General features: G+C 46.8%; 47 protein-coding genes and 5 tRNA genes (2 of these 52 only partly in view). 30 read left to right on the top strand and 22 right to left on the bottom strand.

What is annotated here, in order from left to right; all coding sequences use genetic code 11:
• The 4 genes from NFI80_RS11695 to NFI80_RS11680 all read left to right on the top strand — a co-directional run.
• Nucleotides 1-707: the 3' portion of a tRNA1(Val) (adenine(37)-N6)-methyltransferase gene (locus tag NFI80_RS11695; protein WP_235162955.1), read on the top strand. 16 nt of this gene lie to the left of the window's left edge; the window shows 707 of its 723 coding nt (coding positions 17-723); its start codon lies off the left edge, out of view; the stop codon is at nt 705-707.
• Nucleotides 708-767: 60 nt separating this feature from the next.
• Complete coding sequence (locus NFI80_RS11690; protein WP_026630960.1) at nt 768-1,736, top strand: glycosyltransferase family 2 protein; 969 nt, start codon at nt 768-770, stop codon at nt 1,734-1,736.
• A 62-nt stretch (nt 1,737-1,798) separates the two neighbouring features.
• Nucleotides 1,799-2,410: an inorganic pyrophosphatase gene (locus tag NFI80_RS11685; RefSeq protein ID WP_255699004.1), complete on the top strand. Its 612-nt coding sequence runs from the start codon at nt 1,799-1,801 to the stop codon at nt 2,408-2,410.
• A gap of 100 nt (nt 2,411-2,510) precedes the next feature.
• Nucleotides 2,511-4,106: a peptide chain release factor 3 gene (locus tag NFI80_RS11680; protein ID WP_235158382.1), complete on the top strand. Its 1,596-nt coding sequence runs from the start codon at nt 2,511-2,513 to the stop codon at nt 4,104-4,106.
• Nucleotides 4,107-4,178: 72 nt separating this feature from the next.
• On the opposite strand, the gene NFI80_RS11675 is transcribed toward NFI80_RS11680, so the two are convergent.
• The 4 genes from NFI80_RS11675 to NFI80_RS11660 all read right to left on the bottom strand — a co-directional run bounded on the left by NFI80_RS11675 (nt 4,179) and on the right by NFI80_RS11660 (nt 6,404).
• On the bottom strand, nt 4,179-4,559 hold the full coding sequence (locus NFI80_RS11675; RefSeq protein ID WP_026630963.1) for a DUF4890 domain-containing protein: 381 nt from the start codon (nt 4,557-4,559) through the stop codon (nt 4,179-4,181).
• Between the two features lie 65 nt (nt 4,560-4,624).
• Nucleotides 4,625-5,368 carry a DUF3307 domain-containing protein gene (locus tag NFI80_RS11670; RefSeq protein ID WP_235158383.1) on the bottom strand — a complete coding sequence of 248 codons (744 nt, stop codon included), beginning with the start codon at nt 5,366-5,368 and terminating at the stop codon, nt 4,625-4,627.
• A complete protein-coding gene (locus NFI80_RS11665; protein WP_235158384.1) occupies nt 5,365-6,003 on the bottom strand; it encodes a SatD family protein in 639 nt (212 codons plus the stop codon). The genes NFI80_RS11670 and NFI80_RS11665 overlap by 4 nt, the downstream gene beginning before the upstream one ends.
• Before the next feature lie 113 nt (nt 6,004-6,116).
• Nucleotides 6,117-6,404: a hypothetical protein gene (locus NFI80_RS11660; protein WP_235158385.1), complete on the bottom strand. Its 288-nt coding sequence runs from the start codon at nt 6,402-6,404 to the stop codon at nt 6,117-6,119.
• A 171-nt stretch (nt 6,405-6,575) separates the two neighbouring features.
• On the opposite strand from NFI80_RS11660, the gene NFI80_RS11655 reads away from it, so the two are divergent.
• Together NFI80_RS11655 and NFI80_RS11650 are read left to right on the top strand one after the other, a co-directional pair.
• Nucleotides 6,576-9,602, top strand: a complete 3,027-nt coding sequence (locus NFI80_RS11655) for an amidohydrolase family protein (RefSeq protein WP_235162956.1) — start codon at nt 6,576-6,578, stop codon at nt 9,600-9,602.
• Between the two features lie 33 nt (nt 9,603-9,635).
• On the top strand, nt 9,636-10,958 hold the full coding sequence (locus NFI80_RS11650; protein ID WP_235162957.1) for an amidohydrolase family protein: 1,323 nt from the start codon (nt 9,636-9,638) through the stop codon (nt 10,956-10,958).
• A 36-nt stretch (nt 10,959-10,994) separates the two neighbouring features.
• On the opposite strand, the gene NFI80_RS11645 is transcribed toward NFI80_RS11650, so the two are convergent.
• The 7 genes from NFI80_RS11645 to NFI80_RS11615 all read right to left on the bottom strand — a co-directional run bounded on the left by NFI80_RS11645 (nt 10,995) and on the right by NFI80_RS11615 (nt 21,935).
• Nucleotides 10,995-11,834: a CvfB family protein gene (locus tag NFI80_RS11645; protein ID WP_235158388.1), complete on the bottom strand. Its 840-nt coding sequence runs from the start codon at nt 11,832-11,834 to the stop codon at nt 10,995-10,997.
• A gap of 49 nt (nt 11,835-11,883) precedes the next feature.
• On the bottom strand, nt 11,884-14,289 hold the full coding sequence (locus tag NFI80_RS11640; RefSeq protein WP_235162958.1) for a TonB-dependent receptor: 2,406 nt from the start codon (nt 14,287-14,289) through the stop codon (nt 11,884-11,886).
• Between the two features lie 179 nt (nt 14,290-14,468).
• Nucleotides 14,469-15,797, bottom strand: a complete 1,329-nt coding sequence (locus tag NFI80_RS11635) for a TolC family protein (protein WP_233795815.1) — start codon at nt 15,795-15,797, stop codon at nt 14,469-14,471.
• A gap of 45 nt (nt 15,798-15,842) precedes the next feature.
• Nucleotides 15,843-18,938 carry an efflux RND transporter permease subunit gene (locus NFI80_RS11630; RefSeq protein ID WP_235158390.1) on the bottom strand — a complete coding sequence of 1,032 codons (3,096 nt, stop codon included), beginning with the start codon at nt 18,936-18,938 and terminating at the stop codon, nt 15,843-15,845.
• Nucleotides 18,939-18,976: 38 nt separating this feature from the next.
• Nucleotides 18,977-20,074, bottom strand: coding sequence for an efflux RND transporter periplasmic adaptor subunit (locus tag NFI80_RS11625; protein ID WP_235162959.1), 1,098 nt, complete (start codon nt 20,072-20,074; stop codon nt 18,977-18,979).
• Between the two features lie 142 nt (nt 20,075-20,216).
• On the bottom strand, nt 20,217-21,464 hold the full coding sequence (locus NFI80_RS11620) for a chorismate-binding protein (protein ID WP_235162960.1): 1,248 nt from the start codon (nt 21,462-21,464) through the stop codon (nt 20,217-20,219).
• Between the two features lie 45 nt (nt 21,465-21,509).
• On the bottom strand, nt 21,510-21,935 hold the full coding sequence (locus NFI80_RS11615; protein ID WP_233795819.1) for a hotdog fold thioesterase: 426 nt from the start codon (nt 21,933-21,935) through the stop codon (nt 21,510-21,512).
• A gap of 85 nt (nt 21,936-22,020) precedes the next feature.
• Between NFI80_RS11615 and NFI80_RS11610 the strand changes: the two genes are divergently transcribed.
• The 4 genes from NFI80_RS11610 (at nt 22,021) to NFI80_RS11595 (ending at nt 25,464) form a co-directional block, all read left to right on the top strand.
• Nucleotides 22,021-22,665 carry a histidine phosphatase family protein gene (locus tag NFI80_RS11610; protein ID WP_235162961.1) on the top strand — a complete coding sequence of 215 codons (645 nt, stop codon included), beginning with the start codon at nt 22,021-22,023 and terminating at the stop codon, nt 22,663-22,665.
• Between the two features lie 104 nt (nt 22,666-22,769).
• Nucleotides 22,770-23,837, top strand: coding sequence for a sensor histidine kinase (locus NFI80_RS11605; protein ID WP_233795821.1), 1,068 nt, complete (start codon nt 22,770-22,772; stop codon nt 23,835-23,837).
• Between the two features lie 48 nt (nt 23,838-23,885).
• Nucleotides 23,886-24,620: a LytR/AlgR family response regulator transcription factor gene (locus tag NFI80_RS11600; protein WP_233795822.1), complete on the top strand. Its 735-nt coding sequence runs from the start codon at nt 23,886-23,888 to the stop codon at nt 24,618-24,620.
• A gap of 28 nt (nt 24,621-24,648) precedes the next feature.
• On the top strand, nt 24,649-25,464 hold the full coding sequence (locus NFI80_RS11595; RefSeq protein WP_235162962.1) for a PdaC/RsiV family protein: 816 nt from the start codon (nt 24,649-24,651) through the stop codon (nt 25,462-25,464).
• Here NFI80_RS11595 and radC read toward each other — a convergent pair whose 3' ends face one another.
• The 4 genes from radC to NFI80_RS11575 all read right to left on the bottom strand — a co-directional run bounded on the left by radC (nt 25,465) and on the right by NFI80_RS11575 (nt 29,717).
• Nucleotides 25,465-26,169 (bottom strand): RadC family protein, encoded by a 705-nt coding sequence (gene radC / locus NFI80_RS11590; protein ID WP_235158395.1) that lies wholly within the window; start codon nt 26,167-26,169, stop codon nt 25,465-25,467.
• Between the two features lie 58 nt (nt 26,170-26,227).
• Nucleotides 26,228-27,763, bottom strand: coding sequence for a tetratricopeptide repeat protein (locus tag NFI80_RS11585; protein ID WP_235162963.1), 1,536 nt, complete (start codon nt 27,761-27,763; stop codon nt 26,228-26,230).
• A 64-nt stretch (nt 27,764-27,827) separates the two neighbouring features.
• On the bottom strand, nt 27,828-28,574 hold the full coding sequence (locus NFI80_RS11580; protein ID WP_235158397.1) for a zinc ribbon domain-containing protein: 747 nt from the start codon (nt 28,572-28,574) through the stop codon (nt 27,828-27,830).
• 42 nt (nt 28,575-28,616) lie between these two features.
• The gene (locus NFI80_RS11575; RefSeq protein WP_235162964.1) at nt 28,617-29,717 is read right to left on the bottom strand and encodes a Nif3-like dinuclear metal center hexameric protein; all 1,101 of its coding nucleotides are present in this window, start codon (nt 29,715-29,717) and stop codon (nt 28,617-28,619) included.
• Between the two features lie 160 nt (nt 29,718-29,877).
• Between NFI80_RS11575 and NFI80_RS11570 the strand changes: the two genes are divergently transcribed.
• From NFI80_RS11570 to NFI80_RS11490, 17 genes are all read left to right on the top strand, one after another.
• Nucleotides 29,878-29,954, top strand: a tRNA-Asp gene (locus NFI80_RS11570).
• A gap of 55 nt (nt 29,955-30,009) precedes the next feature.
• Nucleotides 30,010-30,114: transfer RNA gene (locus NFI80_RS11565), tRNA-OTHER, on the top strand.
• 25 nt (nt 30,115-30,139) lie between these two features.
• Nucleotides 30,140-30,244: transfer RNA gene (locus NFI80_RS11560), tRNA-OTHER, on the top strand.
• A gap of 25 nt (nt 30,245-30,269) precedes the next feature.
• A tRNA-Asp gene (locus NFI80_RS11555) sits at nt 30,270-30,343 on the top strand.
• 262 nt (nt 30,344-30,605) lie between these two features.
• On the top strand, nt 30,606-30,968 hold the full coding sequence (locus tag NFI80_RS11550; protein WP_233795830.1) for an iron chaperone: 363 nt from the start codon (nt 30,606-30,608) through the stop codon (nt 30,966-30,968).
• 197 nt (nt 30,969-31,165) lie between these two features.
• Nucleotides 31,166-34,054, top strand: a complete 2,889-nt coding sequence (locus tag NFI80_RS11545) for a PVC-type heme-binding CxxCH protein (protein ID WP_235162965.1) — start codon at nt 31,166-31,168, stop codon at nt 34,052-34,054.
• Nucleotides 34,055-34,506: 452 nt separating this feature from the next.
• Nucleotides 34,507-34,977 carry an Lrp/AsnC ligand binding domain-containing protein gene (locus NFI80_RS11540; RefSeq protein ID WP_026630987.1) on the top strand — a complete coding sequence of 157 codons (471 nt, stop codon included), beginning with the start codon at nt 34,507-34,509 and terminating at the stop codon, nt 34,975-34,977.
• A gap of 97 nt (nt 34,978-35,074) precedes the next feature.
• Entirely contained in the window at nt 35,075-35,428 is a 354-nt protein-coding gene (locus NFI80_RS11535; RefSeq protein WP_026630988.1) for a PadR family transcriptional regulator, read from the top strand.
• Nucleotides 35,429-35,466: 38 nt separating this feature from the next.
• Nucleotides 35,467-36,489, top strand: a complete 1,023-nt coding sequence (locus NFI80_RS11530; RefSeq protein ID WP_235162966.1) for an energy transducer TonB — start codon at nt 35,467-35,469, stop codon at nt 36,487-36,489.
• A gap of 112 nt (nt 36,490-36,601) precedes the next feature.
• Nucleotides 36,602-37,129 carry a 3'-5' exonuclease gene (locus NFI80_RS11525; RefSeq protein WP_233795833.1) on the top strand — a complete coding sequence of 176 codons (528 nt, stop codon included), beginning with the start codon at nt 36,602-36,604 and terminating at the stop codon, nt 37,127-37,129.
• A 70-nt stretch (nt 37,130-37,199) separates the two neighbouring features.
• Nucleotides 37,200-37,376 (top strand): hypothetical protein, encoded by a 177-nt coding sequence (locus NFI80_RS11520; protein ID WP_169720042.1) that lies wholly within the window; start codon nt 37,200-37,202, stop codon nt 37,374-37,376.
• Between the two features lie 118 nt (nt 37,377-37,494).
• A tRNA-Ala gene (locus NFI80_RS11515) sits at nt 37,495-37,568 on the top strand.
• 216 nt (nt 37,569-37,784) lie between these two features.
• Complete coding sequence (locus NFI80_RS11510) at nt 37,785-38,807, top strand: chemotaxis protein CheB (RefSeq protein ID WP_235162967.1); 1,023 nt, start codon at nt 37,785-37,787, stop codon at nt 38,805-38,807.
• 129 nt (nt 38,808-38,936) lie between these two features.
• Nucleotides 38,937-39,176, top strand: a complete 240-nt coding sequence (locus NFI80_RS11505) for a hypothetical protein (RefSeq protein ID WP_235158413.1) — start codon at nt 38,937-38,939, stop codon at nt 39,174-39,176.
• A gap of 79 nt (nt 39,177-39,255) precedes the next feature.
• Nucleotides 39,256-40,137, top strand: a complete 882-nt coding sequence (locus NFI80_RS11500) for a response regulator (protein WP_235162968.1) — start codon at nt 39,256-39,258, stop codon at nt 40,135-40,137.
• A 39-nt stretch (nt 40,138-40,176) separates the two neighbouring features.
• Nucleotides 40,177-42,933, top strand: coding sequence for a CheR family methyltransferase (locus tag NFI80_RS11495; protein ID WP_235162969.1), 2,757 nt, complete (start codon nt 40,177-40,179; stop codon nt 42,931-42,933).
• A complete protein-coding gene (locus NFI80_RS11490) occupies nt 42,819-44,327 on the top strand; it encodes a sensor histidine kinase (RefSeq protein WP_235163860.1) in 1,509 nt (502 codons plus the stop codon). The genes NFI80_RS11495 and NFI80_RS11490 overlap by 115 nt, the downstream gene beginning before the upstream one ends.
• Before the next feature lie 66 nt (nt 44,328-44,393).
• Here the strand turns inward: NFI80_RS11490 and NFI80_RS11485 are convergent, their stop codons facing one another.
• Together NFI80_RS11485 and NFI80_RS11480 are read right to left on the bottom strand one after the other, a co-directional pair.
• The gene (locus NFI80_RS11485) at nt 44,394-44,783 is read right to left on the bottom strand and encodes a response regulator (RefSeq protein WP_235162970.1); all 390 of its coding nucleotides are present in this window, start codon (nt 44,781-44,783) and stop codon (nt 44,394-44,396) included.
• 32 nt (nt 44,784-44,815) lie between these two features.
• A complete protein-coding gene (locus NFI80_RS11480) occupies nt 44,816-46,747 on the bottom strand; it encodes a PAS domain-containing sensor histidine kinase (protein WP_252172117.1) in 1,932 nt (643 codons plus the stop codon).
• A 234-nt stretch (nt 46,748-46,981) separates the two neighbouring features.
• Between NFI80_RS11480 and NFI80_RS11475 the strand changes: the two genes are divergently transcribed.
• The 3 genes from NFI80_RS11475 (at nt 46,982) to NFI80_RS11465 (ending at nt 48,485) form a co-directional block, all read left to right on the top strand.
• Nucleotides 46,982-47,245: an SWEET family sugar transporter gene (locus NFI80_RS11475; protein WP_235158418.1), complete on the top strand. Its 264-nt coding sequence runs from the start codon at nt 46,982-46,984 to the stop codon at nt 47,243-47,245.
• A 207-nt stretch (nt 47,246-47,452) separates the two neighbouring features.
• A complete protein-coding gene (locus NFI80_RS11470) occupies nt 47,453-48,016 on the top strand; it encodes a YeeE/YedE family protein (protein WP_235163862.1) in 564 nt (187 codons plus the stop codon).
• Nucleotides 48,017-48,020: 4 nt separating this feature from the next.
• Nucleotides 48,021-48,485, top strand: coding sequence for a YeeE/YedE family protein (locus tag NFI80_RS11465; protein ID WP_235158420.1), 465 nt, complete (start codon nt 48,021-48,023; stop codon nt 48,483-48,485).
• Between the two features lie 29 nt (nt 48,486-48,514).
• Here NFI80_RS11465 and NFI80_RS11460 read toward each other — a convergent pair whose 3' ends face one another.
• The 5 genes in view from NFI80_RS11460 to NFI80_RS11440 are tightly spaced (at most 46 nt apart) and all read right to left on the bottom strand, a layout consistent with a single transcriptional unit that may run on beyond the window.
• A complete protein-coding gene (locus tag NFI80_RS11460) occupies nt 48,515-49,735 on the bottom strand; it encodes a polysaccharide deacetylase family protein (protein ID WP_235162973.1) in 1,221 nt (406 codons plus the stop codon).
• Nucleotides 49,736-49,764: 29 nt separating this feature from the next.
• Nucleotides 49,765-51,078 carry a neutral/alkaline non-lysosomal ceramidase N-terminal domain-containing protein gene (locus NFI80_RS11455; RefSeq protein WP_235162974.1) on the bottom strand — a complete coding sequence of 438 codons (1,314 nt, stop codon included), beginning with the start codon at nt 51,076-51,078 and terminating at the stop codon, nt 49,765-49,767.
• Nucleotides 51,079-51,087: 9 nt separating this feature from the next.
• On the bottom strand, nt 51,088-54,120 hold the full coding sequence (locus NFI80_RS11450; protein WP_235162975.1) for a PVC-type heme-binding CxxCH protein: 3,033 nt from the start codon (nt 54,118-54,120) through the stop codon (nt 51,088-51,090).
• Nucleotides 54,121-54,166: 46 nt separating this feature from the next.
• Nucleotides 54,167-55,816: a RagB/SusD family nutrient uptake outer membrane protein gene (locus tag NFI80_RS11445; RefSeq protein ID WP_235162976.1), complete on the bottom strand. Its 1,650-nt coding sequence runs from the start codon at nt 55,814-55,816 to the stop codon at nt 54,167-54,169.
• 21 nt (nt 55,817-55,837) lie between these two features.
• Nucleotides 55,838-57,671 carry the 3' portion of a TonB-dependent receptor gene (locus NFI80_RS11440; RefSeq protein ID WP_235162977.1) on the bottom strand. The gene runs 1,517 nt beyond the window's last position, so 1,834 of the gene's 3,351 nt are visible here — the last part of the coding sequence; the start codon falls outside the window, past its right edge; its stop codon occupies nt 55,838-55,840.

Genomic DNA, 57,671 nt, shown 5'->3' with positions numbered 1-57,671 from the left:
CTTTTCGCTTCAAGAATTTTACGGTGCAGCAAGACAAATGCGCCATGAAAGTGTGCACCGACGCCTGCGTGCTGGGTGCCTGGGCCGATGTCGACGACGCCGACTACATTCTGGATATTGGAGCGGGAACGGGTTTGCTTTCCTTAATGGTCGCACAACGGAATTCCTATGGCATCATCGATGCCGTTGAAATTGACGCAGAGGCTTTTTACCAGGCCGGTGAGAATGTGGAAAACAGCCCTTATCATGACCGGATCAGGCTTTTTCACTCTGCCGTTCAGGAATTTACTTCCGAGCATAAATATGACGTCATTATCACCAATCCGCCCTTTTTTCAGTCCGATCTGCTTTCTCCGTTAGATAAAAAGAACATTGCCCACCACGCAAAATCGCTGGATTTCGCCGAATTACTGACTGCTATCGACACGCTTTTGTCAGAAAGCGGAAAGTTCAACATTCTTTTTCCGGTTGATGAGGGCAAACAGTTTTTGACAAAAGCATTGGCATCCGGCTGGGTTTTGACCAGAAAACTTACATTGTTTCACCAGGAAGGCAAGAGAGCATTTCGTCACCTGATGACCTTTCAGCGAACAGAACCGGTTCATAATAAGGACATTAACGGAGAACTTTACATATATGAGCTCGACGGGACGACTTATAATCAGCCGTTCAAGGATTTGCTCAAAGATTTTTATATGATATTTTGATCGGGAAAAACACGAACTTTGCCCGGTGATCCCGGTTTTGGGCTTTGCTATTATACATTCATGACTCTATCAGCTATCCAGATTTCCGTTGTCGTTCCGCTTTACAATGAGGAAGAATCATTGCCAGAACTCAGTGAATGGATTGCGCGGGTGATGAATGAAAATGGCTTTTCCTATGAAGTGATTTTTGTCGACGATGGCAGCAAAGACCGCTCCTGGGACGTTATTTCAAACATTTCACAAGAAAACCCGAACATTCGTGGATTGCGTTTTGTAAGAAATTATGGCAAAACGGCCGCATTGCAAACGGCTTTTCAGGCGGCAAAAGGCGAGGTGATCATTACCATGGACGCCGACCTGCAAGACAGCCCGGACGAAATCCCGGAGCTTTACAAAATGATCAAAGAGGACCGCTATGACCTGGTTTCGGGCTGGAAAAAGAAGCGTTACGACCCGATTACCAAGACTGTTCCTACCAAAATATTCAATGCGGCCACCCGCAGCATTTCCGGCGTTTCGCTGCACGATTTCAATTGCGGCCTGAAAGCTTACCGCAAGGAAGTGGTCAAAAACATTACGATTTACGGGGAAATGCATCGTTACATTCCGGTGATCGCCAAGTGGAATGGCTTCGGCAAGATCGGGGAGAAAGTGGTGCAGCATCGTCCAAGAAAATACGGCACGACGAAATTCGGACTGGAACGTTTCATTTTTGGCTTTCTGGATTTGCTTTCGATTGCCTTTGTGAATAAGTTTGGGCGCAGGCCCATGCATTTGTTTGGCAGTCTGGGAACACTCATGTTTTTTCTGGGAAGCATTATAGCTTTCTGGCTTTTAGGCAAAAAGATTTACAACATTTACCATTTGCAGCCCTATCGGAATGTCACCGATAATCCGTTGTTTTTTCTCGCCCTGGTTGCGATCATGGTAGGTTCACAGTTGTTTCTTGCGGGCTTTCTCGGGGAATTATTTGTAAAACAATCTGTGTCAAAAACAGGAGATTATAACATTGCAGATAAGGTCGGTTAACCCCCACAATCAACGTTATTAAAAAATTTATCCATTTAAAAAGTATTACTATTACACAAATAATGATCGCTAACGTACACAAAGCACATCCCTGGCATGGAATCCCGATGGGGGATAATGCACCGAACCTCGTAACTGCCTTTATTGAGATTGTTCCTACCGACACAGTTAAATACGAAATTGATAAAGCAACGGGCTATCTGATGATCGACCGCCCGCAAAAATATTCCAACATCGTTCCGGCACTTTACGGATTTATCCCTAAAACGTACTGCTCAGAAAAGATCGCAGCGCTTGCCCGCGAGCGTTCGGGAAGAGACGTAACGGAAGGCGATGGTGACCCGCTGGACGTTTTGGTTCTTTGTGAAAAAATCATTTCGCACGGCGACATTCTTTGCACTGCGAAGCCTATCGGCGGAATCCGTCTGATCGATGGTGGTGAAGCAGATGACAAAATCATTGCCGTTTTGAAAGGTGACGAAGTCTACGGCGGTTTTTCCGATCTTAGCGAGCTGCCGGAAGGAATTGTAGAGCGTTTGAAACACTACTTCCTGACTTACAAGAATTTGCCGGGTGAAAAAGCCCACATTGAAATTACCAATGTATACGGCAGAGAAGAAGCACACGAGGTGATCATGACTTCCGTGGAAGATTACAAGCATTCATTTTACTGAGATCCGGTCTGAACACCGATCGTTTCTTAACAAGATAATTTAGAGCCGTCCCGGTTAGGGGCGGCTTTTGTTTATTCTTATCTTTGTGCAAATTTTAGATATGAGTAATTTAGAAGAGATCAAGAAGCGGCGCACATTCGCAATTATCAGTCACCCAGATGCTGGTAAAACCACACTTACCGAAAAGCTGTTGCTTTTTGGAGGCGCGATCCAAACGGCGGGCGCGGTAAAATCCAATAAAATCAAAAAGACCGCTACTTCCGATTTCATGGAAATTGAGAAGCAAAGGGGAATTTCGGTCGCAACTTCGGTAATGACCTTTGAATATAAAGACCTGCTGATCAATATTCTGGACACGCCTGGTCACAAGGACTTTGCAGAAGACACCTATCGCACATTAACCGCCGTGGACAGCGTTATCCTGGTGATTGACTGCGTAAAAGGCGTGGAGGAACAGACCGAAAGGCTCATGGAAGTGTGCCGGATGCGGAACACGCCGGTGATTGTTTTTATCAATAAGCTCGATAGGGAAGGCCAGAATCCGTTTGAATTGCTGGATGAGCTGGAAACAAAACTCAGCATCCGCGTGCGTCCTTTGACGTGGCCGATCAATATGGGGGCTAATTTCAAAGGCGTTTACAGCTTGTACGAGCAAATGCTTTATTTCTTCAAAATCAACAAAACCAAAATCGAAAATGATGTTGCGAAAGTGAGTCTGGAAGATGAAGGTTTGGTGGATCTGCTGGGAGAAAGAGATGCTTCGCAATTGACGGAAGATGTGGAGCTTGTGGAAGGTGTTTATGACGTGTTTTCGGAAGAAGCTTATCAAAAAGGCCAGTTAGCGCCTGTTTTCTTTGGCAGTGCGATCAATAATTTTGGTATAAAAGAACTGCTGGACACATTCTGCGAAATCTCACCCATTCCGCAGCCACGTCCGACGGATGTGCGTGAAGTGTCACCTATGGAGCCAAAATTCACCGGTTTTGTATTTAAAATCCACGCAAACCTAGACCCGCGTCACCGTGACAGGATTGCATTTTTAAGGATTTGTTCAGGGAAATTTGAACGTGGTAAATTCTATAAACACGTCAGAATGGGTAAAGATGTCCGTTTTTCTTCTCCCTTTACATTCATGGCTTCGGCGAAAAGTGTAATGGACGAAGGCTTTCCCGGTGATGTTGTAGGACTTTATGATACAGGAAGTTTCAAGATCGGCGATACATTGACGGAAGGAGAAAACCTTCAATTTTCAGGGATTCCGAGCTTCTCGCCGGAGATCTTTAAAGAGTTGATTAACCTGGATCCGATGAAGTCCAAGCAATTGGAAAAAGGCATTCAACAACTTACAGATGAAGGTGTTGCGCAACTTTTTACATTGGACTTAGGAAACCGTAAAATAGTAGGGACGGTTGGAGAACTGCAATTTGATGTAATCCAATATCGCCTCGAACACGAATATGGCGCAAAATGCCGCTGGGTTCCGATGAGCATTACGCGCGCTTGCTGGCTTACCGCCGATGAAAAGCCTGCTATGGACCAATTCATCCGCCTCAAAGGAAACCAGATTGCCTACGATAAAGATAGAAACCCGGTTTTCCTGGCAGAATCTGAATGGATGATCCGTATGAACCGGGAAAACAATCCAGCCATCCATTTTCACTTCACGTCGGAATTTAAGACCGAAATGGCGATATAACTTGGAATGTTATAAATAGAAAAGGGTTGGATATCGTTGGATTCCAACCCTTTTTATTTGACTAAAGAGAGCTTAATTTTCGCGCGGTCCTCTGCTGCTGCCACCGCCCCGACGATCGGCGCCACCGCGCCTATCTTCCAGCATGGTTTTGTATTTTTCCTGTTGCTCCACCGTCAGTATTTTCGCGACTTCGTTGTTGTAGGTTTCCATCGAAGCACGCATTTGCTCGCGGTCGGCGGTTTGGGCATCCCTTAACTCCTTCATTTTCTGCGTTCTCGCCAGCGTCAGGTTGTAGACCTGCTTTTGCTGATCTTCGGAAAGGTTCAGCTTTTCGGTCATTTGCTTGGTCTGGTTTTCTGCGCGTTTTTCAGGCGTCATATCAGAATCCTGGCGTTGGGCGAAGGCTGCGATGCTGAAAAGAGCCATTAGCATGGCCAACATTGTCTTTTTCATGGTTATCAAATTTAGATACCCAGGTTAGAGCAATTTGTTGCAGCAAGGTTTAATTGTGTTGGATTTTAATACAATGTTTTCACCACCAGCGCCACTGCGATCGCACAAGTGTAGCTCATCAATGTCCCCACCAGCACATATTCCGACTTTTTACTAATGTAGGCTGCTGAAATTTCCCCGCTGGCAGATTTGTCATTATAACGCAAAAGCGACTTCGCAGCAATCAAAAATCCAATGGCTGAAAACTGACTAACCAGCACAAAAACAAAGATCAGCAGCCTTTCCGACATCCCTATCCAGCGTCCGGCATTGGCCAGGTTATCATCTGCATTAGGCGCCAATGCAGCCAGTTCTTCGCGCCAGGGTTTGGTAAGGATGCCCACAAAAAACGAAATAGGAGAGAGTGAAACCAGCGCGCCAGTGAAAATGGCGAGCGTTTTGGTAGTGAAAAGCCAGGTTTTGAAAGTTTCCACGCCAGCCGGTAAAGCACTGGTGATAATAAGCGCGGTAAGCGCAATGCTGATCACGTGAGCAACCTGATCGGCCACAAACCAGATCAATGTTCCCTTTTTATCAAACGCGATTTTTGCAATGTCAATCAGGCCGTGAGCCACGCCTAACGCGAGAGCAGGAACCGGATTGGTCCAGTAACCCAGCACGACGTAAGAAACAACGATGACAAGCGCAATGTGGAGATAAAAGTATTTGGAGCGGAAAGATTTTTCTCTTTTTTCAATGACCCATTTCGTAGGCTGCCAGTAGAAATCGACAAGAATGTGTGCGAGCAATAATTGGAGAAACTCGATCATGATTTTGTTTTTGTGTATAGTGATAAATGTTTGGGAAAGGTAGCAAGAAAATTTTCAACTGCCCACCATTTTGAAGAGGCCACACGCTGACTGGCGGCAGGCTGACTGATGCCAAGCTGCTCGGAAATCTGGTTAATGTTCTTTTTCAAAAGTAAAGCCACAATCACCTCGCTCTGAGCGGTTGTCCAGTTCTCAATAAGTGTTTCTAAAAGATCCAATGTCGCATTCAGCGGCTCAGAAGGCGTTGGCAATGCAATCCCGATCCGCGCTTTTTGCTTCCTGATATTGTCGGCCAAATGCCCCGACAATCGAAATGCTTCGCCATCGGATGTGCCCGCGCGGTCGGTTAGCTGCTCTGCTTTTCCTATGCCAATCGCTACGCGTAAATCAGTGTTTTTGGCGTGTGTGCGCATATTAGCGCGGGCCAGAATGGCGGCATACATGGCTTCGTTAGGGTTTTTCAACACACCCTGAAAGCTGTCCCCGCGATATATTTCAGGTTTCAACACCCAGTCAAAGGCTGGATTTTCCCGTAACAAATCGATCATTTCGCTTAGCCATTCGGTGGTCTGTTCTCGTGAGAAAAACGTTGAATTGACCATATCAGCGGTGATTACAGCATAATGCTTTTTCATAAATATAAGCTTTTTGCCTTATAATGGTTAAATATAAGGTAAAAAGCTTATATCAGCCAAATATAAGGTAAAAAGCTTATATTAACTGAATATAAGGTAAAAGCCTTATATTTTTAAAGCATAGCATGCGCCAAAGCTTCCCATTCTTCTTGCAAGGAACCCTTAAAAACAGACTTTCCGGCGCGCTTGTACCAATAACCGGCATTCCAGGTGTCGCCTTCTACGCGGTGCAGATACGCATGCAAATGATCATAAACGGGCGTTCCTTCTTTGCTTTGGGCAATGTTATGAGCGGCTTCCCAGTCATCTTTTGCTGCATACCAAAGCGCTTTAAGCGGCTCTGAGACTGTTTCTGGTGGTGAATCCTGGGAAAGGGAATCTTTAAAATCTTGATAGTCCATATTTTTGAAAAGCTAAATAGTCATTTGAAAACACAGCGACAAGATGCAAAAAATAGGCAACATAACAATTCCCCGCGGCAATTGTAACTTCCAGTGAAAATGCCCTTTAAGCCCTGATTTGTCAATTTAACTTGTATATTGTAGTTCCGAACTGCAATTAAATCCCAACCTATGTTTAAACAATTATCAGCCCTGCTGACCTGTCTTACGATCGGCGTGATCGCGCATGCGCAGGAGACTTTCCCCCAAAACGGAGCCTATGACGACCGGCCGGGGCGCTATGCTTTTACAAACGCAAACATTGTTGTCGATTCCAAAACTACGATCCTGAAAGGGACCATGCTCATTGAAAACGGGATCATCCGTGAAGTGGGCAAGCAGGTGAAAATTCCTGCGGGCACCGTGGTGATGGATTTGAAAGAAAAATACATTTACCCTTCCCTCATTGACCTGGATTCGGATTATGGAATGCCGGAAGTGAAGCGCGAGCGGACGGGAGGAGGCAGGCAAACGCCGCAACTGGAATCCAATAAAAAGGGTGCATTTGGCTGGAACCAGGCTATTCAGCCTGAAAATGACGCGAGCTTAATGTTTACTCCCGACGCTAAAAAAGCCGAGGAGCTTCGCAAAATCGGTTTCGGGACCGTGCTTGTTCACCCACATGACGGGATTGTGCGCGGAAACGGCGCAGTAGTAACATTGACCGACGAGGCTGCCAACAAAGCAATGTTGAAACGAAAAGCGTCGGCCCATTATTCATTCAGCAAAGGCACTTCTTCACAGACTTACCCATCGTCTACGATGGGCGTAGTAGCGCTGCTAAGGCAGAATTATTACGATGCCGACTGGTATGCCAAAACAGAAAAAGCCAAGGAAACCAATCTTTCGCTGGAAGCATTCAACCAGATCAAAACCCTTCCTTCCTTTTTTGAAACCAATGACAAATACAGCATTCTGCGTGCGGATAAGGTCGGTGATGAGTTTGGAATACAATACATTATCAAAGGCGGAGGCGACGAATATCAGCGCATTAAAGAAATTAAAGCCACGAAAGCAACATTGATTCTGCCCCTTCAATTTCCTGATGCTTATGACGTTGCCGATCCCTGGGACGCGGATCTGGTGAGCGTGGCACAGCTGAAACATTGGGAAATGGCCCCCAAGAATGCATCCGAAGTTGCGAAGGCCGAAATTCCATTTGCATTCACGGTTTCCGGCTTGAAAAACAAGGGCGATTTTTGGAAAAATATAAAAACAGCTATTGAGTACGGCCTGCCGAAAGAAAAGGCATTGGAAGCATTAACGACCATTCCTGCAAGCCTGATCAAGGCGGAAGGGCAGGTAGGGAGCCTGAAAAGCGGGTTGCTGGCCAACTTCATCATCACTTCCGGTGATCTGTTTGGGAAAGACAATGTCATTTATGAAAACTGGATTCAGGGAAAGCAATTTGTACTATCGGCCATGAATGCGCCGGATGTGCGGGGGACTTACGCGCTCTCGGTGAACAACCAGCCTGCGGGCAAGGTGCAGATCACGGGTGGATTAGATAAGCCTGATTATAAGATCGTTGTACAGGATTCGGTGAAAGTAACGCCTAAGGTTATCTTGTCGGACAAGTTGCTGACGATGACTTACCAGGCTGATAAAAGTGCAGGAACGACTCGCCTGACGGGTTGGCTCGCGGGAACAAATCTTTCCGGAGAAGGCGTGTTGCCGAATGGGAATGTTGTCCCCTGGTCGGCAACATTATCCGAGAAATATCAGCCTGCGGCAACCAAGGATTCCACGATCGCCAAAGTGAAGGAAACCGGGCCGGTTTATTATCCTTTTGTAGGCTTTGGAAATGAGACATTGCCTGTGGCGGAAACGGTGTTGATCAAGAACGCGACGATCTGGACCAACGAGAAAGAAGGCATTTTACAAAATGCAGACGTCCTCGTTCAGAACGGTAAGATTGCGAAAGTAGGTAAGGCATTGTCGGCGCCTTCGGGAGCAAAAACGATTGACGGAACAGGCAAGCATTTGACCAGCGGCATTATAGACGAACATTCGCACATTGCGCTCTTTACCATTAATGAAGGCGGGCAAACGAGTTCAGCCGAGGTGAGAATGAGCGATGTGATCAATCCGGATGACGTGAATATTTATCGCCAACTGGCGGGTGGTGTGACGACTTCTCATTTGCTGCATGGATCCGCGAACTCAATTGGTGGACAAAGTGCCTTAATCAAGCTGAAATGGGGTGCAAGTCAATCCGAAATGCTGATTCCCGAGGTGAAAACGATCAAGTTTGCTTTGGGAGAAAATGTAAAGCAATCCAACTGGGGCGACATTGTTCGCACGCGTTTTCCGCAAACCAGAATGGGCGTGGAGCAGGTGTTTTTTGATCATTTTTTGAGAGCAAAAGATTATGCTGCCCAATGGAAATCCTATAATGCGGGTTCCAAAAAACAAGCCGCGAATGCACCAAGACGAGATATTGAACTGGATGCATTGGCCGAAATCCTGGCGAGCGAACGTTTCATTACTTGCCATTCGTATGTGCAGTCCGAGATCAATATGCTCATGCATGTAGCTGATTCCCTGAATTTTAAGATTAACACATTTACCCACATTCTGGAAGGTTACAAGCTGGCCGACAAGATGGCGAAACGTGGCATAGGCGGCTCTACATTCGGTGACTGGTGGGCTTATAAAATGGAAGTCAAAGAGGCGATTCCATATAATGCAGCATTAATGTATCATGAAGGCGTAACCGTGGCGATCAACTCCGACGACGCCGAAATGGCGCGCAGACTAAACCAGGAAGCGGCTAAAACGGTGGAATATGGTGGTGTGCCGGAGGAAGAAGCCTGGAAAATGGTGACGCTGAACCCTGCGAAATTGCTGCATGTGGACAATCGCATGGGGAGTTTGAAACCTGGAAAGGATGCTGATCTGGTGCTCTGGAATGCGCATCCGCTTTCTATTTATGCAAGACCTGAGTTTACGATGGTGGAAGGCGCCGTTTATTTTGACAGGAAAAAAGATGAAGAAAAGCAGAAAACAATGGCTTTGGAACGTGAGCGGCTGATCCAGAAAATGCTGGGCGACAAAGCCGAAGGAAAACCGACGCAAAAACCACAAGCTACGCAACCCAAAATGTGGCATTGTGAAGACATTGTAGGCGTTCACACCGAGCACGAAACAGGACATTAATCTTCTTAATCATCAGGATTTCAACTCATTATCATGATAAAACATAACATTAAGCGCCGGATGACAGGCTTGCTGCTGGGCATTGCCGCATGCGTCACCACCGGAAACGCGCAAAACCCGGCTCCGGCAGTCAAACAAACAAAAATGATCCTCGTCACCGGCGCAACCATTCACGTGGGCGACGGACAGGTGATTGAAAACGGCTCCATTGCCTTCGATAACGGAATTATCACGGCAGTGGGCACCACGGGATCTTTTTCCGGTGGCAATGGCGCCGAGGTGATCGATGCCAAGGGAAAGCACATTTATCCAGGCATAATTTCGCTCAACACGACCGTTGGTTTGCAGGAAATTGCTTCGGTAAGGGCCACTTTGGATTATAACGAAGTCGGCCAGATCAACCCGCACGTTCGCGCGCTGGTGGCTTACAACACCGATTCCGAAGTGATCCCTACCTTGCGCGGCAACGGCATTCTGCTTTCGCAAGCTGTGCCGCAGGGCGGCGTGATTTCCGGCTCCTCCTCTGTTTTTTACAGCGATGGCTGGAACTGGGAAGATGCGGTTTTGGTCAAGGACGATGGCATCTGGCTGAGCTGGCCGCCATTTTTGTCGAGCAGTTTTAATTATGAAGATTTCACTGTTTCGGTTAAGAGAAATGACAAGCGCGCTGAGGCCATTAATGTCTTCCGTTCCACATTTGCGGATGCGAGAGCTTATGCGGAAACGCAGTCGCCCGGTTCTGTGAACCTGCGCCTGGCTGCGATGAAGCCGCTTTTTGATGGCTCGGCCAATTTGTACATTCGTGCGGAGTATGGGAAGGACATTATTGAAGCTGTAAATTTTGCGAAGGAAAACGGGGTGAAAAAAATCGTGATCGTAGGCGGCGATGAGTCTTACAAAGTCGCTGCTTTCCTAAAAGAAAACCAGATTCCCGTGGTTCTGAACCCTACGCACCGCCTGCCCGGCCGTGTGGATGAACAGGTTTACCTGCCTTACGAGCTGCCCGGCATGTTGCACAAAGCAGGCGTAAAAGTGGCGATCACGTATGCGGACGAATGGTGGCGGACGCGTAACCTGGCTTTTCTGGCGGGGACGTCGTCAGGATTTGGCAATGTGACGCCAGAGGAAGCATTGCAATTTGTTACCAAAAATGCTGCTGAAATCATCGGCGCTGACAAACTGGTAGGAACATTGGAAAAAGGGAAACAGGCTTCGTTCCTCGTGACGGCAGGAGATATGCTGGATATGCGCGGCAATGTGATCCAGATGGCCTTTATTAAGGGCGGGAAAGTGAACTTGGACGATAAACAGAAGCGGCTTTACGAAAAGTATAAAGTCAAATACGGGAAGAAATGACAAAAAAAATGCCGGTCACAAGCCGGCATTTTTGTTTTAATCTTCTACAACCAGCCTAATGCCGTCATCACCGATCTTGATCAGGCCTTGTCTGTAAAGTCCACCGATCGCCTTTTTGAAGACTTTTTTGCTGATCTGTAATTTCTTGTAAATATCCTCCGGCGAGCTGTTATCCGATAAATTCAGGAAACCGTTCGCTTTTTTTAGTTGGTCCAAAATAGCCTGTGCAGTCGGTTCAACCACTTCATAACCGGTTTTTTGCAGGCTGAGGTCCAGCTTATTTTCTTCCCTTATTTTTTTGACATAACCCCTTAACGAATCGCCAACATGAATGTCGCGGAAAACTTCATTCGCGTAGATCAAACCTTTGTGATATTGATTCACAATGGCGTTGTAACCCAGATCCGATTTTGAAAAGATCAGCAGATCCACTTCATCGCCTTCGGCAACTGTAAGTCTTTCGTTTTCAAGAAAACGGTCGATCTTGGTGGATGCAATCAGGCGCGAAGATTTTTGGTCGAGATAAAGGAACACGACGTGCCATTCTCCGAGCTGCATCGGTGTGCTTTGTTCGCGGAACGGCACGAAAAGGTCTTTAATTAAACCCCAATCCATAAAAGCGCCATGTTCCGTAACATCCGTTACTTCCAGAAAAGCAAACTGATTGCGGATGATTTTCGGTGTTTCCGTGGTCGCTACGGGACGGTCTTCGGAATCCAGGTAAACGAACACCTTAATGGTGTCGCCGATCTGCATTTCATCCGTTAAATATTGATTGGGTAAAAGCACTTCTTCGCCCTCGACATCACTCAGGAACATGCCGACGCTGGTTAAGCGCTCAATGGTGAGGTGATTGTATTTTCCTATAAAAAGCATTCGCTATTGTACAAAAGTTTGCGCAAATGTACGGTTTTCAACCGTAGGATTAGTCTTCTTCACCTTCGCCGCCTTTGTTATCCATTCTTTCCTTCTCTTTGGAGCGGTTGAGGCGGTAGGCAAATGTTACCAAAAACTGCCTTGCACGCCACTGGAACTCCGAACGGGAATAGTAACCTGCATTCTCGACAATGCTGCGTCTTTTCTGAGAATTAAGCAGATCACGCACGCTGGCGGTAACGGTTCCTCTGCCTTTGAGAATGTCTTTGGAAAGCCCGAGATCAATAAAATAAATGGCCAGATCGCGTCCCTGCGTTGTTTTGCGCGGTGCACGGTAATTGAATGAAGACTGAAAATCAACAGATTTAAACAATGTAACCCTTGATGAAAACCGGCTTGTCCAGGAATAAGTGTCGCTTTTTAAAGCCTTATCCTGGTAAAAACCTTCATTAATGGCCCTGAAAATGTTCGCGTTTCCGGTCAGTTTCCACCAGGGAGCCGGGTCATAAGTCAGGTTAAATTCAAATCCATAGGAATCGCCGGTAGAAAGATTGATAGGTGTAATGGTGGTAAAACCCGTGGAATCAACGGAAGTAATGTTCTCCACAACGCCCAGCCGGTGACGATAGTAAATGCTGGACAGCAATGAGCCTTTTGGCATATTCAGCAAATGTCCGGCTTCAAACGAATGTGTAAATTCTGGATTCAGCAATGGATTACCGGCGCGGAATACGCGGGAATCGCTGAAATTGGAGAAGGGTAGGAGGTCGCGGAAATTAGGACGGCTCAGGCGGTAACTGTAACTCAGCTGAACAGTTTGCGCATCAGCAACTTTGTATGACGTATGAATGCTTGGAAAAAGATTGAAATAGCCTCGGTGATTGCGCTGATTCGTCTTTTTAAGCTCCGTAGTAATGTCCGAATATTCTCCTCTTAACCCCGCTTGAACAAACACTTTTCCAAACTGATTGCTGGCCATGACATAACCTGCATGGATTTTTTCGTCGTAAGCAAACCGGTTATCATACTGGTCCAGAATAATCCAATCCATCTGCTCGTCCTGCTGATGCACTGAGAAATCATTGTCCAGTAACCGGATGGACGTTTTTAGTCCCGCTTCTATTTTTCCATCCTTCCCAATGGGTTGAATGTAATCAAGCTGTGCAAGGAATGTCTTTTCATCTTCGGTATTATATGCACGCTGCATAATGCCGGTGGGATCTAGATTTGAAAACTCCCGGTAACGAGCGGATTCCGTTTCGTCACTAATGATGTATTTGGAATTGAATGACAGGCTTTGTCCCTTTTTGTCAAATTTCTTTTCATAATTCAATGCTGCCTCAATGTTCGTTCTTGGCTCGGTTTCTCTTTCCGTACGCGTAACGGTTTGTGTCAGCACATTGTTAAAATCATAATCCATGTAATCCAGCTGTGACCTGTTGTTATTCATGGACTTACGGTAAGAAACTGTCGCTGTAACCGTGTTAAAATTATTCAGAAAATAATCCAGGCCAACCATAAAGTTGTTGGAAGTCCCCGAGCGCGTCCGCGCCGAACGTTGCTCGTACACAAAACTAGTATCCGAGCTGTTATATTCCTGGCGCGAATTGCCCCTGCCTGGCCCTTCGCGATACATTAAGCCGTAATTAGCAATTAGATTCACCTTTTTACGCCGATAATTAAGATTGAAAGAGCCGCCGAAATTGGAGGGATAACCGGCAGTCGCCGTAAACGAACCATTTAATCCGTAACGGATATTTTTCTTCATCACAATGTTCAGGATGCCGACTTCGCCTTCCGCATCATAACGCGAGGAAGGATTGGTAATGATCTCAATGCTCTCGATCAGGTCGCCGGGAATCTGCCGCAGCGCTTCTGCCGGGTTTAAGCCGATCATGCCCGATTGCTTTCCATCGATCAGAATCCGGACGTTACCGCTTCCCCTTAATGCTACATTTCCTTCCACATCAACAGTTACCGAAGGCATATTATTCAAGATGTCCGATGCATTGCTTCCTATGTTGCTGAGGTCTTTTCCAACATTAAAAACACGTTTGTCGAGCTGCAATTCCATCTGGCTTTTTTCCCCGCGCACGAGCACCTCTTCCAAAACTTTTGAATTCGATTGAAGTGAAATTATTCCAAGGTCCAGGTTCTGGCTGGCCACATTCACATTGGGGACAATCTTCTCATCCAAAGTGAGATACGTGATTTTGAGAAAATAATTTCCCGGTGCAGCAGGAAATTCGAAAAGGCCTTTATCGTCAGAAGCAATGCCGCCTGCGAGGCTGGAATCCTTTGCAGAATAGAGTGCGACATTGGCAAACAGGACCGGATTCTTATCCCCATCCTCCAATTTGCCTTTAATTAAGAAAGGCTCCGCTGGCTCTTCCTGTGCAAAACATTGCAGGTTGATCAAAAGCAATAGCAAAAAGGGGAGCCGGAAATTTCTCATGATGTTAAGTTGAAGGAAGTAAGTTTGTTAGATGGGCGAGATGATGAAAGGTTTAATTTCTTTTTAATCTCGATAAACAAAAAGGAGAAAAACCTATGCCACCAACGCTTCTTCCGGCGCAAAAAGAAAAGGCTGACTATTTGATAGCCAGCCCTTTAATCAAAAATGAGATTCAAATGCTATTGCAATGTGTTACTAAGCCGTTTTAGCTCGATTTCGGCTGCTTTGGCTGCATAATTCAGGTTGATCATCCGGTAACCGGCATCTTCAAAACTCCGCTGGGCCTCACGCACATCGATGATTGTTGCCTGGATCAGTTCAAAACGTTGTAATGTAAGATCCAAGAGCTGTTTTGCCAGGTTAAAGTTGCGTTTTTGTGTTTCAAGTTGTTCGAGCGAAGTCAGGAAAGTCTGATACATTTTCACTGCACCTGCATTGTAATCGCGGACAATAGAGCTTCGTTGCAACTTGGCGCTTTCCGTGTTAATTTCCGCAACCTGCTGCTGTCTTTTAAACGCCGAACCGTTGTAAATCGGGATAGCGAGCGTGAGGCCTGCATTAGGACCTGCAACCCTGTTCAGCAAGGTAAAACCGGCGGCAGTTTGGTTTCTGGAAAAGTTGTAAGCCGTGTTGAACCGCACGGTCGGGTATCTTAACGCAGCCGTTTCGCGGACGATCAACTCGTTGATGCGGATTTGATGATCCGCTGCTTTCACGTCTGCATTCGCCGCAATCCGGTCCAGAATGGCGTCAAGTTTAAGCGTATTGTCAACCATAATTGTATCCTTAATGCTTACCGCCGATTTCGGATCGAGCGTCAGGATGCGAAGCAGTTCGGTTTTGGCGACCTGGGCTACATTCAGCTGGTCCAGAAATGTCTGGTTTAATGTATTTAAATCGATTTCGGCTTGAAAAAGATCTGCATTATTAGCCATTCCCGCTTCTTTGCGCACTTTCAGGATTTCAAGTCGTTTTTCGGAAGCTTGGATCGAAGTTCGTACCGTATTCAGGTAACTCAATTGGCGCACGACATCATAATAACTCGTCATTACCAAAGCTATTGTGTTCTGAATCTGAGAGTTAAGCAGCTCTGTGCTTTGATATTGCAGCTCGGCCAGACGTTTTTTTGTGGAAACAACCCTTTTACCATTGTATAACAAAATACCAGCATTCAAGCTGGCCTGGGTGTTGTTACCTGCTGCAGCATTCCGATTGATCTCAGTTCCGTCCGTTAACTTTTGATTGACCTGTGTGATCTGTTCTGTATTGGAAGCCTGAGCTGTCACCAGCGGTAGGCCTCCGGCAACGCCATAATTGTTGAGCAGCGTGTTGGCTTCCACATTGTTTTTGGCGATTTCTATTTCGTAATTATTCTTTAAAGCCGTCGCGATCGCGTCTTCCAAGGTGATCGTAAGGCTGTCGGCCTGCATGGAAAACGCGCTGCTGCTGACCAGCAGGAGCATTAGCAAAAGGTTTTTCTTACATTTCAAAATCAGGAGCGGGTTCATGCAAAGACAATAGTTGATTTATAAATATTTCAGGAAAAATGGCTGTTAATGCTGAACAGCCAGCTCTTCTGCCATTTTCTGTTCTTCGGTCATTTTGTGGTTTTTCGGTGAGATGAACGTATAAACCGCCGGGATCACAAACAATGTCAGGATCAGCGAGAACATTAACCCTCCCACGATAACCACACCCAGCGGAACGCGGCTCGTGGCAGCAGCACCCAGGCTAAGCGCAATCGGCAATGCTCCGAAGGCCGTGGCAAGGCTCGTCATAAGAATCGGTCGTAAACGCTGTGTGGCAGATTCCACGGCGGCGGCCATTCTTCCCATTCCCTGTTCCCGTTTCTGGTTGGCAAACTCCACGATCAGGATCCCGTTTTTGGTTACCAAGCCAATGAGCATGATCATCCCGATCTGAGAGAATATATTGATCGTGAGACCAAAAAGATACAAGCTTAGCAATGCACCCGCTAACGCAAGCGGCACGGTAATCATGATGATAAATGGATCTGTAAAGCTTTCAAACTGTCCTGCAAGCACCAGATACACAAGCAGTAATGCTAATCCAAATGCGAAGCTGGTGTTTGACGAGCTTTCTTCAAAGTCACGCGAAGAGCCTGTCAGTGACGTCTGGAATGATTCGTCCAGCAGTTTTGCGGCAATCCTGCGCATAGCGGCCACACCGTCGCCGATGGTTTTTCCCTCCACTAATGATGCAGAAACCGTTGCGCTCTTGTAACGATTATAGTGATAAATCGTAGGCGGGCCGCTTTCTTCTTTCATCTGAACAACGGCCGTCAACGGAATATTTTCACCCCGGTTATTCCGCACGTAAAGTTTTGAAATATCAGCAGGCTTGTTCCGTTCGGAACGCTCCACCTGGCCGATTACCTGATATTGCTGGCCGTTCATGATGAAATAGGCAAGTCGTCTTCCGCTAAATGCAGATTGGATCGCACCGGCAACGTCTGTTGTCGACAATCCAAGATCTCTTGCCTTCAAGCGGTCAATCGTAAGCCGGATCTCAGGTTTGTTGAATTTCAAGTTCACGTCCACATTCTGGAATGTCGGATCTTGCCGCGCTTCTTCCAGGAATTTGGGTAATACTTCAAAAATCTTGTTGAAATCAAGGTTTTGTAATACAAACTGAACGGGTAAGCCGCCCCGTGAGCCCTGGCCAACGGCAATGGTTTGTTCCTGAGTTGCGAAAATCCGCGCATCATTGAAACGCGCCAGCTTCTTATTGATTTCCTGAGCCAGGTCGTTCTGGCTTTTCTTACGCTCGCCAGCCGGGACAAGGCCAATCCTTGCCGTGCCGCTGTTTACACCGCCACCGCCAAAGCCCGGGGTTGCGGAGAATGTGAATGCTTTTTCGGGAATGGAATCGTTCAGGAAGTTTGATAACTGATCCGAAACGCCTTGCATCTGGTCAAAACTGGTTCCTTCCGGCGCCGAGAGGTTGAAACGGATGCTGTTCCTATCTTCCATTGGTGCCAGCTCACTTTGTAAGTTGGTGTAGGTAAAATAAATAAGCACACCGCAGGCGGCCACCAAAACCCAGGCAAGCCAGCGTGCCTTCATAAAGCCGCGCAGTGACCGGTTGTATCCATCTTCCATTCCTGTGAAAAATGGCTCTGTCTTATTGTAGAACCAGCCATGGCCTGCACTTTTACGATTTAAAAACACATTCAAAACCGGGGTGATCGTAAGCGAAACGAATGCTGAGATCAAAACCGCGGAAGCCACGACGATACCAAATTCCCTGAACAGACTGCCGACAAAACCTTCGAGGAAAATAACGGGCAGGAACACAACGGCAAGGGTAAGCGAGGTAGAAATTACAGCAAAGAAAATCTCGCGGCTTCCTTCCAATGCAGCCTGCCTTATCGGAAGGCCGCTTTCAAGCTTTCGGAAAATGTTTTCCGTGACTACAATTCCATCATCCACCACGAGTCCTGTTGCCAGTACAATGCCTAGAAGGGTCAATATATTTATTGAAAACCCGAACAGATACATGATAAAGAACGTCGCAACCAGCGATATCGGAATATCAATCAATGGCCGGACAGCAACGATGAAGCTCCTGAAAAAGAACAAGATAACGATTACCACGAGTGAAAACGCGATCAGCAGGGTTTCCTCAACTTCCAGGATAGACTGACGAACCAGTCGCGTGTTATCCAGGAGAACATTGAAGGTAATGTCCGATTTATTTGATTTTTGGATCTCTGCAAGCCTTTTGTTGAACTCATCTGAAATCTCAACATAGTTGGCTCCCGGTTGCGGGATTACAGCCAGACCAACGGCGTACATACCGTTGTATTTCCAGCTTTGTTCCTCATTTTCAGGGCCAAGCTCTACTTTTGCAACATTAGCCAGACGCACAATCCCTGCACTGTCATTTCTGATAACGAGATCGCTGAATTCTTTTTCGCTGGTAAGCCGGCCCATTGTCCTGATGGTCAGCTCGGTGTTGGCTCCGTAAATCTTTCCCGCCGGTAACTCGACGTTTTCAGAGCTTAATGTTGTTGAAATATCATTGAAAGAGATGCCATAGGCGCTCATTTTATCCGGATCAAGCCAGATGCGCATGGCATAACGCTTTTGCCCGAAAATATTGATGGCACTTACGCCGTCAATGGTTTGAAGACTTTGCTGCAATACGTTTTCTGCATATTCACTCAATTCCAATAAACCCTTGGATGGACTTTGAACCGCAAGAAGCAGGATAAAATCACTGTTTGCATCCGCCTTGCTTACCACCGGCGGCGCGTCCACATCTTGCGGAAGGTTGCGCTGCGCCTGGCTTACTTTGTCACGAACATCATTGGCTGCGCCTTCAAGATCCGATTCCAGGTTGAATTCAACAGTAATGTTACTGGACCCGATCTGGCTGGATGAGCTGATACTTTTAATGCCGGGAATACCATTGATGCTTTTTTCAAGCGGCTCAGTGATCTGGCTTTCAATGATATCGGCGTTCGCACCGGTGTAACTCGTGCGGACGTTTACAACCGGCGGGTCAATGGCCGGGTAGTCGCGGAGTGAGAGAAAGTTATAGCCTACCACACCGAAGAGGATGATGAGCAGGTTCATAACTACGGCCAAAACGGGCCGTTTTAATGATAATTCAGAAATGTTCATAGGTCAGGTTCAAGGAAATAGTTGTTCTACCGCCGTAATTACTTCACAGCATTCAAGCTTTTTACGCTTCTCACTTTCACTGGGGCATCAGGACGGGCAAATAACACGCCCGAAACAACTACGGTATCCCCAACGCTCAGGCCACTGGTCACTTCAACTACTTCTTCACGTCTGTCACCAGTCTGGATTTCTACAAAAACCGCCTTTCCGCCCTTCACGGTAACCGCCTTTTTGCCCATCGCTTCCGGTATAATGCAGTTGGTAGGGATCAGGATACTGGATTTATTCGTACTCGCATTCAAATATACTTTCGCAAACGAACCCGGACTTGTGGAGCCGGAATTCAGCACAGCTCTTACCGTAATGTTCCTGGTAGACTGGTTAACCTGCGGTTCCAGGGCGATAATCCGTGCACTTTCTCTTTTTCCGGAATTCTGGTCCAGGAGCACTTCTACATTGGCACCTTTCCTTACATATTTCTGGTAGGTTTCTGGAATTGTAAAATCGATCCTCAGATTGGCCAGCTGCTGCATGGTAGCAAGGACGTTCGTTGGCGTCACGTAGGAACCTTCACTTACTTTTCTTAAACCTATAACACCCGTAAATGGCGCACGAATAATGGTTTTGTCGATCAAAGCCTGCGTGTAAGCCATATCCGCCTTAAATGTATTGACTTGGTTCACAGCCAGATCGTAATCGGCCTGGTTGATGCCGTTTACGGCCACAAGCTGTTTCAATCGCTTTTCAGTGGTTTCTGCAAGTTCGAGCTGCACTTTTGTACGGTTCAACTGCGCCTGTAAATCTGCATTATTAATCCTGGCGATCACCGTTCCTTTGGAAACAGTTTGTCCCTCAGGAACATTGAGAAATGTAAGCAGTCCGCTTACTTCCGGTCTGAGTTCGGCAAATTCATTAGCAACAATTGTTCCGTTAACTTCGACCTTGTCGCTTACATTTTCACTTTTGGCAATGATGACGTCAACGATCGTAGGTCCGCCGCCACCCTTCGCCTGAAAAGTGTCCTTTTTTTCCTTGCATGAAAATGTGAAGAGAAGCGTACCCGAGAGGATTACAGAGGAGAGGGTTTTATTCAGATTCGGTATTTTCGAAAATACAGACTTTGTGTTTGGATTCATAAAATAATAATTCCAGAGCTTTGGTTTAGGGGGCGTTGTTGTTAATAATATCGAAATTCGGGTCTTTCCCAAAATTATATATTAATCTAAAACCTATTGGACTTTTTTCTACTATAAAAGTTTAATAGCAGAAAATATATTTTTAGAATTCCTGCGCAATTACTTTCAGAAGTGTATCACATTTCATCTCCGTTTCTTCCCATTCCCGCTCAGGAACGGAATCTTCGGTGATGCCGGCACCCGCGAAAAATGTTGCTTTTCCATCTTTAAACCTCACCGTCCGCAGGTTTACAAAAAGATTTGTATCGCCGCCCACTTGTGCCGGCCCGATAAAGCCACTATAAAATGAGCGGTCATAGCCTTCGATCTCGGTAAGGAATTGCAGGCTGGGAAGTTTGGGCACGCCGCAAACCGCAGAGGTCGGGTGCAGGAGTTTAAGCATCACAGACGCGAGCTCAGGGAAGTTCAATGTCGCCGTGTCCACTTCAAAATCAGTCCTTAAATGATATAAATTACCGGCCAGAACTGTTTTAGGGCCGGTCTCCGTGTATTCCCGGAAGCGGATTTTCTTGAAACATTCCACAATGTAACGGCTAACCAGCGCATGTTCTTCAATCTCCTTTTCGCCCCAGCGAATATCAAACTTCGGGATAAGCTCACCAGCTTCATTCCGCGCATTCTGCGTTCCCGCGAGCGACATTGTCCTGAAAGTGCCATTAGAATCCTGGCGTACCAATGCCTCCGGACTCGCCCCAAGCCATAACTCATTCTGATCGGGCAGGTTAACCAGCGAAACAAATGCATGCGGATATACTTTTGCCAGCTTGCAGAATGCTTTGGCGGGCTGAAAGTTTTCAGAATAGGCTAAGTCCTTTGTTCTGGATAATACTACTTTTTTAAACTGGCCCTGGCGGATAGCAGATACAGCCAACTCGACCGTCCTTTTAAAACGGTCGCGGGCATTCAGATCCGGTAAATCGTTGATAGCAATAGCATTGTGATAGGCATGCGGATTGGCATCTTTGGCAATTTCAGTGGCCAGCGTTACCAGCTTTATCACATCCGGATGTTCCTCGCTGACGTTATTTTCAATGTCTTTTATACTATTATCGTCAGAAAAAGTCAGAATAATGTCGCCTTCCAGAAACAGCACCTCCTGATCGGTTTCCCAATGAAAGTTGCTTACGACGAAGCCGGCTGAGAGTTTTTCGAGCTCAGGCTGACATTTTCGGATTCCGTCCCGAACCGAAATCAGCAGCTGAATTTCATTCCTGTGCGGTAATCTCCATAATGCCGACGGAAATCCCAATTGTCTGGATGCTGTCCAAAGCTCCTCAACCTGTAATCCCTCAAATATGGAAAGTCGTGTGTCGGTTTGTACTGAAAGCATTTAGTCTTTAATCTAATCGTTAGGTTATTTTCCTGCAAAATAATGTCAGCGGTCGGCATTCACAATAGCAACTGTCAGGCGGCTGATACATACCAACTTTCTTTCTTCATTGGTGATTTGAATGTCCCAAATGTGAGTTGTCCTGCCCAGGTGGATCGGCCGCACAGTTCCGTAGACGAAACCCGCCCTGGCAGACCGGATATGATTTGCATTAATCTCCAGACCCACCGCATGTTGTTTATCAGGGTCGGGCAGACAAAGAAATGATGCAATGCTGCCCAATGTCTCTGCCAGAACAACAGATGCGCCGCCGTGTAAAATTCCAAATGGTTGATGCGTACGCTTGTCCACTGGCATTCTTGCAGTTATATAATCATTCCCAATTTCTGTGAACTCGATTCCGAGATGGTTGGAAATTGTATTCTGACTAAAAGAATGAAGTGCATCTAACGTAATGGATCTGGTGAACATATCTAAAAATTGTATAAATTTGTATCTGCTGTAAAGGTTAAAAACAAGGTATTTGCAAAATTAATATTTAAAAAATCCTATTATTTTGAAAAGAAAGTCTATCTACCTCATTCGTCACGGTGAAACAGATTTTAACCGCAGGGGAGTGGTTCAGGGAAGCGGTGTTGATTCCTTGCTGAATGAATGGGGCGAAGCCCAGGCTGCCGCTTTTTTTAATGCTTATCAACATGTTCCTTTTGATAAAATTTACACCTCTAATTTAAAACGAACACATCAAACAGTTCGTGGGTTCATCAGGCTTGGTATCCCTCATGAAAGTTATGCAGGGCTGAACGAGATCTCCTGGGGAAACCGCGAAGGCCGCGAACCGAACACGGGTGATAACAACTATTACCGCGAGCTGGTCACTGCCTGGAAAAACGGTCAGGTTGATCTTGCGGCAGAAGAAGGAGAAAGTCCTTTGCAGGTGCGCGAGCGCCAGATCCCGGTGATCGAGACCATTCTGTCCCGGCCGCACGAAAGAAATATCCTGATTGCCATGCACGGCCGCGCCATGCGGGTGCTGCTTACCACGCTTTTCAATCAGCCTCTTGTTAATATGGATGATTACGAGCATAGTAACCTGTGTTTGTACAAAATCAACTATTCTTACGACACAGGGAAGTTTGAGCTGGAAGTGGCCAACAACATTACCCACCTGTTGTCCCTAGAAATTCCTCAAACTTTGTAAAAACCGTTTGTGTACATTCGTTTCCTTTGGTGTATTTGTGAACTGAGGTGCAGTTCACAGGGATACATTTGCCAAAGTTCAAGCAGCACAACAGAAAAAACTTTATGTCCAAAAAACGTACTTATTGGACGTTACAAATTCTCGGCTGGACCTTACTGATCATGTTCGAGTATGTGCCTTATGCGCTTGAATTTGGTTTTGAAGTCGGAGTATTTTACACAGCATTAGCCAACATTCTTTTAGGCATTTGCCTCACGCACGTGTACAGGCTTGTGATCCGGAAATGGAACTGGTCTTCTTTACCGCTTCCGCGGCTTTCATTGCGCGTGATCGGCTCCGTTTTGTTATTGGGACTGATTATGACACTGGTCAATCAGCCGATGGACAGGAAAGTGCTTGAACAAAATTTACTGAATCAGCCGCTTGTTTTCTGGGGTTACTACGCCAACTGGTGCAAAAACCTTCTTGCCTGGATCTTGTCTTACACGGTTTATCATTATATAGAGCAAACAAGGCTTGCCGGATATGAGAAGATCATGCTGAAAATGTCCATGCGGGAAGCAGAGGCGAAGGTCCTCCGTTCACAGTTGAACCCGCATTTTACATTCAATGCATTGAACAGCATCCGCGCACTGGTGTATGAAGATCCTAAAAAAGCACAGCTCAGTATCACACAGTTATCCAATATTTTACGAAATTCTTTACTGGCCGACAGACGCAAAACGGTTGATTTACAAGAAGAACTGAGAACTGTTGAAGATTATCTGGAACTTGAAAAGGTCCGCTATGAAGATCGTCTACGTTACTCCATAGCAACAGATCCGCAAGCCATTTACTGGCAGGTCCCACCTATGATGCTCCAAACTTTGGTCGAAAACGGCATTAAGCATGGCGTTTCAAAGGAAATGGGTGGTGGATTTATCGATGTAAAATCGGAAATTGCAAACGAGCTGCTGATTATTACCATTCTTAACTCGGGAAATCTGGGTAACACGGATTCGGGAGGCGTTGGTTTGAAGAACACGGCCGAGCGGCTGTCTATTTTATATGGTAAGGGCGCAGCCTTCCGCATTTTTCAGGAGAAACAAGACGTGGTTTGCTCCGAAGTAAGGATTCCAATGTTGTCGGAAGGCGTGATGATGGTGGGTGAGGAGACAGGGAAACGCAACTGACAGCTTACATCAATTATTAAACTTCATTTAATTCCTAACTGACCTGTTATGAGGACTCTTATTGTCGACGACGAACGCCTTGCAAGAAACGAATTGAAAAGATTGCTGGAACCTTATACCAAGATTGACATTGTAGGGGAAGCGGCCAATGCGGAAGAGGCTTTGGTAATGATTGAAGAATTACAGCCGGAACTGCTGTTCCTGGACATTCAGATGCCAGGCAAAAATGGTTTCGAATTGCTTTCGTCCATCGAGGGAAAAAGCCCGGAGGTGATTTTTACAACTGCTTATGATGAATATGCGATCAAAGCATTTGAGTTCAATGCACTAGATTATTTGTTAAAACCAATTGATTCTGAGCGTTTAAAGGATACAATTCATCGCATCGAGGAAAATCAGGCGCAGCCGGAGGCACCTGCCCAGGCGCATGAACGTGCAGAAAAAGTGCTTGGCGAGAATGATCAGGTGTTCGTGAAAGACGGTGAGAAATGCTGGTTTGTAAAACTGGGCAAGATCCGCCTTTTTGAATCCATGGGAAATTACGTTCGCCTGCATTTTGATGATCAAAAGCCTTTGGTCTTGAAATCGCTGAACAATCTGGAAGAGCGGCTGGAACCCAACACTTACTTCCGCGCCAATCGCAAGCACATTATAAACCTGCACTGGATCGAAAAAATAGAACCCTGGTTTAGCGGCGGACTGCTTGTTACGCTGCAAGGCGGCGACAAAATCGAGATCTCGCGCCGTCAGGCCATCCGGTTTAAGGAGCTGATGAGTTTATAATTGCTTTTCCCATTTCATCGAAAATATAATGCATTTGATTAAAATTGGTGCTTTCCTGCTGGCTATGTCATTTTTTACGGCCTGTAATCGTTCCGGCGAGCGGGAAAATTCGGAAGGCGGTCAGCAAAAACTCGTTGGCAGCAAAGTAAGTTCACAGTTTGGAGGTTGTGACACGGTTAATAGCAAAGGCATTTCCATCAAACTCAATTTATGGGAGCCGTCCGATTCCAGCGAGGCTGCCAAGGCAATCCGGACGACATTAACACAGAAATCTCTTCAAAGAATCAACTCTTATGGAGATTCGGCCAGCATTGCCGCAAACCCGGAAGCAGGGAAAAGCATTAAAAGCGCCTTTGAAGTTTTTGAGAAAAACTACAACGACTTCAAAAAGGATTTTCCCGACGCTCCTGGTTGCTGGGAAGTGGAGCTGAAAGGCGACACGGTTTTTTCTACATCTAAAATCTTGTTTTACCAGCTCGATCATTACGCTTTCACCGGAGGCGCTCATCCCAATACATTCCGTTCATACCATGCTTTTAATACAAAAACAGGAGCCGAAATTGAGATGAAAGACTTTATTTCCGATTCTACCAAGCTGCTAAGCCTGGTTGACAAGGCATTCAGAAAAACAGAAAAGCTAAGCGCGGAAACTGACCTGGAAGAGGCAGGTTATTTCCTGCTGAATCACAAGTTTGTACTTCCCGTTGCTTACGTGTTCACGCCTGACGGAATTTTGTTTTATTACAATCCCTACGAAATTGCCGCATATGCACGCGGGGCCATTCATTTTACGATTCCTTACGCCGAGCTGAATGGCGTGATTCACCGCGATAAGGTTTTCTGATCACATTTCACCGGCATCCATAAAGCTGTAATAACCGTTATCTGTAAAGATCATATGATCCAGAACTGGCATGTCGAGCAATCGGCCTGCCTCTTTTATTTGTAATGTAAGTGCGGTATCGGCTTTGCTCGGCACAAGCTGGCCCGACGGGTGATTATGGACCAAAATGACCGAGCTGGCCAGGTTGTCTACGGCCAGTTTGAAAATTACTTTAACGTCCACCGACGTGCTTGAAACCCCGCCAACACTGATCTGAACGCACCGCATCACCTGGTTCGCCCGGTTTAAGAGGATGATCCAGAATTCCTCATTGGGCTTGTCCAGCAAATACTGCTTCATTTCCTCATACACACATTTCGAGCTCGTGATTTTCCGTTTTTGCTTGCCTATGAGGTCATTTCGCCTGCGGCCGAGTTCCAGCGCCGCCAGCACCGCGATCGCCTTCGCTTCGCCAATCCCGGGATGCTTTTTTAAATCGTTGACAGTAGCCTTTGCAAGTTCGTTAATGTTATCGCCGCAAGTTTGCATGATGATTTTTGCGAGGTCCACTGCGGACATGCTAGGCGTTCCGGATCCGATAAGGATGGCGATCAGTTCTGCATCGGACAGCGCGGTCCTGCCTTTGTGCACGAATTTTTCACGCGGGCGGTCTTCCTCAGACCAGCTTAAAATTTTCAGAGGGTTTTTGAATCCGTTTTTTGACATAAAGGAAATAGATGACTTTCCCTTTTAGACGTGGCTACGGGAGAATGGTCACAAAAAATTATTGGCCTAGCGTAGTGAGCGCGGCGCGGGCCTTATTGTCAATGCTGTTTTTGTATTCGTGTTTCTTGAATGCCATTGCTTTCTTGAAGTGAGCAATGGCGTTGGGCTTGTCATTTTTTTCTAGGAAAATATAGCCCAGCTGCAACGCAGAGGCTGCTCCAAAGCCAGCGGCCTCTTGCTGTGCGATGGTAAGTGCCCTGTTGTAATAGGGAATTGCAGCCGCAGCCTGACCCGATTTTTGAAGAATCCTTCCTTTCCTGTAATTAAATTCCGCTTTCTCTTCGGTCGATATGAATGATTTTTCGGTAACCGTTTCCATCAGCGATGAAGCAGTTTTCAGATAGCCTCCGTCCGTCGCGTATCGTGCTTTGTAAAGGATTTTTTGACGTGGACTTATTTTTCCGGACAGGAATTCTGCCGCAATCCGTTCCGCAAGTTGATCGGCTTCGATGATTGCACTGCCGGCTGCCTTAACTTTTTTAATATAAACATTCGCTTGCTGGTCCTCATCATTAAGCCAGTGCGACATAAACAGTTTAAGATTGCTGTCTTTGATGTAGTTGAAGCCGTTATATTGCTTCAAAAATGATGTATAATGCTCACCAGCTTGCTTATAATTACCCTTTTGTAAGCTGATTTCCCCCTTTAAATATTCCAAAAAAGGGAAGGAAATGTACGGATCTCCGGAAGGTGCGTCGGCAAGGAACTGTGCTGCTTCATCGCTCTTACCTTCCTTCATCAGGACAGTTGTTGCAAAGAAATGGATCAGGAGGTTATCCGGCTGTTGCTTGGGCCACTGCCGCAGGCGCGTTTGCTGGGCAGGGGAGAGTTGTAATGTGTAGGCGTGCAATAGTAAGTCGATCAGCTCGGCCTCCTGTTTGAAAAAAGGCACCTCTTTTTCAACAATGCGCAACTCGTTGATCCCATTTTGAATGTTGCCTTTTAAGCCCAGAATTTTGGCTACCCATCCATAGTTTTCTGGAATAGAGCCAATTAGGACATGTAAAAGCCCTAGTGATTTTAATGTGGGAAGGAAATCGGGAAAGCGTTTTCGGTTCTCTTCCAAAAGCTTATAAGCCTTGATAATTTCCCACGATCCACTGACTTCATTTCCAAATTTAAGCTTGGCAAATGCCCAATGCAGGCGTATCTCGGCTTGCAGAAAACGTTTGTAAGGAGAATTATCCGGCAGATTTCCAATCGCCTGTAAACGGGGATTTTCAAGCTGTGACAATTCCTTATAAGCCTCTTTATCCTCGGAAATCAGTAAATAATGCAGGTCAGCATAATTGTCCAGATAGGGAATAAATGCGTTGGTTTTTTCCGTGTTGCGTTCCGCATTGATTAATGCCCGGGCAGATGGTAAACGCAATTTTTGAATGTCAAAATAGGCTTTCTGAAGCTTTGGGGTAAAGATAACGTCATATTGTAAGTCTTCGGCTTGCACGGAGAAAGCGCATGCAAGCAGCAAAGCCAGCATTGCTTGCCGCAGGAATGCAGTTACGGAAATATGCCAGTTACTTTTCCAATTCATCTTTGTAAGCACATAAAAAAAGGTTGTCCGGGTAAGACAACCTCTTAATCTTTTATATGGAATGTTATCTGCGCTGATGAACAGGCTCAACACTTTCGACGTCTGCAAGGATACGTCCGCAATGTTCGCAAACAATCAGTTTTTTGCGTTCACGGATATCAGCCTGGCGTTGTGGGGGAACGATGCTGAAACATCCTCCGCAAGCACCGCGTGACACGTGCACGACAGCCAGACCATTCATTGAGTTATCACGGATTTTCTGATAAGATTTCAATAAGCGGTCCTCGATTTTCTTGACATGCTTTTCTCTCTCTACGATCAGTGCTTTTTCCTCAGCTTCACTTTCGCTTGTAATGACGTTCAATTCGCCTTTTTTCGCTTTCAAATCTTCGTTTCTTTCATTTAAAACGGACTCCGCGCGATTTGCGTCATCTTCGATCAGGCGGATACGGGCTTTGGCTTCGTTGATTTTCTTATCAGCCAATTGCATATCAAGCTCTTGCAATTCAATTTCTTTGGTGATCGCATCATACTCACGGTTGTTGCGAACATTCATTTGCTGATCCTTGTATTTTTTGATCAGTTTTTCACCTTCTTTCTGAGCGTTCTTGAAATTGTCGATCTCAGAGTTCAGGTTGGCGATTTCACTTCTAAACTTGCCTAAACGTGTTTCAAAGCCAATAATTTCATCTTCCAGATCCCGTACTTCCTCAGGAAGATCACCACGCGTTTTCAGTATTTCGTCAAGGCTTGAATCAATTTCCTGCAATTTCAGGAGAGCGTCTAATTTTTGTGCGATTGTGTTTTCCATGTATGTCTTTAATGGACTTGTTTCAATGCGTAAAGTGAAGGTTTAAACAAAATATCGTACCGGATTGGTATTGACTTCTGACAAACAGAGTGCAAAATTAGGGAATTTTCCCGATAAATAGTTATACAGTAAATTTTTCGTAAACACTTCGCTCTCGTAATGTCCGATATCGCAGATCATAATACTGTTTTCTGCATCGAAAAACTCGTGGTACTTGTAGTCGGCGGTTACAAAGATATCTGCACCGGCCCCAATCGCGTTCGGCAATAAAAAACTGCCGGCCCCTCCGCAAACAGCAATCCGCTGGACCGCATTTCTCACCGGTTTGGTATGCTTGATCACATGCAAATTCATTTTTTCTTTTAGCAAATGCAGAAATGCTTCCGTTTCGACGGGCTCCGGCAATTCGCCATACGCACCCGCGCCCACTTCCTGGTTTTCGTTTTCCAGCGAGGATAGATAATAGGCCACTTCTTCATAAGGATGCGCCTGCCGCAGTGCACGAAGGATCTGGGATTCCAGGTAGGAAGGAAAAATGAGTTCAGCCCTATGTTCCCTCACTTCCTCCTGCTCGCCATTTTTGCCGATGACCGGATTGGCCGCAGCGTTCGGCCTGAATGTTCCTGTTCCTTCTGTTTTGAAACTGCAATTTGAATAATTGCCAATGTTCCCTGCGCCCGCATCGTGAAGCGCGTTAAGAATGGGTTGCGTGTTTGCGACTGGCGAGAAGAATGTCAGTTTGGACAAAATCTGCTTTTTCGGCGCGAGGACACGGATATTTTCCAATCCAAGCAAGTTTGCGATTTGCCAGTTTACGCCGTTGGTAACGTGGTCGAGGTTGGTGTGGGTTGCATAAATGGCAATATCGTTTTTGATGGCTTTCAGCACAGTCCGTTCCACATAATTTTTGCCGTTCAGTTTTTTCAGTCCTTTAAAAACTATGGGGTGATGCGCTACAATCAGGTTGCAATTCCGGTCGATTGCCTCGGCAACCACTTCCTCAGTCACATCCAGCGTCAGTAATATGCCGGAGACCTCAACCTGGCCTGATCCTACGATTAATCCGGCATTATCGTAACTTTCCTGATAGGCTGGCGGAGCAAGTTGTTCGAGAACCTGAATAATTTCTTTTATAAATGTCATTTTTGTGTAGGATACAACTGTTTCACTTTCAGATTCTTCATTAATCTGACACTAATATTTTGCAAATAAATAACTAAATTGGCGTCGTAAGTATTGCAATGGAAAATAATAATACTAGTTTTGCACCACGTTTTACAGGAAAGTGCTGTGAAATTGTTCTGGTTTGGTAGTTCAGTTGGTTAGAATACATGCCTGTCACGCATGGGGTCGCGGGTTCGAGTCCCGTCCAGACCGCCAGAAGAGTTAAAGTGTTATCCGCAAGGATGGCAAAAAGTGAAGTTCTTTATTTAATGGTTTGGTAGTTCAGTTGGTTAGAATACATGCCCGGCCTACGTTAGGTGTCACGCATGGGGTCGCGGACTTACGCAGCCCGGTTCGAGTCCCGTCCAGACCGCCAGAAGAGTTAAAGTTTTGAAATTATTGGTTTGGTAGTTCAGTTGGTTAGAATACATGCCCGGCCTACGTTAGGTGTCACGCATGGGGTCGCGGACTTACGCAGCCCGGTTCGAGTCCCATCCAGACCGCCAGAAGAGTTAAAGTTTTGAAATTATTGGTTTGGTAGTTCAGTTGGTTAGAATACATGCCTGTCACGCATGGGGTCGCGGGTTCGAGTCCCGTCCAGACCGCAGAAAGCTCAGAGAAATCTGGGCTTTTTTCGTTTTTATGCGTTTCGTTTGGTAGTTCAGTTGGTTAGAATAGTTGGCCGGGCAGCGCAGGCTGTCACGCAGGGAAGCGGGCCGCGGTTCGAGCCCCGCCCGAATGCCGTACCACCAGACCGCAGAAAGCTCAGAGAAATCTGGGCTTTTTTCGTTTTTATGCGTTTCGATTCATTAAACTGTACTAAGTTAGGGAACCCAAAGCACTTACGTTCCCTAACTAATGCCTGATATGCAGTCCTCAAAACCAAAAAACATCGATGAATACATTGCTAACTTCCCTTCCGGAGTGCAGGAGGCTTTGCGGCAGATTCGGGGAGTGGTGCGGGAGGCTGCTCCGGAAGCGGAGGAGACCATTGCTTACGATATGCCTACATTTAATCTTAATGGGACTTATCTGATTTATTTCGCGGCTTGGAAAAAGCATATTGCGTTATATCCTGTTTCTGCGGCATTGGCAGAATCATTGAAAGCGGATCTTGAAGGCTATAAAGGCACGAAAGGTTCGGTGCATTTTCCGATCGATAAACCGATGCCGCTAGAACTCATCGCTAAAATTGTCGCCTGGCGATTGGAAGAAAACAGCAAGTCCTGACATTTTGATGCTCCTCTATTGACGGCTTATGCCAATAAGTATAACCTTGCCGTCGCGTCCTTTTTAAAAAACTCCTCTATTCTCGTCCCGGATTATTGTAAAGTTTAGTGTGGTGTAAACTCAACTGCACTGGACCATATCTATTGCTTTTTTTTGATTTTAAATGGATTATTTTTAGCTCCAATATCTTAATTCCTATGTCCACACTTCCAAAATCATTGTTGCTGTCATTTATTGTTGGCTTGATGGCATTGCAAACACCGCTCGTGGCGCAAAAGCAGAAAGCTTCACCAGCCAAAGCAACTGAGACCAAAGCGGACACCGGGAAATTTGATCGGGAGTATGCATTAGAGGCGACCATGCTGGGCTACTTCGCTCCGGATGGTGCGCGTAATCCAACATTGAAGGCTAATAAGGGTGATAAGGTCCGCATAAAAATCACCAACGGCGAGCTGATGACGCATGACATATCGTTGGAAAAGCTGGGGCTTAAAAGCAAGGTGATCCTGGAAAAGGGTTCTAGTACGAGCATCAACTTCGTGGCGAAGGAAAGTGATACTTATTTCTGTTCCGTGCCGGGACACCGTGCGGCGGGCATGGTAGGAAGCTTCGAAGTAGTGGAAGGGAATGTGAACGAGATGACAGTTGCCGGACAGTTGGCTATGAAGGACGGCAAGCCGCTGAACCTGAATTTTGAAACAGGCACATTGAAAGACTGGACGGCAAAGGGCGATGCTTTTACAAATCCGTTACTCAGCGAGGATCCCTCGCCGGTGCATGAAAAAGATATGAAAATCGGTTTTGACGGCAAATATTTCCTGAGCAGCGGCGGCAACAAAAATTACAAAGCGACGGGAGCCTTAACCTCAGCGCCATTTAAAGTGACACAACCTTTCGCGGCATTTAAAGTTTCGGGCGGCGCATTGGCGGATACACGCGTGGAGCTGGTCCTGGCCGGGACGGACAGCATTATTTATCACATCACCGGACAAGGGCGCGCCACTTTACAGCCTGCAGTTGTTGACTTACAAAAATACTTAGACAAAGATATCTTCATCCGAATCATTGATAATGAGACGGGTATCTCGCAAATCCCTTACATCGCAGACGATAAATGGGCGCATATCAATTTTGATGAATTCCTTTTTTACCCGAGCCGCCCCGAATTTCCCAATGAGCTCAAACAAAAAGATATCATTATCCTCCCGCCGCTGGACCCGGTTCTGAATGCAGGACTTTCGGGTGAAAAAGCGGCTGCTGCCATGACGCCGCCGAAAGGTTTCAAAGTCACATTGGCCGCATCCGAGCCGGAAGTGGTGAAGCCCATTGCTTTTACAATTGATGCAAAAGGCCGGTTATGGGTGGTGGAAGGGCATACTTATCCCGTTCGTGCGCCTGAAGGGCAGGGTAGGGACCGCATTTTAATCCTGGAAGACACGAATGGTGATGGCACATTGGATAGTAAAAAAGTTTTTGCAGAAAACCTCAATCTAATTAGTGGGATAGAAGTGGGCATGGGCGGCGTTTGGCTGGGTTCGGCTCCCAATATGCTCTTTATTCCAATTGACCCTAAAACGGACAAACCGGCTGGCCCGGAGCAAATTTTGCTGGACGGCTGGGGCCTGGACGATACGCATGAAGTTTTGAACAGCTTCCGCTGGGGACCTGACGGCTGGCTTTACGGAACGCACGGCGTTTTTACGAATTCTGTGGTTGGCAAGCCGGGAACACCAGTGGCAGACAGGGCAAAAATCAATGGCGGTGTATGGCGTTACCATCCCACATTGCAGAAATTCGAGGTTTTCGCAGAAGGTTCGAGCAATCCATGGGGCATTGATTTCAATGATTACGGGCATCCGTTTATTACAGTGTGCGTGATCCCGCACATGTATCACGTCATTCAGGGCGCGCGTTACCAGCGTCAGGCGGGCAAGCACTTTAATCCATATACTTACGACGATATCAAGACCATCGGCGACCACGTCCACTGGTTGGGCGAACGCGGTCCGCATGCGGGCAACTTCCGTTCGGCTGCTGCTGGCGGCGGGCACGCGCATGCCGGGGCGATGATTTATCTTGGAAACAGCTGGCCAAAGGAATATCGCAATGAAATCTTCATGAACAACATTAACGGCGCCCGCATGAATATTGACCATTTTGAGAAAAAAGGGTCAGGTTATGTAGCGCAGCACCGGCCGGATTTTCTGGCAATGAACGATTCCTGGTCTCAATGGCTGAATTTCAAATATGATGCAAGTGGCTCGGTTTGGGCGATTGACTGGTACGACAAAAACCAATGTCACAGTCCTAACCCCGACGTCCATGACAAAACGATGGGTAGAATTTTCAAGATCACGCATGAAAACGACAAGTGGGTGAAAGTGGACCTGACGAAGGCATCTGATATGGAATTGGTTAATTATCAGCTTAATGATAACGATTACTACGTAAGACAGGCGCGCACACTTTTGCAGGAACGAGGTCCCAATAAGAAAGTGCACAAAGCATTAAAGGAGATGTTAGCCAAGAACCCGGACGTAACCCGCAAGCTGCGTGCATTGTGGACGCTGCATGTGACCAAAGGTCTGGAAGACAAAGATCTCGTGGAGTTGCTGGGCAATGAAAACGAATACATCAGAAGCTGGTCTGTGCAGTTACTTACGGAAGACAAACAAGTCTCGCCGGAAGCATTAAAGAAATTCACAGAAATGGCCCAGAATGACCAATCTGCCATGGTAAGGCTTTATCTGGCGTCAGGAATGCTCCGACTTGATCCCGCTCAGCGTTGGGATGTGGTGAATGCATTGATGCAGAAAGAAGAGGATAAAGATGACCATAACCTGCCGCTCATGGTCTGGTATGCTGCTGAACCGCTGGCTGCATTGGATATGAAAAGGGCATTGCAAATGGCCGAGAAGGCGAAATTGCCGAAAATTCTGCCGTATACCATCCAACGCGTGGCTGCCATCGGGACAGAAGATTCGAAAAAGGTTTTGAAGGAACTGAATGACAAATTAGGAAAAATGCATTCGCATGAAAATCATGAGAGCCAAATGCTGATTGGTAAGGTGCTTGATGAGAAATAGGTGTAAAAAAAACACGCAGGTTTCAAAATGAACCCGCGTGTCAAATTACACTTCATCAACAAACTAAAAACCAAATAAAACTAATACGAAAAAATTCGCTTGTCAAGTTTTTTTTGCTGTAGGAGGGGGATTCGAACCACCCACGGTGCGGTTAGCTACGGTACAAATACTGTTGGTGGTCCACCCCAGTCGACTTGCGTCGGCATTATGCCGCGTTTATCCCTTATTCACCACCCCCGAGACAGGAGGGCATGGCTGCCAATTTCATCACCCTACAATGTGACATTTCTCATTGCAAGAGGCATTTATTAAACATGCCTCATACTTTGGTTCTGCAAAACTAAAACTTCTAGACTAAAATATAAAATATTTTCATTTAAAATTGTTAAAATTTACAATTGTTTCATAATTTGGATAGGATTATTATGAAAAATTCAAACATTGAATGTTAAATGCAGAAATATTCAGATATAGACAGCACGGATTTGCGCATACTTTCTCTGCTTATTGAAAACGCGGCACTGCCCTATACAGAAATTGGAAAAAGGGTATTTGTATCGGGCGGTACCGTACACGTTCGCATGAAAAAGCTCGAACAGATGGGTATTGTGAAGGGCTCACAGCTCGTCATCGACCCTGCCAAACTGGGGTGGGACATCAGTGCATTTTTAGGAATTTACCTGGATAAGAGCTCGCTCTACGAACAAGTGGCGACCGAGCTCGAAGGCATTCCGGAAGTTGTGAACATTCATTATACGACAGGTATTTATAGTATATTCTTAAAGATCGTATGCCGTGATACGGGACATTTACGGGAAATCCTCCACGACAAGATCCAGAAGGTAAACGGCATCCAGCGAACCGAAACCTTTATTTCCCTTGAAGAGCGCATTAACCGCTCCATTCCGCTGGCCGAGAGTTAAAATTTGAGACAATCATTTGCAGAGCAAAATAAATCTGATAATTTTGTATTGTATATATAAAAAACTTATATATATTTGTTCAGAAACAAAATCACTCATGGAGAATAACGCAACGAGTAACGAGTACGTACGCGGTACATTGAAAACCATAGTTTTGAACCTATTGGCTGAGCATGACCGGATGTACGGATATGAGATAACCCAGGAGGTAAAAGAAAGAACGGGCGGCGCTATCGCATTGACATTTGGCGCATTATATCCTGTTTTACATAAATTAGAACAAGAAGGAATGCTGATCACGGAGTCGGTTGAGGTGGATGGACGTTTGAGAAAATATTATTCACTGACAACCCCTGGAAATGAGGCTGCCCGTAATAAAACCAATGACCTTGAACGTTTTATAGATGCTGTAAGATTATTATTGGCCCCGAAAAGTTTGGCAACTGAGTAAAACCTTGTTACATGGCTCATATCTAAACAGATAATCCGATGAAACGCCTTCAGGAAAGTCGCATTGATTTGATTAATAAATATTTGCAATCAAGCAAACTGGATCCGGAACTCCTCCCGGAGATCCTCGACCATTTGGCTTGTGAAGCAGAAGAGCGTCTTTGGGATGGGAAACCGTTTGAGCAGATCTATCATAATATGATGGAAACGGCTGATCGGCAATCGCTCCTGAACCTGAGTGCTGATCACCAAAATCTGTTAGCCATGAAAAAATCATTAAATGACATTGTTTTCGAAGGCCGCAACAAACTTTACGGAGCTTATGATTTAAGAAAAAGTTACGGGCAAACCATCCAGCGCTCCGTGCTGATGGGCGTGACGCTTTTCCTGCTGCTGGTCATGTTTCCCAACCTGTACGCACGCCTGGTGCCGGAGTCAAAGCCGGATGACATTGCGTATATCGTTGAAGCGAACCCGATTGACATTACGCCGGAAATGCTTCCTAAACCACCAGTGAAAGAGGAAGTGGCGCCAATGCCTAAAACGGTCCGTTCGCTGCCGCCGGTTGTTTTGCCGGATGAACAGGTAACCGTTGAAAATCTCCCACCAGCCATTGAAGAGCTGGCAAATGCCCAACCAGCAGAAAAAACGCTGGATGGCTCTGAGGAAATCACGCTAATCATGCCTCCGGCGCCCGAAGTTGCTTCATCAAAGCCAGCCACAGCAGGATTAGAAACAAGGAAAGAGGAAATATTCAGGAGCGTTGAACAAGCGCCTCAATATAAAGGTGGACTGGCGGAAATGGGTGCTTTCCTCCAAAAAAACCTGAGATACCCGGCCCCCGCAGCACAAGCTGGCATTCAGGGAAAGGTATTTGTTGAATTCACCGTTGCATCTGATGGAAAAGTTGAAAATGTAACTGCAATCAAAGGAATTGGGTTTGGCTGTGACGAAGAGGCAGTACGCGTTGTGAAGCTGATGAAAAATTGGGCTCCCGGTAAGCAAGCCGGAGTGCCTGTAAAGGTTCGCTTTACATTGCCTATCAGTTTCCAGCTCAATTAAATGTTGCACACGGCATTGCGTAAATGCCTCCTTGTTATTGAAAAAATCCTCGCTTTGCCGAGGATTTTTTTGTTTTTTTGTAGTCAAATCAAAAAGGGAAGGTAGCAGGTTAATGTACGCGATAGTAGATATTGAAACAACAGGTGGGGGAGGAGCAGCACGCATTACCGAAATTGCCGTTTTCCGGCACGACGGCCAGCAGATCGTCGATATATTCCATTCCCTGATCAATCCCGAGATTTATATCCCGCCATTTATCACCCGTCTTACCGGGATAGATAACGAGATGGTGAAAGACTCGCCTACATTTTATGATGTACAAGACTCTGTTCGCGCATTGACAAAGGATGCCTGGTTTGTTGCCCACAATGCAAAGTTTGATTATGGATTTATCAAACGCGAGTTTGGCGCATTGGATGAATATTTCCAGCGCGATTTACTGTGCACCGTTCAGTTGAGCAGGAAAATATTTCCGGGACTGAAATCTTACAGTTTGGGAAATCTGTGCGAAAGTCTGGAAATCAATATTGAAAATCGCCACCGTGCTCACGGTGATGCAGCTGCAACTGTCCAACTATTTGAAAAACTGCTTTTTAACGACCGGAACAGCCTGATCCCTATGGATTTTATGCTTAAATAGGTGCGATAGGACCGTTTGGAATGATTCTTTAGGTAAGTGATGGAAAGTACCAACCTAAATTTACCGTCACATGAAAGCATACATCAACTTCCTCATCGTTTTGCTATTAACCGTTACACTTACAAGCTGTGAAGTTGTTGGCGGCATTTTTAAAGGTGGCGTCTGGACGGGTGTCATTCTCGTGGTTGCCGTAATTGCAATCGTAATTTGGGCATTGTCAAAAGCATTCGGAGGCGGTAGGAGGTAATTTATCACTTCGCACTGACCTTTCTGCCAAAAGATAAAGTTTGCTGCAAGCTTGCTTATAAGCTTTCTCCGTTTCATATTTGCACTCCCTTCAACGGAGGGGAATTCATACTTGAAATGGGGGATTAGCTCAGTTGGCTAGAGCGCTTGCATGGCATGCAAGAGGTCGTCGGTTCGAATCCGATATTCTCCACTTATTAATCAGCCACTTACAAATTTTCTGTAAGTGGCTTTTTTCTTGAGGTCATGGGAATTGGTTGGAACGATATTTATTTTAAAACGCCTCATGCATATTGAATAATTTAAAATCACACAATTCAATCATAGAAAAATAGAGAAGGTTGATCTGTGCCAGTTGGTAGGGTTAGAATACTACAAAAGGCCTCCTCAATCAATTAAAATTACCCCGATGGATTTACGAAGCCGCGATATTATTGTTATAGGGTCATCAGCAGGAGGCGTTCCCGCGTTGAAAGAACTGGTTAAATCTTTTAATAAGGATTTGGCCGCCAGCATTTTTATCGTGCAGCACCTTGCTGCAGATAAGGTTAGTTATTTGCCGGATATACTTTCCAGCAACGGGCCGCTTCCAGCCAAGCACCCACAGGATGGGGAAAAGATACAAAAAGGCATCATTTATGTTGCACCACCGGATCACCACTTGATTATTGAAGAAGAGCACATCTCCATTAAAAGGGGGCCGAAAGAAAATAATTTCAGGCCAGCTGTCGATGTAACAATGCGTTCGGCCGCCTACTGGCATGGGAGCCGTGTGATCGCCGCTGTGCTGACCGGGTATTTAAACGACGGTAGTTCAGGGCTGTGGTCGGTCGAGCAATTTGGTGGTGTTACAATTGTTCAGAGCCCCGAAGATTCTCCTTATCCGGATATGCCTAAAAACGCCCTTGAACGAGTAGATCCGGATTATATTCTACCCTTAAAGGATATCGGGCAATTGATCAACACACTCGTCAACCAGCCTGCGGAGCCTATCCAGCTGGAAGATGATGCGCTTAAAACCAGAATGAAGGTCGAAATTGAAATTGCCGGACAAAAAAACGCCTTATCAAAAGGCATCAACAAGATGGGAGAGACCTCGGAATTAACCTGTCCCGAATGTGGCGGGGTACTGAACAGCTTCCAGGAAGGAGCAAATGTCCGCTACCGTTGCCATACAGGGCACGCGTTTTCAGCAAGCGCCCTGTGGTCAGGGATTACCGAGGCGGTCGAAACAAAACTGTGGCAAGCAATGCGCAGTATGGAAGAAGGTATCCTGTTTTTAGAACAAGGTGTGACGCGCAGTGAAATGAGTGGAAATGATTCAGATGCCAGGACTTTTGAAGAAAAGGCCGATATCCTCAAAGCCCGCTCCAAAGCATTGCTGGACTATATCTATTCTCAAGGGCAGGTAAATGACATCAAGTTGCCTTGATATGCTAATGCCAAGTTGCCCACTTTGAGTAAATACTTTGAGGGCGATATTTCAATCGCAACCGGAAATTTACACCATCGTAAATATATTAGACCTATATTAGAGCTTCATTGGGTAAACAACAGCGTCTTGGACAAGAAATATGTTACTCAGGCGTTTGATCTCCGCCTTAAAGGCCGTTACGATGTTTTACTTGCCTACTACGGCGAAAACCTTTTTAACCTACCTGCAATCATTGTTGTAGCGCAGGTTAAGGATGAACTTGGGGTTTCCATTACGGAACACTCCATATATACACTCAAAAAGCGGATCAAAAAAAAGCAAGGCAAATCAGCCATCGCACTTCCAGCGGATCTTCCGGCTTCTTAGACCTTACTTCCCTTCCAGCCTATAACAATAGCAAACCTGAGATTTGGAGCCAGGATGATTACACGACAATGAAAAAATAATGAGAAAGATTTACCTGGTAGATGACGATGAAGATAACCGGATGCTGATCAGGCAAGCGCTTGAAAGCATGGCAGAAGAGACTGAAATCGTTGAGTTTACCAACGGACAACAGCTGCTGACATTTTTGGAGGAAAGCTGCTCCATAGAGCCCTCACTTATTTTAATGGACATGAATATGCCCATTATGAATGGGGTTGAAGCGTTATCTGCTTTAAAGGACCGATCAGAGCTGCGCCATATTCCAGTAGTGCTCGTTTCGACAAGCCAAAGCCATACTACTATTGAATCGGCCTATCAACAGGGGGCAAATGCATACATTGTCAAACCCTATACCCTTGATGGTTACCTGCGCATGGCGCATGCCGTCAATCTTTGCTTTCTGAATATTTATTTACCTGCAGCGCAGACAGGAACGTTTCGAAACACTGCTGGCAAGAACGTTGTCATTATCGAGGACAATCCGGACCACGCCGAGCTGATGGAAATTTTTATCAAAAGGGATGCTCCCGGTCTCAATGTCATCCGCCAAACGTCTGCTGAAACTGCTATCGATTTTTTCGAGTCGCTCGACAAGACAGCGTCTGCGGCCATCGACCTCATCATCGTGGATTTGTACCTGCCAGCCCGCAAGCAAGGCCTGGATTTGCTGGCCTGGCTGAGGATGTACTTTGTGGACAAGGGCATTCCAATCGCACCGGTTGTGGTAATGAGCTCATCCGGGCACCAGCAGGACATTAAGGCCAGTTTTAAGCTTCAAGCTAACGCGTATCTGGTCAAAACTGCCGAGCCCGCGGGGTCTTTTTCGTATCTGACCGACTTATGTGCTGTCTGGTGGGACACCATTTCGTTTCCTAAAAAGCCAGAAAATGGCATAGCCTAGTCCTGCCGCAAAGTCAGGACGAATTTATCTCTGTTAATTATGAATGATCCGATGCCAACCTCCGACCCAGAAAATACAGCCTATACCAATCTGGAGCTGAGCAAAAAACCTGTGCCGATCGTTGCCATTGGCGGTTCGGCTGGCGGGCAACAGGCCATGAGCGAACTATTATCATTTCTGCCGGCAGACACAGGCCTGGCCTACGTCTATATCCAGCACTTATCCCCGGATTACGACAGCAAACTGGACTTTATACTTTCTGCCAAAACTCCCATGCCGGTTCAGGAGGCTGGCCATTTGATGCCCGTAGAGCCAAACCGGCTTTATGTGATCCCGCCTGACAAAACCATGGAGGTTGTGGATGGGGTTTTGGTACTTTCTCCCAGAAAACCTAAACCTGCTCCTCACTTGCCTATTGATGACTTTTTTATGTCCCTGGCCGAAAGGCAGAAGGACGGGGCGATAGGCATTGTGCTTTCCGGTATGGCAAGTGATGGCACACTCGGCTTAAAGGCCATCAAAGTTGCCGGCGGGATTACGATTGCACAGGATGAAACGGCAGTTTTTCAGGGCATGCCACAGTCGGCCATCATCGAGGGCGTTGTTGATATGGTATTGCCACCCAGCGATATTGCTGCCGAGCTTTTAAGGCTCAGTAGCCACGCAGATATTCTCCAGCTGACCTCAGAAAGCAGCGAGGCACTTCAGGACGATTCCGACAAAGAGGATCTTAAAAAAATATTAGCTTTCGTAAAGTCTGCCGCCGGGGTGGACTTTAACCATTACAAAAAGACGACCATACGGCGAAGGATCATCCGAAGGATGCTGCTTTATAAACTTGAAACGCTCGCAGACTATGTGATCTATCTTAAAAAGAACCCGATGGAAGCTGGGATTCTATTTAATGACCTGCTGATCAATGTGACGGGCTTTTTCCGGGATCCTGCCACCATGGAGCATGTTAAAAAGCAAATACTTCCCCGCATTGTTGGCGGCAAATCTGCTGGTGAAGCAGTCCGGATCTGGGTAGCAGGGTGCTCCACCGGCCAGGAGGCATATTCAATGGCCATTATGACGCTGGAAGTGCTGGGCGCGAAGGCATCCAGTCTGCCCATACAGATTTTCGCTACTGACCTGAGTGACTCGGCTATCGCCAAAGCCCGTATGGGTGTCTTTACAAAAGGTGAGGTGCTGGATGTTTCACCTGCCCGGCTTGAGCGCTTTTTTTCCAAAGTTGACGACCATTACCGGGTGAATAAACTGGTGCGGGACCTTTGCGTCTTTGCGCCGCACAATCTTTTGAGTGACCCGCCATTTTCTCGTATGGATTTAATCAGCTGCCGCAACCTGCTGATCTACCTGGACGACGAGCTGCAAAAGAAAGTTTTTACAACCTTCCACTATGCCCTTAAACCCGACGGGTATCTGCTGCTAGGCAAATCGGAGTCTGTTGGCGGTTCCTCCATGTATTTTTCGCAGATAGAAAAAACGCAAAAAGTATTTGTGCGCAAAAACAACACTCGGGCCAAAATCTCAATCGATATGGCATTTAAAAGCAATTCGCCTTCCCTTCCCATCAAAACGCTCACAACCAAGACCACTGAACTGGTTACGGTAAGCGACCTGGACAAACTGGTGGATAACCTGCTGCTCGCTGAATATGTACCGGCGAGCGTGGTCATTGACCAGGATTTGGAAATTATTCAGTTCCGTGGTGTTACATCGCCTTTTTTGCAGCATTCAACGGGAAAAGCCAGTTTGAACCTGGCCAAGATGGCGCACCCTTCACTGGTTTTCGAGCTTCGCAATATTGTCCACAAAGCGCGTAAAACAGCGGAAAGGCAAAGAAAGGATGGTTTGGAAATCAGTTACCCGGGCAAACCTATATATGTTAACATTGAGGCTGTACCCATCACAAATCCTGCCAATCAGCAGCTTTTTTTGGTTTTATTTGAACAAGTCAGTGAGAACATGGCACACGTTTCGCGTACGGGGGACACTGACCAGCGCCACCGCCAGCTGGAAGCCGAACTCACGGCACTTCGACAGGACATGCATTCAATTGTCGAAGAGCAGGAAGCAAGTAATGAGGAACTGCAATCGGCTAACGAAGAAATAGTCAGCAGCAATGAAGAGCTGCAAAGCATTAATGAAGAGCTTGAAACCAGCAAGGAGGAAATTGAATCGGCCAATGAAGAGTTGCAAACCATTAACCAGGAGCTGCAAAACCGCAACGACCAACTCACCGAGTCTTATGAATACTCGGAGGCAATTCTTTCAACGATCAATGAAGCGACCCTTGTTCTGGACGAGTATATGCGTATTAAAAGCGCAAACCAGGCATTTTACCGGTTCTTTTCTACGGATGCCGAGCGGACCGAAGGACAATTGATCTATGAGCTGGGTAACCGCCAATTCGATTTTCCTGAGTTTCGTGACCTATTACACCAGCTCGGCGCTTATAATGCGCCTGTTAGCGGCCTTGAAGTGAATGTGCGTATTTCCGCTAATGAGCAGCGGACGATGGTCATCCACGCAAGAAAGTTAACACTGCATCGAAAGCAGATCACTCTGCTGGGTTTTGAAGACATCACGGTCCACCGCCGCGAGCAGCGGTTGCTGAATGAAAGAAAGCAATGGTTTGAAAAGCTTGTCGACAACGCGCCAGCCATGATATGGGTCTGCGGCGCCGATGGCAACATTGGTTTTCTAAACAAAGCTGGCTTAATTTTACCGGGCAGGCTGCGGGTGAAAGCCAGGCAACTTTTTACAGGGCACTTCATCCTGATGACCTGACAAATTACCAGGCCACTTTCTCTGAAAATCTGAAACATCAGACAGAGTTCAGTCTGGAATACCGCCTTAAACGAAGCGATGGACAATACCGTTGGATATTGGAAAATGCAAGTCCGATGTTTTCCGATGATAACATTTTTACGGGTTATACGGGCAGCGGGGTCGATATCCATCTTCAAAAAACACTTACTGAGCAGCTTAATGTGCATGTTGACGAAAAAACCGTTGAGCTTAGTAATGCCAATCAAAAACTCACCGGAGTGGCCACAAGCCTGCAGGCTGTGCTGGACAGCTCTCCTGCCTCAATTGCTTTTTTCAAGGCCATTGAAGGTGAAGATGGAAAGCCGGTTGATTTTACGCTTGTAGTATGCAACCAGAAATTTTCCGGCGACTTTGGCAAATCAGTTTCAGATCTGGTGGGCATGCTTGCATCAGGGCTTCTTTCTTTGCAGCATCAGCAGGAGATGAGGCAGGTTTATTTGACCCGGAATCCATTCTACGAGGAACATTTGCTAGATGGGAACCCCAGGTGGCTGGCCACCTCCATGACCCGGCACGACCATGGCATTGCCATTACAGAACTTGATATTACCGATTTTAAGGAAAGTGGTTTTAAGGAGACAAAGCTGTTAGAGCAGCTGCATAGCTCAAACGAGATGGTCGAGTCGCTGGCCGCAATGAAAGAATATGTGAGGCATCGGGGTGCATTTTTACGCTCTTCATTCCATGACCTACGTGGCAGTTTCGGTATAATCGTAGGGGCAACGGCCCTGCTAAATACCATGGATACCCATCATGAACGGGAAAGAATCCTGGAAATGCTGCAGCGTAACCTGATACAGGTATCAGAGATGATGAACCAGCTGCTGGATTATTCAAGACTCGAATCAGGTGAGGAAAAGTTGCACATTAAAAGCTTCAATGCCGGAAGCCTGTTGACAGAGCTCTGCGCCGGATCTGAGCAGCTGGCTTTGGAAAAGGGGCTTTCTGTACAATTTGAAGGGCCTGCAGATCTGCTTGTAGAAGGTGATGATGTAAAGGTACGCCGCATCGCCCAAAACCTGATTTTAAACGCACTGAAGTATACCCGGGAAGGTGGTGTAAGTGTTCGTTGGCAAGCCATTGACTCAGAGAACGCGCAGGTTGCCTTATGGAAATTTGTAGTTTCGGATACCGGGCCAGGACTTACTCAGCATCTGCTGGCAAAACTGAATGGCACACAGACCGAAAACTCCACTTCCGATGTTGAATCCAATACGGATGGACATGGGGAAGGGATCGGGCTCTTTATCATCAAACGCCTTTGTGAAATTCTCGGAGCAAAGCTAAGTGTAGAAAGTCAGCCGGCTGTTGGAACAAGCGTTGAAGTTACGATCCCCCAATCTTACCCGTGAGACTATAAACCTAACCAGGAAAAACAGCTCTTTGTAGCGTTGAGCCTGAGATGCCATAAAAAATTTTCAATTGGGAGATGGGTTGCCCAGAAATGAATTCAGCAGATCTATCAAGGCAACAAAGTCAACAGGTTTAACCAAATGTGCATTAAAGCCTGCCTCGGATGACCTTCGAATGTCTTCCTGCTGGCCATATCCCGAAAGCGCAATGATCGGAAGCGCAGGCCCGTGACTTGCACGGAGCAATGTTGCGGTTTCGTAACCGTCCATTTCAGGCATTGCAAGGTCAAGTATAACCAATTCAGGACGTAGCGCCTCAACAGCTTCTAATGCGTCTTTACCAGAATTGCGCGTATGTACAACATAACCTTTCAACTCCAAAAACAAGCCTACCGTGTAGGCCGCGTCCTGGTTATCATCAACAACCAGGATCGTATTTTTATCAGATTCTGCCATTCTTCAATTAGTTTAAAGTGGTGGTAATTAGTCTAAAGTGGTGGTATAACAGGTAAATAGATAATAAATTCACTGCCCGTATCCAGGCCGGCGCTATGGACCTGGATTCGTCCTCCATGTTTTTCCACAAAATCCTTAACCAGCGTCAATCCCAGTCCGAGGCCGTCCCGTAGGCGCGTGCGGGAGGAGTTAACCTGGACAAACAATTCGAATATCCGATCCAACTGATCTGACGGAATCCCAATACCATCATCACGCACCTTTAGGACAGCATACCCATGTTCCTTCGTGAGTTCAACCCAGATGTGCCCGTCTTCGTTGGTAAACTTAATGGCATTTGACAAAAGGTTGCGGACTACCTGGGTCAGGCGCGCACGATCTCCGTTTACATACATGGGTTCGTCTGGAAGTGCTGTCGCAAGATGACGATTTTCACTATTGGCTATGGGAAGCGCAGTCAGCACTGCGTCGTTAACGAGCGCTGAAAAGTCAAGGCGTTCCAGTTCAAGTGTGACCTTACCCTGGTTAATGCGGCTCACGTCCAAAAGATCATCTACCAGCCGCACCAGTTGAACAACTTCCTTCCGCATCATTTTAATAGCCTTGTCGAGGGGCAACTTGTGATTCATGCCGCCGGTCATTTCGAGCACCATCAATGTATTGGAAAGCGTCGCCATCGGGTTACGAAGCTCGTGCGCCAGTAATGCAAGAAACTCATCTTTGCGACGGTCGGCGTCCAGGAGTGCTTCTTCCGCCTTGGCGCGTTGCACAGCTGCCCAGGTGCGTTCTGCAATTTCTCCCACCAGCGAAATTTCCAAGTCAGTCCAGTTGCGCGGCTGGCCGTGGTGTATTTTCATAGCAGCGACCCATTTTCCTTCTTTTTTAAGCGGCGTGGTAATGAAAGCCCTTACTCCAATCTTGCAAAAAGCATCACGCTCGGAATTTGTTAGTCGCTGATCAGTCACTACATCGTTGATGACCACTGTATTTCCTGCCTTCGCTTCATCCATCAGCCACTTTCCAAAAGGCGCCGCAGGAAAATTTCCTATGACTGGTATAACATCCTCAGAGGCCAGGTAATTTCGGGCAATTAGATATTCATCTTCGGCGCCTATGATTTCGGCATAAATGACCCGGTCTGTATTAAGTTTTGCACCAATCAATGAAGCCGCGGTTTTCTGAATCTCTAAAGAAGAAGCAAGTGGTCTTAACTTGTCGCTCAATTCAAGCAGAAAAACTCTTCTTTCTTCTGCCATTTTACGCTTTGTAATATCACGTGCTGTGCCAAACCATTCTTTGACCTGTCCCTGATTGTCTAATAATGGTGTTGCCCGCGAGGATGTCCAGCCAATACTCCCGTCAGCCCGGTACACCTGATGTTCAAGTTCGAAAAGACTTTTGTTAATTATCGCTTCATCAATGGCAGCACGTACCCTTTCCTGATCAGAAGTTGGAATGTATTGCTCAAACCATTGGCCATTTGTTACTACAGTGTCAGCAAGAAAGTCAAAACCCCTAAGATTGACCATCACACGCCAGTCAGCGCTCATGCGATAAAGCGTATCAGAGCTCAGCATAGCCAGCAGCCGGAACTGGGTTTCGGACTGGGTGAAATTAGCTTCGGCTTGTTTTTGCTGTGAAATATCAACACATGCGCCTACCCATTTGACAGTTTCTCCATTCACCCCCGGAATCGGAGCTACCCTGACATCGTTCCAGCACCAGTCATCGGCGGCTTGTCGCAAACGGCATACAAAATTTGACATTTGTTTGCTTTGAAGTGCAGCCTGCCACAGGGCAATAACACCGTCTTTATCATCCGGATGTACGGATTCTGTCCATCCTTCTTCCATCCACTTTTCAAGTGTTTGGCCGGTATAGGTCCGCCAGGCAGGAGCATCTTGCAAGGAGCGTCCGCTTGCGTCAGTTATCCAGGTCGCTTCTACCATAGATTCGACTAACACTTTGTTTTCCAAGCTCTCCAGCTGATTAAAGCCTTGGCCATTCAGCGCTGAGTCGGGCTCGTTGATCATTGAAAATAATTAAAGTGTGGTTCCTTGGTGAAAAACAAGAATTCACTCTGAAGTAAAATCCATGCCAGGGATTGTGACTGCATACTTTTGTTAAAATTATTCTACTAACAAATCGTTTGGCACGAAAATTATTAACGCTCGGCTCTAATTACTAAAAATTAACATATGGACTTTATAGAAGGACTTGGCTTGGTGGCAGGCATACTTACCTCTTCGGCAGTGGTGCCGCAACTGGTTACGACCGTCAAAAAAAAGAAAGCCAGTGAAGTGTCGACGGTGATGTTTATTGTGTTGCTTTCGGGAAATGCTTTGTGGGTTTATTACGGTATCGATAAAAAGGATGTTCCAATCATCGCAACGAACATATTTACAATATGTCTCAATGTTGCGATGCTGTTTTTGAAATTTAAATACAAGGATAATGATTGAAGTGTGCCCACTTCTATAATAGGTTTGCAGCGTGGTAGCTCATCTGGTTGCAGTGTACTATATAAAAACATGAAGCTCAGTGAGGCATGCGGCGCAGCCATTCATAGGCTTACGGAGCTGGGAGGAGAAGGCGGATTAATTGCATTGGACACACTCAGAACCGCTTCAACTTTTGTTCTTATCTTTGATAGCAAGAACGAACTGGTTATGCTGGAAATAATAAGACAACCCTGGCCCTGGTATGTGGCCGGACCGCTGATCGGGCTGACGGTGCCTGCACTGCTGATATTAGGCAATAAGTCCTTCGGGATTTCATCATCGCTCCGACACATTTGCGCGATGTGTATCCCCGCAAAAATCCCGTTTTTTCAATACGATTGGAAAAAGGAATTGTGGAATATGTTTTTCGTATTGGGAATCTTTTTCGGGGGCATCATCGCGGCAGCGTTCCTGGCCAATCCCGCGCCCATGCAGCTGAACCCGGCTTTGATAAAAGAACTCAGCATTTACGGCATCACTGATTTTTCGTCGCTCGTGCCTGTCGATCTCGTAAGTTGGGATAAGCTTTTCACGCTCCCCGGATTTATCATGATGGTTGGCGGCGGGTTTTTGGTTGGCTTCGGCACCCGCTATGCTGGTGGTTGCACAAGCGGCCATGCGATTATGGGACTTTCCACTTTACAATGGCCCTCGCTGGTAGCGACAGTCTGCTTTATGATCGGCGGATTTATAATGGCAAACTGGATCTTGCCCTTCATATTGATGCTATAAAAGAATGAAAGATCAGTTAGAAATAATCATGAATGAAAGTCAAAGACAGCCTAAGTGGTATCACAACCTGAAATACCTGATGGTAGGCTTATTTTTCGGAGTGCTTTTTGTGAAAGCCGAAGTGATCAGCTGGTTCCGTATCCAGGAAATGTTCCGGCTTCAGACGTTTCATATGTACGGCATAATCGGCAGCGCTGTTGTTGTGGGAATGATCTCGGTTTGGCTTATCAAGCGCTTCAGGATCACCACCATTTCAGGAGAACAAATCACATTCACCGATAAGAAATTCAATAAAGGACAAATTTACGGAGGATTAATGTTCGGCCTGGGCTGGGGCCTGACCGGCGCTTGCCCAGGGCCCTTATTTGCACAAATCGGCATAGGTGCTACCGTAGTAATCGTCACGCTGATCAGTGCAATTGCAGGCACCTGGGTTTATGGCAGGTTCAAGGATCATTTGCCGCATTAGGTCTGTGATCTTTTAAATTCAATTGATCATCATTTGACCGGCACGAGCTCGATGGCTCGGAGATCCAGCAATGCACCTTTGGAAAACTGGGAGTCTGGTTTGAATACCAGCTTTTGTTTACCGGCGGCTAGCTTCAGTTGTCCTAACGTTTCTTTTTTGAAGGTTTCCCATGACCCCGTTTTTCCCACCTTACCTGCATATTTGGCGCTGCCGGCTTCTATCACAAATGGCTTACCGGCTTCCGTGTCATCCACCGACCATTCCATTTGAATTTCGTATTTACCGGCATTAGTTATGTCCACATCCCATTCCACCCGATCCGCGGCTGTAAACCATCCAAACGCTTTCCACTCAGGCATATACTGGATTTTTGGTCCTAATCCTTTCCCGGTGTTTGCATTCAAAACGATTTTCCCATCGGTTTGTGGACCCACCATTTCGGGAATGTTGATCGTATCGCGGGCAGCCTTTACATATGCGGCAACTTCTCCTACGGGTGCGATCCAAATGCCGTTTGCAGGATCTTTGGCATAAGCGCAAAGTTGGCGGAGCATATCAAGCCGCGTGGTTTGCGCACCGGATGCAGCCGTTTCATGTCCCGCGAGCACGAGCCACTGGCCGTTTTTGGCGGCATCTTTAATGATCGTTAAAATTTGCTCAAAGCTCTTTCCATCCGTTTCCATACCTGTAAGCTGCGCCATATCGCAATAGGTGGGGTCTACGGGCGCTTCATCCAGCCAGGTGCGTCCGGATACAAACAATTCCGAGATCAAAGGAACAAAGCTCTGCGTATTTTTTCCACGTCCGAGCGAAGTCTGGCCGCAGGGGTAGGCGTATACGGTGGGCGTTACGCCGAGCATATCTTTCAGCTGGCGGTTTGTTTCAATGAGTTCCTCACGCATTTTTTCCAGTGTGTAATCTTCCAGGGGATTTTTTCTTGCCCAAACAAAATTACCGCTGCAAGCATGGTTAATCGAGTGGTTTCCTATTTCGTGCCCGCTGGCTACTGCCTTTTTCCATCCTTCCAGCCGTTGTTTTGCGTTATTTGGAACCAGGTAAAAGGTTGCTTTCACACCGTATTCGTTTAGTAGCGCCGTTCCTTCATCCACATTGCTCAGCCGGGCATCGTCGAAGCTCAGGCTGATCGCCATTCGTTTTCCTTCCGGCCATTTAAAAGGTTTATTTTGGGCTAATAATGGTTCTGTATAAAAGCAGAATAGCGTTAAGATTGGAATTATTAAATGCTTCATATTTTATATTAAAGGTTCGGAATGAATGGTTAATGTCCGCTGCGCATATCGCCCTGCAGGTAATTGACTACCGCTTCGGTCAGCGATTTTGCAGCCCCTGGCGCGTAGGGAGAAACAGTGGGTTCGTAGCCGCCATATTGCAATTCTTCCTCTGCCAGCAAATAACCCAGCCAGCCATTGGTATATCCAAAATAGAAAGTATACGGAAATGGCGAGCGATCGCGTACTTCATTCGAGATTTCGCAGAACAGTTCAAGCGGTGCACTCCAAATGGCCACGTCGTCATTTACTTTAAGAAAACGGACCGGTAACCGGATCATATTTACACCTGCCTTGGTAGTCCGCGTATAATTTTTCAGATCATCGGGCCAGCCCAGACCTTCTTTTCGTGGGATTTCTACGATGGTGCCAGCCGCTTTAAGCGTCACCTGATTGGAAGTTGCAGTAATGGTTTTGCTGGCGTCAATGATCTTTTCACCCAGCATAGCTTTGAACTGGTTCAAACGTCCCGCTGCCGGGCTTGGGTAAACGCTGTAAATAGGGGCGATGTTTCCAGCTGCGCCATTGATATATAGCAATGGAGCGCCGGTTTTTTGTTCTACATATTCCGACACAATTCCAGGGCCGTCGCCGCTGATGAGCAGGTTTTCTCCGCTCATGACGGTCCCATGCATAGCATAATTGGCGATCAGTGCAAGCAGGCTGCCGTCGGCTTTCTCCAGGCGAAGCAACCCGATGCGGCGGTCAACCGGGCCGTCCGGGTTCATACCCAGGCTTGTTTTTCCCTCAATGCTCCTGGCGCGGCGATTGATATTGGCATTCGATGATCCCCAGCCGGTTCCAAGCTTTGCGGGAGCCAGGTTTTTCTTCGCTTCTACCATTCCATCAACGATCTTTTGTTCTACCAGATCGGTATACTGCGCATCAAATTCATGCTTGTAGCGATCTCCTAAAAATACGGAAGGCAAGCCAGCCGGGCCTACTTCCGGCGCCGAATGCGTGTGCGTTGCTGCCCACCAAACCTGCATCGGCGTAATGCCTAACTGCTTTTGCAGCCTGGCCGTCAGCTTGTCGTATTGGGAAGGCGAGATGAGACATATATCGGTTGAAATAATGTAAAACTGCGTCTTGCCGTCATCCATAGCCGCAATGCGGTGATAGATCTTATCGTGCACACCGGTGGATTTACGCGCCTGGTAACCCAATAGTTGCTGCGAATTATCCGGTGTTATATCAACTTTGACCACCGAGGCCCGGAAGTTTTGAGCAAAAGCAGCATTTGTAAAAACAATATGGGCAAGAATAATGCAAACGGGTAAAAAACGCATTGTTAGGTATCGCATAAGGGTCTTTTATTTGGGTTGTTTGATATAGGCTAGCAAATCTGCCATCGCCTGCTGGTCAATTTCAGCTTCCAGTCCTGCGGGCATGCTCGACATGCCCAGTGCTTTGAGTGATTTGATATCCTTCCGGGCAATCACCGTTTTCTGCCCGCCGTAATTGCTTACTGTAATCGCAGTAGGCGTTTCGTTAGCGATCAATCCCTGCACGGATTCACCTGCTTTTAATTCAATGATCCAGATATCGTAACCATCGGCAATCGAAAGATTGGGGTCCAGGATATCGCCCACGATCGACTCCGGGCGCCGGTTGCGGATCGTACCCAGGTCCGGACCGAAAGCCACACCTTCGCTTCCGCCGATCTGGTGACATACAGAGCAATTTTTCTGATAAACCATCTTTCCGGAAGATGCATTACCCGTGAGGCTCAATGCTTCGTTGTATTTTTTAATAATGCCTTGCCGGGTGTCGTCTTTCTTTGTCAGCAACGCCCTCGACCGGTTTCTCAGCGCTTCGTTACCTTGCGCCATAAGCCCTACACTACGTGGCCATCCGATACTTTCCTGATGGATTTTACCTGATTCCACACCGTCAAGCAGCAATTTGATACGCTTGTCATTAACCATAAAAGTACTGATAGCCACATCCCGGAGGTCGGGGGTGAGTGATGGCCAGTTTTCGAGCAAAAAATGGCTTACCGTTTCATCAGGGATAGCGCTCAGGGTTTTTAATGCGGTCAGCTGAATGGCACGGGGCTCATGGGGTGCAACCAGTTTTTTCAGGATCTGCTCATACTTTGCCGGGTTGTCCAGAGATAAGAACTGGATAGCATCATTTCGCCTTTCGGGCGCGGCATTGGGGTCGGCTGCAAGTTTCGCAGACCGCTGCATAGCCAGCACCGATTCGTTGCTTTGCGGTAAACCGGTTGTTTTTAACAAGCGTAAACTTGCTTCGCGTAAAGCCGCCGACGGGTTGGATAACGCGGCCTGCAATAGCATCGTTTTCGTGTCTTTCAGTGCGCCGGGATCCTTCGGTTTCTTCATACTTTGCGCCAGACCGTGCAATAAAGCAGGACGCCAGTCGGCTTTGGTCAATGGTTTGCCTTTGGATGCGTCATTTGTCAATGCATTTCTGACCAGCTTTTTAATCGCAGCTGTGTCGCCGCTGGTGCCCGCCATCGTGCTCAGTCGCTCCACAAGCGAAGCATAAGCCGGGATTGCTGGTTTGTAATTCTTCAATACCGCATCCATTAGCACACCTTTTCCGGACGTAGGAGCTGACAATGCAGCAATTTGTACCCAGGGATCATTCAAATCTCTGAACAAAATTGCCTGGCGCACCTCCGCAGCCTGCGGTGTATCTACAAAGCCCAGTGTAGCGAGGAGCTGAAACCGCACTTTTGCATTAGCATCGTTTCTCATATTCAGCAGCTTTTCCGAAAGCTCCGGAGATTGCTGCAAATGGAGTTCTGCCAGCCTGACCGCGTTTTCTCTCACACCCGCTTCTTTGTCCTGTAATGCATGGACAATGGTCTTGGTGCCCAGTTTGTTTAATCCTTCCAATGTCCAGAGTGCATGCAATCTGCCTGCCGGGGATGCAGCGTTAGAAGCCATTTTTTCCAAAGCGGGTAAAGCATGCTGAGGGTTTCTGTCCAGCAGCAATCGCTGCGCGTTTCTTCTCCACCAGATATTAGGGTTGGCAAGCTGCTGCACCAGCTCGTCCTCCGGCGCGTCGCCAAGTTTCAGGTTTTTGGTCCAGGAAGCTTTTGCGGTTCCTTTTGGTGTAATACGATAAATCCTGCCTTTGTCTACACCATTGTACAATGCGCCGGATTTGATCACATCATCGGCCATCCACTCAGGATGCTCAATGATCTGCCGGTAATAATCCACCACATACAAAGCACCATCGGGACCAATGTACATATTCACAGGCCTGAACCAGGGATCTGTCGAGGCAAGAAATTCCTTATCCTTGTATAGGCGGCTGGCCGTGAAACTGGCGCCTTTGTCGCGGATGATATCTGCGTGAACAATGTTGCTGACCGGCTCGGCTACCAGCGTTACGCTGTCGAAAGGAGCGGGGAAAAGTCCTCCCTGGTAACTGGTAATGCCGCAGGCAGAGGTAAAAACGCCCACGTCGGTCAGCAACTGGTGTAATGGGTTTTTGGTGATGGGAAACACCTCCGACGAATGATCAGAAATGCTTTGCGTTACGTTCGATACCAGCAGGTCGGGATTGCGGTTCAGATAGCGGGCAGCGATCACTTCGTGGTAACCAGGGTTAGCATTGCTCACCAGCAGGTAACGGCCCCATTTGTCGAAGGTATGGCCAAACTGGGTATAGCTGGAAAGGATCTCAATGTCTTTTCTATCCGGATTAAAACGGACGCTGCGGCCCAATGCATTTTGCGGCAACGTTTTACCGCCTTTTTCTTTCGGGTAAAAAATCTCGCCGCCCCGGTCGCCAAACTCTTCCTGAAAAACCTTGGCGGTAACGGCGGGTTCATGTCCCAGGTAAATCCAGTTATCAATGCCCAGCAGCGGGTTATTGAAGTTATGCTGCGGGTTCGACATAGCGAACCCGGTCAGCAAAGTGTCGCGGATGTCCGACCTGCCATCGCCATCCCGGTCTTCCAGGTAAAGCACATTAGGGGGATCCGTGACCAATATTCCCTTTTTCCAGCGCATAATACCCGTTGGAAGCACGAGTCCCTCGGCAAAAACGGTCGTTTTGTCCATCTTACCATCTCCGTCCGCATCTTCCAGGATCCGCACTTTTCCTGTTCCGCTTTTATCCAAAGGATACCCGTGCATTTCTACCACATACATACGGCCATATTCATCAATTTCCATAGCCACCGGATCGGATAGCAGCGGCTCGCTTGCCACAAGCTCGATCTGAAAATTGTCGGGCAACTGAAATGTGGCCAACGCCTTTTCCGGCGGCACTTCGCGGGTAACAGGTTTAGTGCGTAAGCCTGCAGTTGTCACAAGCAGCAAACACGGCAGTATGCAAGCGCCAAGCAATTTTGAAATAGTCATTATAGCAATCTATTTGAATGAGTACTGACCTTATCTTATTCCTGTCCTAGTAATTAGGGTTTTGGGTCAGCTTTGAATTTCTGTCAATAGCATTCTGCGGAATAGGGAATACGTAGTTTTTATTGGCAAAAAATGCTCTCGCACCCTCTGGCGCAGGCACTATTTTGTATACCCACTTTCCTCCTGTCTGTTCGATCACCATGGCATGAACCGTACCATTCAGATTTTTCTCAGCCAGTTTCAAACGCATCAGGTCGTACCATCTTTTCTCCTCAAAAGCCAGTTCTACCCGTCGCTCCCGTTGGATCGCCGTGCGCATTTGCGCCTGGGTAAGTCCTGCTTTCAATGCTGGAAGCTCAGCTCGTTTTCTAACCGCGTTAATGGCTTCATATACTGACACATCGGGCCCTATCGCTTCATTCTGTGCTTCTGCATAGCTCAGCAGCACCTCCGCGAAGCGGAATATCACAAAATTTGCGCTGCTTAGCTTGTGATCTCCGTTGACTGCATATTTTGGATCAAGCCCTTTTTTGAGATAATAGCCTGTGTTCGTTGCTTCATTTGTATTACTCAAATCAGTCGCATTCCGACTGCCGACACCCTGTTTCATGACCATTTCCTTGTCCAGCCACAATGCACCATCATAGATAACAGACTGATAAAAGCGCTTTTCCCGATTGACATAAGGTTTTTGGGGATCATAGCCAGAAGCGGGATCGGAGATAGGCAGGCCATTTGCCATTGCGTACTCATCCACCAACTCCTGCGTAGGATTCACGCCGCCGTAAGCAAACTGGATCCCGCCCACGATCCAGGGCCCGTACAGTCCTTCTTTACCCGCCCCCAGGGAAGTGCCGCCAAGATATTGTTTGGCAAAAATGACTTCACTGTTGTTGTTATTGGCTTCCAATAACATGGTTTCATAGTTCGGAAACAGGGTGTAGGCAGCAAGGTCAATCACCTGTTTATTGGTTTTTGCGGCCTGCAACCATTTTGCTTTGTCGTTTGAAGGATTATAAAGCGCACTTGCCTGGTATAGCTCGCAAAAACCCTGCAAGGTTAATGCTGCCCCTTTTGAAGCGCGGCCGGCTTCGGCAGTTAGGGGCAGATCATTGGCAATAGCCGCACATTCGCTGACAATGAACTGGTAAGTTTCCTCCGCTGTATTTCGTGCACGGAAAATCTCATCGTCCTGCTCGCTCTGGTTCAGTACATCGGTGATAATGGGAACACCGCCGTGATTGGTCCATAAAAGCGTATAATAGTAAGCCCGCACAAACCTTGCCTCTGCCAGCCTCAATTTCTTCCAGTCATCGGCAAGTGGCGATGCCGTGGCTTTGGAAATGAATAGGTTGGCGGCCCGGATGCTGTTATACAAATTCCAGACATTGGGGGTGTTACTCGGCGTATAAACGGAATTTGCGTAAAGTGTCCGGCTTGCCGTTCCATTCACGCCGTTCATGGCATTATCCGTGAAATTTTCACCCGGATCATATGTGTTAAACGGGCCGGGCAGACCGGAGTAAACATTGTTCAGAAAAAGGTCGGCATTGCCTGTCGTTTGCCAAAGGGTAGCGTCAGAAACCTGTTCCCTGGATTCAACTTCCAGGAATTTGGAGCAGGACAGTTGTGTCAGAAAAAGGCAGATTAACAGACACTTGCCACTATAATTACGTATAATCTCGATGTTTATCATGATATGGTGATTTAGCGGGTTTTAAAACGTAATGTTCAGACCAATTGAAGTCACTTTTTGCTGCGGATAACCACGGCCCAGGTTATTTCCTATTTCAGGATCAAAATTGCGCAGAGGCGTCCAGGTAAACAGGTTCTGCGCAGATACATATACCCGGGCACTCTGGGTCCTGATTTTCTTGGTTACCACAGCCGGAATGTTGTAGGAAAAGGTGACCGTTTTCAGCCGGAGATATTTTGCATTGCCCATCCAAAAGCTCGACCGCTGGGTGTTATTGGTGGTTGGAGCAGCTGTGATCCGCGGATTGCTGGCATTGCGGTTCTCGGGCGTCCAGTAATCCATGTGGTTTGCGAATGCACCCATTCCGTTAAAAAAGGCCCATCCTGCATCCAGATCGTAATAAAAGTTGGTTTTGCCCGCGCCTTGAAAGAGCATGTCCAGATTAAAGTTTTTGTATTTGACACCAGGAGAAATTCCGTAGATAATGCGCGGACTTGCAACGGGATCGCCGATGGTTGTAATGTCATTGTCATTGATACGCCCATCGCCGTCGAGGTCTTCGTACCGGATATCTCCCGGCTGCACTTTGCCCCAGGGCTGAACTGCAATCCCCGGTTTGAGCGCGCCCGCATCATCAAAATCCTCCACCTGAAAAAAGCCCAGGGAATGGAAACCGAACTGCGTGCCCAGCGGCCGGCCGGTAAGCCTTCTGTTGGGGTTATTGAAAGTAGTGGCTGTTTCAAACACCTGTAACACTTTGTTCTTAGCATAAGTCAGGTTTCCTGAAAGTGATATTTGCAGATCGTTGGAAACGCGGTAATTGGATCCCAGCGAGAGGTCGAAACCACGGTTGTCCATGATCCCGTCGTTGACCTGGCTCAGCCCGATGCCGTATTCCAGCGGAAGGACCACGTCTGGGTTGACGAGCATATTAGAACGTTTTTCGTAGAAATAATCCACTTCAAAATTCAAAAGCCCCTGCCACAATGTCCCTTCCAGACCAATGTCGGTTTTTCTGGCCCTTTCCCAGGTAATATTCGGATTGGCCTGATTGCGCTCTCGAACGGCTTGTACCGCGCCTCCGCCAATCACATATGCCGGGCCAACCACATTGTATGTACTGAGATACTGGAACGGGCTTCCGGCAAGTGCGCCAACTTCTCCATAAGATGCCCTCACTTTAAGGTTGTCCAGCCAGCGCACTTTTCCTTTCAAAAACGGCTCCTCCGACAGCCTCCAACCCGCTGAGAATGCCGGGAAAAAGCCGAACCTTTGTTCAGGTGAAAAAAAGTAGCTTCCATCGTAGCGACCGCTCGCTTCAAGTAAATATTTATCTGCATAATCGTAAGTGACACGATAAACCACACCCACTTGCCGCGCTGAGCTGGAAGTCCCGCTGGTTGTCATATCCGCATTACTGCTACTGCCCATATTGATCTCGTCGATCGCCAGATTATAGTTCCTGCGGGTCGCAGCAAGGGTCATGAACTCGTTTGCTTTTGCTTCAAATAAACCTAAAACCCCAATGTTGTTTTTTCCGAAAGAGCGGTTGTAGTTCAGGCCGGCCTGGTAGGTGAGCTGGTGATTTTTCGCCGTGCTCATGTTCAGTGACGGTTTTGTCTGACCAAAAATACCATCGGTGATCACATATGGTTTCTGAGAAGTATTGATAGACGCCAGATGCACGGGTAACGTCCAGAGTTTACTCATTTCAGTCGTAGGATCGTAGGCAATGGTGCCTTTCAAGCTCAGTCCTTCAATAAATGGGATCTGCTGCTCTATGGAAAGTTGCGTGTAAATGCTGGTGGTATTATCCCGCTGGTAACCGCTGTTCAGAATGCTGCCAGTCACATAG

This window comes from Dyadobacter chenhuakuii, assembly GCF_023821985.2.
Classification (GTDB): Bacteria; Bacteroidota; Bacteroidia; order Cytophagales; family Spirosomataceae; genus Dyadobacter; species Dyadobacter chenhuakuii.
This window is presented reverse-complemented; position numbering and strand designations above follow the sequence as displayed.

Excerpts from the sequence above, each read along its gene's own strand:
- NFI80_RS11545 (WP_235162965.1), top strand. The coding sequence starts at position 31,166 with ATGTCCACACTTCCAAAATCATTGTTGCTGTCATTTATTGTTGGCTTG.
- NFI80_RS11495 (WP_235162969.1), top strand. The coding sequence starts at position 40,177 with ATGAATGATCCGATGCCAACCTCCGACCCAGAAAATACAGCCTATACC.
- NFI80_RS11600 (WP_233795822.1), top strand. The coding sequence starts at position 23,886 with ATGAGGACTCTTATTGTCGACGACGAACGCCTTGCAAGAAACGAATTG.
- NFI80_RS11525 (WP_233795833.1), top strand. The coding sequence starts at position 36,602 with ATGTACGCGATAGTAGATATTGAAACAACAGGTGGGGGAGGAGCAGCA.
- NFI80_RS11520 (WP_169720042.1), top strand. The coding sequence starts at position 37,200 with ATGAAAGCATACATCAACTTCCTCATCGTTTTGCTATTAACCGTTACA.
- NFI80_RS11655 (WP_235162956.1), top strand. The coding sequence starts at position 6,576 with ATGTTTAAACAATTATCAGCCCTGCTGACCTGTCTTACGATCGGCGTG.
- NFI80_RS11685 (WP_255699004.1), top strand. The coding sequence starts at position 1,799 with ATGATCGCTAACGTACACAAAGCACATCCCTGGCATGGAATCCCGATG.
- NFI80_RS11535 (WP_026630988.1), top strand. The coding sequence starts at position 35,075 with ATGGAGAATAACGCAACGAGTAACGAGTACGTACGCGGTACATTGAAA.
- NFI80_RS11650 (WP_235162957.1), top strand. The coding sequence starts at position 9,636 with ATGATAAAACATAACATTAAGCGCCGGATGACAGGCTTGCTGCTGGGC.
- NFI80_RS11640 (WP_235162958.1), bottom strand. The coding sequence starts at position 14,289 with ATGAGAAATTTCCGGCTCCCCTTTTTGCTATTGCTTTTGATCAACCTG.
- NFI80_RS11665 (WP_235158384.1), bottom strand. The coding sequence starts at position 6,003 with ATGAAAAAGCATTATGCTGTAATCACCGCTGATATGGTCAATTCAACG.
- NFI80_RS11510 (WP_235162967.1), top strand. The coding sequence starts at position 37,785 with ATGGATTTACGAAGCCGCGATATTATTGTTATAGGGTCATCAGCAGGA.
- NFI80_RS11585 (WP_235162963.1), bottom strand. The coding sequence starts at position 27,763 with ATGAATTGGAAAAGTAACTGGCATATTTCCGTAACTGCATTCCTGCGG.
- NFI80_RS11575 (WP_235162964.1), bottom strand. The coding sequence starts at position 29,717 with ATGACATTTATAAAAGAAATTATTCAGGTTCTCGAACAACTTGCTCCG.
- NFI80_RS11485 (WP_235162970.1), bottom strand. The coding sequence starts at position 44,783 with ATGGCAGAATCTGATAAAAATACGATCCTGGTTGTTGATGATAACCAG.
- NFI80_RS11540 (WP_026630987.1), top strand. The coding sequence starts at position 34,507 with ATGCAGAAATATTCAGATATAGACAGCACGGATTTGCGCATACTTTCT.
- NFI80_RS11460 (WP_235162973.1), bottom strand. The coding sequence starts at position 49,735 with ATGAAGCATTTAATAATTCCAATCTTAACGCTATTCTGCTTTTATACA.
- NFI80_RS11630 (WP_235158390.1), bottom strand. The coding sequence starts at position 18,938 with ATGAACATTTCTGAATTATCATTAAAACGGCCCGTTTTGGCCGTAGTT.
- NFI80_RS11620 (WP_235162960.1), bottom strand. The coding sequence starts at position 21,464 with ATGCTTTCAGTACAAACCGACACACGACTTTCCATATTTGAGGGATTA.
- NFI80_RS11465 (WP_235158420.1), top strand. The coding sequence starts at position 48,021 with ATGAAAGATCAGTTAGAAATAATCATGAATGAAAGTCAAAGACAGCCT.
- NFI80_RS11690 (WP_026630960.1), top strand. The coding sequence starts at position 768 with ATGACTCTATCAGCTATCCAGATTTCCGTTGTCGTTCCGCTTTACAAT.
- NFI80_RS11500 (WP_235162968.1), top strand. The coding sequence starts at position 39,256 with ATGAGAAAGATTTACCTGGTAGATGACGATGAAGATAACCGGATGCTG.
- NFI80_RS11450 (WP_235162975.1), bottom strand. The coding sequence starts at position 54,120 with ATGACTATTTCAAAATTGCTTGGCGCTTGCATACTGCCGTGTTTGCTG.
- NFI80_RS11680 (WP_235158382.1), top strand. The coding sequence starts at position 2,511 with ATGAGTAATTTAGAAGAGATCAAGAAGCGGCGCACATTCGCAATTATC.
- NFI80_RS11470 (WP_235163862.1), top strand. The coding sequence starts at position 47,453 with ATGCTGGAAATAATAAGACAACCCTGGCCCTGGTATGTGGCCGGACCG.
- radC (WP_235158395.1), bottom strand. The coding sequence starts at position 26,169 with ATGTCAAAAAACGGATTCAAAAACCCTCTGAAAATTTTAAGCTGGTCT.
- NFI80_RS11615 (WP_233795819.1), bottom strand. The coding sequence starts at position 21,935 with ATGTTCACCAGATCCATTACGTTAGATGCACTTCATTCTTTTAGTCAG.
- NFI80_RS11670 (WP_235158383.1), bottom strand. The coding sequence starts at position 5,368 with ATGATCGAGTTTCTCCAATTATTGCTCGCACACATTCTTGTCGATTTC.
- NFI80_RS11645 (WP_235158388.1), bottom strand. The coding sequence starts at position 11,834 with ATGCTTTTTATAGGAAAATACAATCACCTCACCATTGAGCGCTTAACC.
- NFI80_RS11660 (WP_235158385.1), bottom strand. The coding sequence starts at position 6,404 with ATGGACTATCAAGATTTTAAAGATTCCCTTTCCCAGGATTCACCACCA.
- NFI80_RS11530 (WP_235162966.1), top strand. The coding sequence starts at position 35,467 with ATGAAACGCCTTCAGGAAAGTCGCATTGATTTGATTAATAAATATTTG.
- NFI80_RS11475 (WP_235158418.1), top strand. The coding sequence starts at position 46,982 with ATGGACTTTATAGAAGGACTTGGCTTGGTGGCAGGCATACTTACCTCT.
- NFI80_RS11605 (WP_233795821.1), top strand. The coding sequence starts at position 22,770 with ATGTCCAAAAAACGTACTTATTGGACGTTACAAATTCTCGGCTGGACC.
- NFI80_RS11635 (WP_233795815.1), bottom strand. The coding sequence starts at position 15,797 with ATGAACCCGCTCCTGATTTTGAAATGTAAGAAAAACCTTTTGCTAATG.
- NFI80_RS11445 (WP_235162976.1), bottom strand. The coding sequence starts at position 55,816 with ATGATAAACATCGAGATTATACGTAATTATAGTGGCAAGTGTCTGTTA.
- NFI80_RS11455 (WP_235162974.1), bottom strand. The coding sequence starts at position 51,078 with ATGCGATACCTAACAATGCGTTTTTTACCCGTTTGCATTATTCTTGCC.
- NFI80_RS11675 (WP_026630963.1), bottom strand. The coding sequence starts at position 4,559 with ATGAAAAAGACAATGTTGGCCATGCTAATGGCTCTTTTCAGCATCGCA.
- NFI80_RS11625 (WP_235162959.1), bottom strand. The coding sequence starts at position 20,074 with ATGAATCCAAACACAAAGTCTGTATTTTCGAAAATACCGAATCTGAAT.
- NFI80_RS11595 (WP_235162962.1), top strand. The coding sequence starts at position 24,649 with ATGCATTTGATTAAAATTGGTGCTTTCCTGCTGGCTATGTCATTTTTT.
- NFI80_RS11580 (WP_235158397.1), bottom strand. The coding sequence starts at position 28,574 with ATGGAAAACACAATCGCACAAAAATTAGACGCTCTCCTGAAATTGCAG.
- NFI80_RS11550 (WP_233795830.1), top strand. The coding sequence starts at position 30,606 with ATGCAGTCCTCAAAACCAAAAAACATCGATGAATACATTGCTAACTTC.